This window comes from Variovorax sp. P5_A3 (assembly GCF_056400665.1).
The window spans coordinates 226,919-281,020 of sequence record NZ_JBFUKW010000010.1 but is presented as its reverse complement, the minus strand read 5'-3'; the positions used below and the strand labels follow the sequence as shown (position 1 = coordinate 281,020).

The following is a 54,102-nucleotide window of genomic DNA, read 5'->3' as shown; positions in this document are numbered from 1 at the left end:
CGATGTGCTGGTCTCCACCGTGCGCCCGAATCTCAACGCGGTCGCGCTGGTGCCCGATTCGCTCGATGGGGAAGTCGCGAGCACCGCGTTCTGCGTGTTGCGGGCGACGCCGCGGGTGATGTCCGAATACCTGTACTTCTTCGTCCGCTCCAGCCGTTTCATCCGCAGCGTGTGCAAGCTCGCTACGGGCGCGCTGTACCCGGCCGTGTCCGATTCGGGCATCCTTGACCAGAAGCTGCCGCTGCCCGACCTGAAGGCCCAGCAGCGCATCGTCGACATCCTCCAGTGTGCGCAGAGCGTGATCCGCCTGCGGCGCGACATCCGCGAGAAGACGATCCAGTTGGTGCCGGCCCTGTTCTTCGACCTGTTCGGCGACTCGACGACCAACCCGAAGGGCTGGCCCGTCGTGCCGCTCGGCAGCCTGCTCAAGATCAATCCGCAGAACGGCCTGTACAAGCACAAGTCGGCCTACGGCGCGGGCACGCCCATCGTGCGCATCGACAGCTTTCGCGATGGCGAGTTGAGCGACCCGACACAGATCAAGCGCCTGCGACTCGACGATGACGAGGTCCAGCGGTACGCGCTGGCCGAGGGGGACATCATCGTCAACCGCGTGAACAGCCCCGAGCACCTTGGCAAGAGCGTGCTGATCCCGGCGCTGGCGGAGCCGACGGTGTTCGAGTCGAACATGATGCGACTCGTGATGGACCCCGAACACGCGCTGCCGCGCTATGTCTTCGCGGCGCTCCAGACCAGCCGCACCCGGCGGCACTTCCAGATCAATGCCAAGCGCGCGATCAACCAGGCAAGCCTCAACCAGCAGGACCTGAAGTCGCTGCCGGTCATGCTGCCCCCGCTGGACAAGCAACTCGCCTTCGCACGCTATGCGGAAGCCACGGCGACGGCCCAGGCGACCGAGGCGCTGATACTCAAGGGCGCCGAGGCGACGTTCGAATCCCTGCTCGCGCGGACCTTCGGGTGAGCCGCAAATGGGCAAATACGGCTCATTTTTTGAGCCGTATTTGCTAAAATACGGCTCATGGTCTCCAAGAAGCGCTACATCTGGCAGGACGCCGGATGGCCGAACCTGCATTACGACCTCGCTGCCGCCGGTCCAGCGTTGTTGCGGGCGCGCGAACTCCAAGGGCAGGTCAACGGCATGGCGCGTGCGATCGGCTTGTCGGACATGCAGCACGTCGCCGAGGAACTGTGGACGCACGAAGCCATTGCGACGGCCGCGATCGAAGGCGAGCGACTCGAACTCGCCGCCGTGCGGTCCTCCGTCCTTCGGCATCTCGGCCACGAAGATTCCGGGCCTTCCAGTCGCCACATCGAAGGCCTGGTCGAGGTCATGCAGGATGCCACTGACGAATTTGCGCAGGCGTTGGACACGGACCGGCTCTGCCGCTGGCAATCGGCCCTCTTCCCGGGCGGGACCGCGGGAATCCGGCGCATTGCCATCGGCCGCTACAGGGACCACGCGGATCCGATGCAGATCGTCAGCGGCCTTCCCGGCAGGGAGGTCGTGCACTACACCGCGCCGCCTTCGTCGGCGGTCACGGGCGAGATGGACGCGTTCCTGGCGTGGTTCGAGGCAACGCGCCCCGCCATCGACCGCAAGCCGGCGCTCGATGGCCTCGCACGCGCAGCGATCGCGCACCTGTGGTTCGAGACGGTCCACCCCTTCGAGGACGGCAACGGACGAATCGGCCGAGCGATCGCCGACATGGCCCTGGCGCAGGACGTGGGCGCACCGACGAGGCTCTACAGCCTGTCGCGCCAGATGCTTGCCGACCGCCGCGGCTACTACGACGCGCTTGCAGCGGCGCAGTCGGGCGGTGTCGATGTGACAGCCTTCGTGACCTGGTTTGCCGATGCGTTCGGCAAGGCGTGCAGCAGGTCGATGGACGTGATGCAGGCGACGCTCGACAAATCGCGCTTCTGGGCCGCGCACGCACGCGCGCCCCTCAACGACCGGCAGCGTCAATTGCTCAAGCGCCTGCTCGACGCCGGCGACGGCGGCTTCCTGGGCGGTCTCAACGTCGACAAGTACCTGAAGATGACGACCGCGTCCAAAGCCACCGCCACACGCGACTTGTCCGACCTGCTTCAACGCGGCCTGCTTCACACCACGGGGCAGGGCAAGGCGTTGCGCTACTACCTTTCGGTTCCGGGCTGGGCGCACGGGCGAGAAGACTCGAAATGAACGGCGGCCTCAGCCCGGCTTCCTCGCCGCCTCCACCAGCGCCCGGATCGCCCAGCGCCTGACTTTCAGCGCTTCCGCATCGTCCAGTTGCAGCACGTCCTTGAAGACCACCATCGCCTCGGTGCCGATGATCAGGGCCAGCGCGTGGCTCAGGTTCCTGAATGCGGCTGGCTTGAACTGCCCGCGCGCGGGCTCCAGCGCGGCCTCGATCAGCGGTGTCCGCCGATTCTGGCGGGCGGGCAGTTCGCCGCCCTGCTCGCCACGCACGACTCTCTCGACCGAGTGCGCGAGCATCATTCGCAACTGCGCCTCGTTGGTCGCCATCATGTCGTTCAGCGCACCGTCGACACGCTCCAGTCGCGACACGGGGTCCTGGGTCTGCATGCCGTGCAGCACGTCCGCGGCCTCGGGGGCGACCATGTCGAGCGAAGCCTCGCGATGCAGCGCGTCCACGTTCGGAAAGTAACGGTAGGCCGTGGCGCGCGAAACGGCCGCTTCCTCGGCGATCTCCTCCAGGCTGGGCTTGCGGCCCTGCTTCAGCAATCGCGACGCCGCCTGCAGCAGGTCCTTGCGCGTGCGCCTGCGCTGGTTGGAGCGTCCGCCGTTGGCGGAGGAAGCCTGCTCGATCCGCATGCGCATCGTGTCCGGCTTCAGTCTTGCGGCAACTGCTGGATGATGGACGCGAGGTCCAGCCACACGTTCTCGCGCTGGATGTCGCCGCTCTCGGCGAACTCGACCACATGCAGCAGGCGGAATTCGAGCGGTCGCCCCCTGCCTTCGAGGCCGAAGGGCCGGCCCAGCGCCTTGCCGCGCCACATTGATTCGTCCACCAGGAAACCGTCGCCGTAGAGCCGGCGCAGGCATTCGATCTTGCTGTCCGACAGGTCGCCGAACAGGCTTTCGTAGAACGGACGCGCGCCCGCAGGACCACGCGTCGGCCCGGTCGGCGAACCGACGATGTCGTGCTCGACATCGGGCGAGAGCGTCGCCAGGACACCTTCGACGTCGTCATTGGCCTCGAAGTGGAAGTGCTCGTCGATCTTGCGGTCCATCTGTGCGCGGGTCAGTGCCATGGTTCGGGTCCTCCAGCGGAATCTTGGTTGGGATGGATGCGAACTCTAATGAGACAATAATCTCATTGCAAGAATTTAATCTCGATTCAATACTAGATTCTCATTGCGAGAAACTATGTCCGGCCGCTTCGGGCCTACCATCGTCGCATCGGACGCCCGGCGTCGGCATCTGCGTGGAGCACCAGTGAAAGTCATCGGCCTCATCGGCGGCATGAGTTGGGAATCGACCGTGCCCTACTACAGGGAAATCAACGAGACGATCAAGGCGCGCCTCGGCGGCCTCCATTCCGCAAAGCTGATCCTCTACAGCGTCGACTTCCATGAGATCGAGCGGCTGCAACATGCCGGCGACTGGGACGCGGCGGGTGCGATGCTGGCCGATGCGGCGCGCTCGCTCCAGGCGGCCGGCGCGGATTTCCTGGTGCTGTGCACGAACACGATGCACAAGGTGGCCTCGCACATCGAGTCGGCGGTCGGCATTCCGCTCTTTCACATCGCCGATCCGACAGCCGAGGAAATCAAGGACGGCGGCCATTCGACCGTCGGCCTGCTCGGCACGCGCTTCACGATGGAGCAGGCCTTCTATCGGGATCGCCTGTGCGAGCGCCACGGACTCGAAGTGCTGGTGCCCAACGCGCAGGACCGCAACATGGTTCACCGGGTCATCTACGAAGAGCTGTGTCTCGGTAAGGTCGTCGAGGCATCGCGCACGGCCTACCGCCGCGTGATCGCCGACCTCGCGAGCCAGGGCGCGCAGGCCATCATTCTTGGGTGCACGGAGATTTCGCTTCTGGTCGACCAGACGGACGCCGCGGTGCCGCTGTTCGACACGACGCGCATCCATGCACGCAGGGCCGCGGAGTGGGCGATCGAGCCCCAGGGCAAATCCGGGCCCTAGTGCCCGCCACCCAGGTACGCCGCCTTCACGCCCGGATCGTTGCGCAGTTTCTCCGCCGGCCCGTGCAGCGAGATGCGGCCGTTCTCCAACACATAGCCGTAGTCGGCCACGCCCAGCGCGGCGGCCGCGAATTGCTCGACCAACAGCATCGTCACGCCCTCCTGCTTGAGCCGCTCGATGATGCGGAACACCTCGGCCACCAGGATGGGCGCGAGCCCCATCGACGGCTCGTCGAGCAGCACGACCTCGGGGTTGAGCATCACGGCGCGCGCCATGGCGAGCATCTGCTGCTCGCCGCCCGACAGCGTGCCGGCCAGCTGCGTGCGGCGCTCCTTGAGACGCGGGAAGAGTTCCATCGCGCGCTCCAGGTCCCCCGCCACGTCGCCGCGCGGCCGACTGCCCGTGAGGCGCGGGAACGCGCCCAGCGTCAGGTTGTCGGTCACGCTCATGGTCGCGAACACGCGCCGACCCTCGGGTGAATGCGCGAGCCCCAGCTTGGCGATGTGGTAGGACTCCAGGCCGTCGATGCGCTTGCCGTTGAGCGTGATCTCGCCGGAGGTCGCGCGGATCATTCCCGACACCGCGCGCATGGTCGTCGTCTTGCCCGCTCCGTTGGAGCCGATGAGCGTCACGACCTTGCCCTTCGGCACTTCGATCGAAACGCCGTGCAGCACCTGCACCTTGCCGTAGCCGGCCGAAAGATTCTGGATGGTCAGCATCGGTGGCTCCTCACGCGGCATGCGCGGCCGGTGCCGCCGATTCCTGGCCGCCGAGATAGGCCTCGACGACCTTCTCGTCCGACTGCACCTGGGCAGGCTCGCCCTCGGCGATCTTCTGGCCGAAATCGAGCACCGAGACGGTGTCGCACATGCTCATCACCACGTCCATGTGATGCTCGATCAGGATCACGGTCACGCCGTGTTCGCGGATCTTGCGGATGATGGCGATCAGCTCCTTGATGTCCGGTGCGGTGAGACCGGCGGCCGGCTCGTCGAGCAGCAGCAGTTGCGGGTCGAGCGCCAGCGCGCGGGCGATTTCGAGCAGGCGCTGCTTGCCATAGGGCAGGTTGCGCGCCTCCTCCGTCGCGAACTCTTCCAGCCCGACGAACTTCAGCAGGCCCAGCGCGCGGCTGGCCGCTGCGGCACTTTCGCGCTTGTAGCGCGGCGTGTGCACGGCCACGTCGAACAGGTTGCTCCTGAACGTGTGATGCAGGCCGACCTGCACGTTCTGCTGCGCCGTCATCTCGCCGAAGAGCTGCACATTCTGGAAGGTGCGCGCAATGCCCGACAGCGCGATGTCCGCCGACGTGCGCCCGACCAGGGAGCGCTCGCCGAACTCGATGGCGCCCGCAGTGGGCACGTAGATGCCGGTCAGCACGTTCATCATCGTGCTCTTGCCCGAGCCGTTGGGCCCGATCAGGCCGTGAATGCTGCCGCGCCGCACCGTCAGGTCGACGTTGTTCAGCGCCTTGAGTCCACCGAACTGCATGAGCACGCCCGATGCCTTGAGCACTTCCGCCGCGCCGCTTCCCGACGCGGCGACCGTCACGGCATCGGACGGCGCGACGCCCGGCCCGACCGCCTCGACCTGCGCCTTCGGCCGCCGCAGGTTGAGCGCATTGCGCACGAAGCCGACGATGCCGTCCTGCAGGTAGTACACGACGAACAGCATGATCACGCCGAAGATCGAGAGCCGCCAGTCGGTCATCGTTTCCAGCGAGAAGGACAGCCCCGCGAGCGCGATGCTGCCGACCACCGGGATCGCCATCTGCTTCGACGTGACACGCTGGCGCTGGATGCCCACGGCGGCCACGATCATCACCAGCACCGCCAGGCCCACCGACACGTAGCGGAACAGCACCACGTCATCGAGCAGCTTGGGCAACAGCACGATGATGGCCGCGCCGATCATCGAGCCGATGCGGCTTTTGCGACCGCCCATGATCACCGCCAGCAGGAACAACACCGTCAGCTCGAAGTTGTAGGTGTTCGGCGAGATGTACTGCTCGGAGTACGCATACAGGCTGCCCGCCAGGCCGGCAAAGCCCGCACTGATCACGAAGGCGTAGACTTTGTAGCGGTACACCGACACGCCCATGCAGTCCGACGCCACCGGGCTGCCGCGCAGCGCTTCGAAGGCGCGTCCGAGGTGCGAGCGCAGGATGCGGTGCACCACGATGAGTGAGAGCACCAGCATCACCGCGACCAGCCAGAAGAACTCGCGCTCGTCGAGCTTGTGGCCGAACAGCGGCGGCTTGCTGAGCTTGATGCCCATCGGCCCTTCGGTGATGAAGCTCATCTCATTGATGAGGATCTGGATGATCGTGCCGAAGGCCAGCGTGACCATTGCAAGGTAGGGCCCCGTCACCCGCAGGGCCGGCAGCGCGAGGATCGCGCCGAACAGCGCGGTGACTCCCACCGCCGCGACCAGGGACACCATGAGCAGCGCGCCCATCTTGTAGACCAGCACCCCGGCTGTGTAGGCACCCAGGCCGAACAGGCCCGCATGGCCCAGCGAGACCTGCCCGGTGTAGCCCACCACGATGTCCAGCCCGAACAGCAGGATCGCGTAGATCATGATGGTCTCGAGCAGGTGGATGTAGTACGGGTTGTCGATGCCGATCGGGAACAGCATCAGCGCGGCGAAGCCCGCGAGGGCGAGAAGAAGGCGTCCGGTTTTCATTGATGGTTTCGAGGCTGCGCTCAGACTTTCTTGATTGCGGTCTTGCCGAACAGGCCGGCTGGCCGCACCGCCAAGACGATCAGTAGCAGCACGAGACCGGGCACGTCCTTGTAGCCCGTGCTGAGATAGAAACCGGTGGTGGTCTCCGCGATGCCGAGGATGATCCCGCCGAGGATGATGCCCATCCCGCTGGTCAACCCGCCGATGATCGCGACCGCGAAGGCCTTGAGCCCGAGCACCGCGCCCATGGTCGCGCCCGTCAACGTCAGCGGCGCGATCAGGACACCGGCGAACGCGGCCGTCAACGACGACAGCGCATACGAGAAGGTGATGACGAGCCCCGTGTTGATGCCCATGAGCTTTGCCGCGTCTCGGTCGTTGAAAGTCGCCACCACCGCCTTGCCGTAGATCGAGCGGCGGTTGAAGACTTCCACCGCCAGCATCATGAGAACCGCGCCCACCACCACCAGGATTTCCATCGGCAGCACGTTGGCATTGAGAAACTTGATCGGCGCCTCCGGCAGTGGCGACGGGAACTTCAGGTCGTCGCGGCCCCAGACGTTCTCCGCCACGTTCTTGAAGATGATGCCCAGCGCGATGGTCGACATGATCCAGCCGAACTCCGACTTGATCTTGATTGCCGGCCGCACACCGATGCGCTCCACCACTGCGCCCTGCACGGCGCCGAACAGACACACGATCGGGATCATCAGCCAGTAGTTCACGCCCAGCGTGACCAGAGTCAGACCCACGAGCGCGCCGAGCATGAGCGCGTCGCCCTGCCCGAAGTTGAGCGTGTCCGACGTGGCAAAGGTGAGCTGATAGCCGAAGGCGATGACGGCGTAGATCATGCCCAGTGCGATACCGCTGAAGATGAGTTGGGTCAGGATTTGCATGGCGGTTCTTGCAATGCGGTGGCACAAAAAGGCGCCGCGGCGGGAGCGAACCCGCGGCGGCGCCGTCATGGGACGCTGCTTATTTCTTCGGGATCAACGCGTCGTTGGCGGCCATGTTCTTCATGCGCACCTGGGAGGCGTTCTTCATGTCGTCGGCATTGGCGTAGACCACACGACCACCTTTCACTTCGCCGAACACGGGGATGTTCGCGGTGATCGCATCATGATCATCCTTCGAGAAAGGCTTGTTGTAGGTCGTCACCACGCCTTCGACCGGGGTCTTCAGGTCTTCCAGTGCAGCCTTGATCTTCGGGCCGTCGGTGCTGCCGGCCTGGGTGATCGCGGCGGCAAGCAGGTAGACCGAGTCGTAGCCCTGGGCGGCCGACACCGGCGAATCGATGCGGTCGTTCTTCGGCTTGAAGGTCTTCAGGTAGTTGGCGATGAAGGCCTTGCGCTTCGGCGTGGTCGGCTCCTGGATAAAGGTCTGCGGCATGCGCGCGCCCTCGCCGCCGGGGCCGGCGTTGTCGATGAAGTTGGCCATGGACAAGGTCCAGCTGCCGACGATCGGCACCTTCCAGCCCAGCTTGGTCATGCCGTTGGCAATCTGTGCCAGTTCGGGACCGATGCCGTAGGTCAGCACGGCTTCGGCGCCGGCTTCCTTGGCCTTCAGCAACTGGGCCGTCATGTCGACGTCCTTGATGTTGAACTTCTCGACCGCGACCGCCTTGATGCCCTTGGCGCCCAGCGCCTTCTCCAGGTCCTCGCGGCCGAGCTGGCCGTAGTTGGTCGAGTCGGCCAGGATCGCGACCTTCTTGTAGCCACGGCGGGTCACGGCTTCCTCGACGATCATCGGCGCCTGGATGCTGTCGTGCGCCGCGTTGCGGAAGACGTAGTTGTCAGGGTCCTTGTCGAACTGATGCGTGACGACGGAGCCCGTCGCGACGTTGTTCATCACCGGGATCTTGGCGTCCTGGAAGAATCGCTGCGAGGCCAGTGCCACCCCCGTGTTGATATAGCCGACGACGGCCACGACCTTTTCCTTGTTGATGAATTCCTGGGCGATCTGCACGCCGCGCTCGTTCTTGGCCTCGTCGTCGCGCTCGACCAATTGGATCTGCCGGCCCATCACGCCGCCGGACTTGTTGATTTCCTCGGTGGCCAGTCGCACGCCGTCGCGCATGCTCACGCCCATCGAAGACGACCCGCCCGTAAAGGGCCCATCGACGCCGATCTTGATCGGATCGGCCGCGAAGGCTCCGGCGGAAAACGCGATAGCGCCCGCCACCGCGAGAAGCTTGAAACTCAATGCCATGTCGAAGATCTCCAAGTGTCTGAATGTTTCGAGACCTTAGGCTACAAGGCGAAACTTCGAAGAGAGTGACAACCCTAAAAGTATGCAGACCGGTTGCATTGGGCCTGCTGTCGCAACCAATCGCGGGAGAGCCGATGGCCTCAGCGGGCCGATTCGGCGACCTGCTTCCGACGGTATTCGCCCTGGCGCTCGAACATCCATCCGGGGTACTCGGCAGGCAGGCGGCTCACCGCGTCGATCTGTTCCAGTTCGGCCGCGGTCAAGGCAACCTGCGTGGCGGCCATGTTGTCGGCAAGCTGCTCGGGCCGCTTCGCGCCGACAATGACGCTCGTCACCTGCGGCTGGTGCAGCAGCCAGGCGAGCGCGATCTGCGCCACCGAGACGCCGCGTGCCTGCGCAATGACGCGCATCGCGTCGATGCAGTCGTAGGCGCGGTCCTTGTCGACGGGCGGAAAGTCGAAGGTGGTGCGACGGCTGCCCTGCTCGCCCTGCTGGTCGCGGCCGAACTTGCCGCTGAGCAGCCCGCCCGCCAGTGGGCTCCACACCATCAGCCCGACGCCTTCGCTGCGAAGCATCGGGACCAGCTCCCGTTCGAGGTCGCGGCCGGCGACGGTGTAGTAGGCCTGCAGCGATTCGAATCGCGACAGCCCCCAGCGTTCGGCGATGCCCAGCGCCTTGGCGATCTGCCAGGCGGCCCAGTTGGATACACCGACATAGCGCACATGGCCCTGCCGCACGAGCAGGTCGAGGGCGCGCACCGTTTCCTCGATCGGCGTCGCCGGATCGAAGCCGTGGATCTGGTAGAGGTCGATGTGGTCGAGCTGCAGCCGCTTCAGGCTGGCCTTCACGCCGTCCATGATGTGGCCGCGCGAGGCGCCCCGCGCATTGGGGCCCGTGCCCGTTTCGCCGAGCACCTTGGTCGCGACGATGACGTTCTCGCGGGGCACCTTCAGGTTCTTCAGCGCCTGCCCTGTGATCTGCTCCGACAGGCCGCCCGAATAAACGTCAGCGGTGTCGATGAAATTGATGCCGCCGTCGAGGGCGGCGCCGACGAGGCGATCGGCATCGGCCTGCTGCACCTCGCCGATCTTCGACCAGAAGCCGTCGGTGCCGCCGAAGGTCATGGTGCCCAGGCAGAGTTCGGACACGAACAGACCGGTACGGCCGAGTGGATGGTGACGCATGGAAGAGGACTCCTTGAGCGAAACATGGGAACCAGGCGCGAATCGGACGGTTCGGCCCGGGCAAGCCCGCGAGCATAGGCGCCGGCGGAATTTCTTGCAGAGGCGGCCGGACCGCATCCTTTCGGGCCACTCGATCGTCTTTGTCACACAATCATTTCCGGCGCCGCCGGTGAAAGGTCCGATCATGAAACACATGGTGCGATACAAGCTCAAGCCCGATCGCGTGGCCGAGAACGAGAGCCTCAGCCGCAAGGTCTACGAGGAACTCCACCGCCTCAAGCCCGCCGGCCTGCGCTACGCCACTTTCCGGCTCGCCGATGGCGTGAGCTTCATGCACATCTCATCGCACGAGGAACCCGATGGCAGCAACGCGCTGACATCGTTGCCCGAGTTCAAGGCCTTCGCGGCCGGCATCCGCGACCGCTGCGAGGAGCCGCCGGTCGCCGTCGACATGACGGAGATCGGCTCGTATGGCTTCTTCGGCCAATGAAATCATCGCGACCCTCGAGGAGGGGCGGCGCCAGTTCCTGGCGCTGGTCGCCGACATCCGGCCGGACCTGCACCGCTATTGCACGCGCATGACCGGCTCGGTCGCCGACGGCGAGGACGTGGTGCAGGACACGCTGGCGCGGGCCTACTACCAGTTGTCGGAACTGAAGGAGTTGCCGCCGCTGCGTCCCTGGCTGTTTCGCATTGCGCACAACCGCGCGATCGACCACTGGCGGCACGAGGCTCATCTGCGCACCGAACCGATCGAAACAGCACTGGACGTCGCCGACGACGAGGCGCGCGAGCCCGACAACGCGCTCGCGCGCAGCCAGGCGCTGCGCGCGGCGCTGTCGTGCTTCCTCCAACTCGCGCCGGCGCAGCGCGGCAGCGTGATCCTCAAGGACGTGCTCGACCATTCGCTGGACGAGATCGCCGCCGAACTGGAACTGAGCGTGCCTGCGGTCAAGGCGGCGCTGCATCGGGGGCGCACGCTGCTGCAGCAGTTGTCGGACGCGCCCGCTGCCGCAGCCGCTTCGCCCGGCCCGCGCACACCGATCTCGCCGGCATTGCTTCGCTATGCGAGCCTGTTCAACGCCCGCGACTGGGACGGCGTCCGCGCCATGCTGGCCGACGAGGTCCGCCTCGACCTTGTGTCGCGGCGCAAGGCGGCCGGCCGGCGCGAAGTGGGCGTCTATTTCACGAACTACGACCGGCAGGTCGACTGGCACCTGGTGCCGGCGTGGCTGGACGGCCGCGAAGTACTGGCCGTGATGCGCGAGCCTGGCGGCGTGCGACCGGGCTACTTCATCGAGCTTCGATGGCGCGACGGCGAGGTCAGCAACATCCGCGATTTCCGGCACGTGCCCTACATCGCGCAGGAGGCGCCGATCGAGCTTGCAACGTGAGCGCGGCGGGCCGGCTCAGAGTCCCGTGAGGAAATGCGCGACGTTCTCGATGTCCTGCGCGCTCAGCGTGTTCGCCACGCTGGTCATGGTCCCGGCATCGTTGGTTCGCTTGCGTGCCTTGAAGTCGGAGAGCTGCTTGACGATGTAGTCGTAGTTCTGCCCCGACACGCGCGGCACCTCGTTCTGGCCGGCGAAGCCGCCGAGGTGACACATCGTGCAGAGCGTCTCCTGCGTCTTGAGGCCGCCGAGCTTCACCTTCTCCGCGTTCGGCGTGAAACGCTGGCGCGGCGGCTTCTGCGCGGCGAAGTAATCCGCCAGCTCGCGCATCTCGTCGCGCGTCATGCCCGCGACCATCGGCGTCATGAGCTCGTTCGTCCGGCGCCCTTCCTGGAAGTCGCGCAACTGGAGGTAGAGATAGCGCGAGGTCTGCCCCGCGATGATCGGATACACCGACTGGATAGGCTGCCCATCCGCCCCATGGCAGGCAGCGCAAGCCGCCGCCTTCGCCGGCACCGCAGCCGGTGGCGAGGCGGCCTGTTGCGCCGCCGCACCTCCACAAGCCACGACCGCTCCAGCCGCAAGCGCAGCGAGGCGCGTTCGTAAAACAACGCGGAACCGGCTTTGCCGGGCCGCTGTTGTTGCCCCCTCGAGGGGGGAGGCGGCTACACGCAGTGAGCAAGCAACGGGGGGGGTCACTGCAACCCGAAGACGATCACCGAATTCCCGCGCTTGAAGTCGAGTTGCGTGTTGCCGCCCGCGGCGACGGCGATGTACTGCTTGCCGCCGACCGCGTAGGACACTGGGGGCGCATTCACGCCGGCACCAGCCTGGTATTCCCAGAGCTTCTTGCCGTTCCTGGCGTCGAACGCACGGAAGAGGCCATTGCCCTCGCCGTTGAAGACCAAATTGCCGCCCGTGGCCAGGACGCCACCGATGAGCGGCTGCGCCGTGTCGAACTTCCAAGCGACCTTGCCGCTGTCGATGTTGACCGCCACGAGCCGTCCCGACTGCTGCTCGGAAGGAATCACCTTGAAGGCGCCACCCAGCCACAGCTTGCCACCGGGGTACTTGGCCTCTTCGACGTGGTAGGTCATCGGCTGGTGCAGGTTGGCCGCGTAGGCCAGGTGCAGCTTCGGGTTGACCGCCATCGGGCTCCATTCGACGCCGCCATTGGCGCCGGGCAGCATGCGCGCGCCGTCCTTGGTCGGCAGTACCCACATGTTTTCCTGCGGGATCATCGCCTCGCTGAAGCGGATCAACTCGCCGGTGGCGCGATCGTGCACGTAGATGTGTCCGGTCTTGCCACCGTGGATCGCCACCTTGCGCATCTTCCCGTCCTTGCCCTTCGCCTCGGTCAGGATCACCGGGGAGACGGCGTCGAGATCCCAGACGTCGTGCGGCACGTACTGGTAGTGCCACTTGTACTTGCCGGTGTTCAGGTCGACCGCGACGATCGAGTCGGTATAGAGGTTGTCGCCGGGGCGTTCGGCACCGTAGAGGTCGGGACTCGGGTTTCCGACCACGAAGAACGCGGTGCCCGTTTCCCTGTCGACAGCGGGCGCCATCCAGACACCACCGCCCAGCGACTTGTAGAAGTCGCCGCCCTTGGCGAGTTGTGCCTTCTCGGCTTCGATGTCGCGATGGAGATTCCGCTGGGTCGCGTCGTTGACGGCCCACACGCCTTCGTGCCCCTTTTCAGGCACGGTGTCGAAGGTCCAGAGCAGCTTGCCGTCGTTGGCGTCGAAGGCCTTCACGAAGCCCCGGATGCCGTACTCGCCGCCGTTGGTACCGATGAGGATCTTGCCGTCCACGGCGACCGGCGCCATGGTCTCGGAGTAGCCCAGTTCGGGGTCGCCGATCTGGGTCGACCACAGCACCTTGCCGCTCTTCGCATCGAAGGCCATCAGCTTGGCGTCCAGGGTGCCCATGTACAGGCGGTCGCCCATGATGGCGACACCGCGATTGTTCGGGCCGCAACAGAAGGTCGTGACCGGACCCATCTTGTGCTTGTAGTGCCAGAACTCCTTGCCAGTGGCGGCATCGAGCGCATAGATGTGGTTGTAGGAGGTGGTGATGTACATGACGCCATCGACGACGATCGGCGCAGTCTCCATCGACTCGAGCACTTCGGTCTGGAAGGTGAAGGCCGGTCGCAGCTTGCCGACATTGCTCGTGTTGATCTGCGCCGCCGGGTAGTAGCGGGTCTGCGCATAGCTCATGTTCGAATGCAGGAAGTTGGACGCTTCCTTGTCGGCGGCATCGAGCTGGCGCTGCGATACCGAGATCGTCTTCGGTACCGGTGAGCCCGTGGCAGCGGCCTGCCCTGTCACCTCGGCCTGCCCGAAGGCGGCCGCCGAAAACAGCGCCAGCGCGGGTACTGCAACGAGCGCGCAGCGCCGGTCGCGAAGAGTCTTGAACTTCTTGGGCATCGCGGGTCTCCTCAGGCGTTGTTTGCCTTCTTATTGCCACCGCGGCGAGGCCGGGAACCGGCTCGCGAGGCGAGGATGCAGCGCGTGGTGGAAGCGCGCCCGCAACAGCATTCAGACCGTCCGCGGACGGTTCGGCTGTCATGCCTCTCTTGCAAGCGTATCGACTATCGGGTCCACTGAACAGGGAATTCTTTCGGTGCACTGCAGCATTTTTCGATGGGGACAATAACGATGAAGAGACCGGCCTCCCTGCGCTTTTGCGTGCTGATGTCATGGTGTTGCGCACTGCTCATGTCGATGGTTCCCACGCCTTCCATGGCCCAGCCCCAGACCGATCCGAGTCCCAACGCCCAATTGCTCGTCGCCACCAGAGAAGGCCAGCTCGCGCGGGTGAAGGAATTGCTCGCACAAGGCGCAGCCGTGAATTCACGCAATCGCGTCGGCAAGACGCCTTTACTCATCGCCTGCGAAAAGGGAAACGCAGCGATGGGCATTGCCTTGATCGAAGCGAAAGCCGATGTGAACCTGGCTTCGGTCGAGCAGGTCACGCCGTTGATGGCGGCAAGCTACAGCGGCAATGCCGAACTCGTGAAGCGCCTGCTCGCCGCCGGGGCGCACATCGATGCGGTCGACCGCATGAACAAGTCGGCACCGGTGTACGCGGCGGGCCAGGGCAACGCGGCTGCGCTGGAGGCCCTGCTTGCGGCCGGCCTCGACATCAACGCGACCTACGACCACAACTTGACGCTGCTGATGTGGGCCGCAGGCCAAGGGCACGCCGACGCCGTCCGGCTGTTGCTCACGCGCGGGGCCAGGCCCGACATGCGCGACGATCGCGGCCTCACGGCCATCGAGATCGCTCGCGGGGCCGGGCAGGCCGAGGTGGCGCAGTCGGCGGGACTTCGCTGAGCGAGTGCCGCCTCTAAGGCGCTTCGGCTGGCGGGTCGTCCGCTCGACGGCCCGTGCCTTTCTTGCGGGCCCGAGCCTCCTTCTTCGCCTTGCGCTCCGCGTCCACACGCTGGCCGGCAGCGAGCCACTCCGCGAACTCTGCAGGCGTTTCCAGCGTGACGCGGCCCATGTTGCCGCTGCGGAATTCGTGCATCACGATCTCGGCCGCCTTCTGCAGGTTGACGCGGCCCTTGCCCAGCAGCGCGCCGCGCTTGCGGCCGATCGACTCCAGCACCTCTTCGTCGCTCAGGCCCGAGATCGGATCGATCTTGAAGCGCGCCTCGACCAGTCCCGCATAGTGGCGCTTCAGGTAGTCGAGCAGTTCGAGCGCGACCTCCTCCTCGTCGAAGGCATTGCGGCCGACGGCGCCGCTCGCAGCGAGGTTGTAGCCGCTTTTCGCGACGATGATGCGCGGCCACAGCATGCCGGGCGTGTCCCACAGGTAGAAGTCGTCGGCCAGCGTGATGCGCTGCTCCAGCTTGGTGATGCCGGCCTCGTCGCCGGTCTTGGCCTTCCGGCTGCCGGTCAGCGTGTTGATGAGCGTGGACTTGCCGACGTTGGGGATGCCGCAGATCAGCACGCGCATCGGCTTGGCCATGCCGCCGCGCAGCGGGGCGAGTTCGTGGCAGGCGTCGATGAGTTGCCGTGCGGGCGTGGTCTGGCTCGCGTCGAGCCCGATGGCGCGGGTGGCCGGCTGCGCGTTGTAGTGCGCGAGCCAGAGCGCGGTGCGATCGGGGTCGGCCAGGTCCTGCTTGTTGAGCACCTTCAGGCCCGGCTTGTGGCCGGTGAGATCGGCCAGCATCGGATTGGCGCTGGATCCGGGCAGCCTGGCATCGAGCAGCTCGATGACGACGTCGATGTCCTTGATGCGCTCGGCGATGGCCTTCTGGGTCAGGTGCATGTGACCGGGGAACCACTGGATGGCCATCGGGATGTCTTTCTCTTTCTGCGGGGGACGGAGCCTCGATTGTCGCCGGGGCGGCGCGGCGTCAGGCGCGCAGCGCGGGCCGGTAGCGGCGGCTGCACGGGATGTGCGTGCCGTCGCGCATGTGCAGGCGCGCGTCGCCGCCGTCGAGCGGCTCGATCTCGGCGATGCGGTCCAGGTTGGCGGCGTAGCTTCGGTGCACCCGCACGTAGCGCGCGGGATCGAGTTGCGCGAGGAAGTCCGTCAGTGTGGCGCGCAGCAGGTAGTCGTGCCCATTCACGCGCAAGCCCACATAGTTGCCCTGTGCCTGCAGCCAATCGATGTCGTTGGCGCCGATCAGGAATTCGCGGCGCAGCTTGCGCACGAGAAACCGGTCGGGCCTTTGCGGTGACTCGGACGCTTCCGGCATCTCCGGCGATTCGCCGGGCTGCGGCGACGCCGGCAGCGCCGCCGTTTCTGGCGGATCGAGCACGCGCGCCTCACCCTGCAAGCGAAGCATGAAAAGCCGGTAGCTCATGATCGCCAGCAGGAAGAGCGCGTAGGTGCGCGCATCCTTGAGATATTCGTAGGGCCACTTCGCCAGCCAGTCGCCGAAGTCGTAGCGGCTGCCGGCCCAGGCATAGACGATCTCGCGCAAGCCCACCATCAGCGCCACGTGCGCCAGGCTGAAGACCACGCTGCCCAGCACGTGCCACGCCCAGTTCCGCTGCCAGGTCGATCGGTTCAGGGGAAACCGTCGTTCGAAGGCGATGACCACCGGCACCAGCGCCAGAAGGGCCAGGTGGCTCGAAATCTCCCAGGTCACCGGCTGCCAGGTCGGGATGTCGCGCCCGGCCTGGCGCACGTCGATCACCGCGACCACCGTGGCGAAGGCCGCCTGCACGGTCAGGATCAGGAGCCAGAAGCCCGCTTCGACCCACCGCCGGAAGGGCCGGTAGCGCTCGAACAGGTTCTGCCGGGGCTCGCTCATGCGCGGATTCTCACGAAATCCGGCGGGACGAACGACTTTTCGTCCCTCGAAGGCGCCGCTGGTCACAAAGCGCACTTGGATCGTCACCTTGTCGCCCGCCTCGGCCACCCGGCGCCGGACCATGGCATCCGCGTTCACACAAGGAGCACGGCATGGCGACAACGAATCGGCGACACGACATCGACGCGCTGCGGGCACTGGCCTTCCTGCTGCTCATCCTCTACCACGTGGGGATGTACTACGTGGCCGGATGGCCCTGGCACATCAAGAGCCCGCACGCCGCGGAATGGCTGCGATGGCCCATGGTGGTGGTCAACGTCTGGCGCATGGACCTCGTGTTCCTGGTCTCGGGCGTGGCCTTCGGGTTCCTGAGCAAAGGGTTGACGCCGCTCGCCCTGATCCGGCAGCGGGCGCTGCGCCTGCTGCTGCCACTGGTCTTCGGGATGGCGGTGATCGTGCCCTACCAGGCCTACGCCCAGGGCGTCGCGAATGGACTGGTGGCGCCGGGCTTCGCGGCCTTCATGGCGCGCTACCTGGTGGGCGGCCCATGGCCCAAAGGCGCATTCGACGGGTCGGACTTTCCCATGACGTGGAATCACCTCTGGTACCTCCCCTATCTCTTCACCTACACCGCAGTCCTCGCGCTGCTGGTGCCGGTGATGCGATCCGTGCCCATCCTGCGTCTTCGCAGCGCATTCACCGGACTTCGGCGTTGGCGGCTGCTGGCGTTCCCCGCCCTGCCGCTGATGCTGTTCGCGCTCGTGCTGTCCCCGCATTTTCCGGCGACGCACGACCTCATCCACGACTGGTATCTGCACGCGCTGTACTTCACCGTGTTCCTCTACGGCTACTGGATGGGTGTCGACGAGGGCATCTGGCGCGAACTGGAACGGCTGCGCCGCTGGTCGCTCGCGCTTGCCGTGGCCTGCATCGCCGCTTTCATCGCGCTGAAACTTGCCGGCGCCGACGCCCAGATCGGCGCCTGGGCCACGCGGGTGCTTCGATCGGCCTACCTCTGGACGGCGATTGCGGCCATCCTGGGCTTCGCCCACCGCCACCTGAACCGCCCCCGGCCCTGGCTCGGATGGGCGAACGAATCGGTCTACCCCTGGTACATCCTGCACCAGACGCTGATCATTGCCGCGGCGGTCGCACTGGCCTCGTTGCGGACCGGGCCGGTGCTGGAGCCGGCCATGCTGGTCGCGATCACGGTGGCCGGGTGCTGGGCGCTGACCGATGGCCTGATCCGCCGCTTCCGCTGGCTGCGGCCGCTGTTCGGGCTCAAGCCAGTCGGCCGTGTGGTCATTCGAACCTCGGCCGCGTTGCCCAAATGCTTACGCATGGCCGGCCGTAATGGGCGCAAAGTAGGGCCTTGCTCACCAGGCGAATGAAAGGACACGGCATGCAGATTCAAGTGAACACGAGCAACGGTCTCGAGAACAAGGACGCACTGGAACGCTGGGCAGATGGAGAAATACGGCAATGCCTGAGCCGCTTCACCGACGACGTGACACGGGTGGAAGTCCATCTCAGCGACGAGAAACACACCACCAGCGGCGGTGGCGACAAGCGCTGCGTGATGGAGGCCCGCCTCGCCCACCATCAGCCGCTGGCCGTGACGCAGCACGCGCCCAACATGGACGAGGCTTTCCGCGGCGCCTCCGACAAGCTCAAGCGTGCGCTCGACAGCACGCTGGGGCGGCTCCACGACCACCGCCGCGATCGCACGTCGATCCGCAAGGACGGCGACGCCGTCGTCGAATAGCGCTTCCGACTTGTTCCACTGTTCGGTGTATTGACTGGCTCGGCGCGCGTGGACTAACCTTTTTCCACGACGCCCCCACGCTGTCGCACTTGAAAGGGTTTCCATTGAATGGAGCTCGACTCTCACGCGTCCTTGCGTTGCTGCTTCTGTCCGGCGGCCTGATCGGGCCGGCACTGGCGGGCAGTGTGCGGGGCAAGGTTGTCTTCGGTGGAGCCGCTCCCGCGCAGGCCAAGGTGCCGGTCACCATCGACCAGTACCTCTGCGGCAACGAGAAGGCCGCCGACGACCTCCAGGTCTCCGCAGGCAAGGAGATCCGCAACGCCGTCGTGTGGATCGAGAACCCGCCGCCCGGTTCAGCATCGCCACCGAAGACCGAGAAGGTGGAGATGGACCAGAAGGGCTGCTCGTTCGTGCCTCGCGTCGTGATGGTTCCCGCGGGGGGAACGGTGGACTTCCTCAACAGCGACCGATTGCTGCACAACATCCACGCGACGCCGAAGCGCAACGTGTCGTTCAACCGCACGCAGCCGATGGGCCGGACCATCCCCGTCACGTTCGCGGAGCCGGAAATCGTCCGCATCAACTGCGACCTGCACGCGTGGATGACGGCGTGGGTGGTCGTGACGGCACACCCCTTCTATGCAGTCACCGGCGCAGACGGTCGCTTTGCATTCGACAACCTTCCGCCCGGGCAATACAAGTTGCAGATCTGGCAGGAGCGGCTCGGCACGATGCAGGCGAATGTCTCTGTCGGCGATCAGCAGCCCGCTCAGGTCACCATCGAGATGAAGCCGCGCTGACCGTCGGTTCAGGGAACGACAGTGATCTTTTTGGAGGCTTCCCACGCCGACGAATGCGTGGGTTCGGCCACGGCCCTCAGCGAGCCTCCTTCGTCGAGCGCCACCGTGAAGGTCACCGTCGGCGACGAGTACACGGGATGCAGGTACGCGCGGGCGATCTCCACCGTGTCCTTGTACAGCGCGATGTAGCGCACGAAGTGCTCCTGCAGCGACGGGTGCAGCGACCCTGCTCCCACGCTCACCGTCACGGTGAACCATTCACCGCGCTTCACGCTGTCCGGCGCGACGATCTTCGGCGTGTGCTTCGGGTCGAAGGTCTTGTGGACTTCCCTGAACTCGGGGGTGAACTGTTGCGCCTGGTCGTCCTGGGCCTGCGCGGTGGTGACGCCGAGGCCTGCGATCAAGCCAAGCACGAAGACCGCCCGGCGAGCAGCGAGTCGAACGGACATCGTCATGCGACCTCCTCGCGTTGCAGTCAGAGACCGGGAAGGAACTGCTTGACCATCGCGAGCAGCTCGCTGGGGCTGTAGGGCTTCGCAAGATAGCTGGAGGCGCCTGCCTGCATCGCCTTCTCGCGGTCGCCGCTCAGCGCATAGGAGGTGATGACGATGATCGGGATGTGCCGCGTGGCTTCCTCCGTCGTCAGCAGCTTCGTGGCGTCGAGGCCGGACATCTTCGGCAACTGCACATCCATCAGGATGAGATCGGGCAGGTGCTCCCGCGCCAGCGCGAGGCCGGCCTCGCCATCGGCCGCCTCGAGCAGCTTGCAGGCCGAACGGCTGAGCAGTTGCCGCACGATCTTGCGGTTGTACTCGTTGTCCTCGACGTAAAGAATCGTGTGCTCGCTCATTCGCCTGCCTCGCCCGCGCGCAATGGCACGGTAAACATGAAAGTGGAACCCTTGCCGAGTTCGCTTTCGACCCAGATGCGACCGCCCAGCCTTTCCACGAACTTCTTCGAGATGCTCAGCCCGAGGCCTGTTCCGCCGAATTCGCGCGTGATGGTGGTGTCGACCTGGCGGAACTCCGTGAAGATGTTGTCGAGTTCCTGCTGCGCGATGCCGATACCGGTGTCCGCCACGCTGTAGACGAGTTCGTCGCCACGCAGCTCGACCGCGATGTCCACCCGCCCCTGCCGCGTGAACTTCAGCGCGTTTCCTGCGAGATTGGTCAGGCACTGCGTGAGCCGACCACTGTCGCCATAGGCCACCGGCAGGTCCTCGGGTACGTGCGCGGTGAATTCGAGGCCCTTCTCGGCGGCGATGGAGCGCAGCGAGGTCCGAACGGTATGGACCACGTCGCCGACGGAGTACTCGCCGAGTGCGAGCTCCATCCGCCCAGCCTCGATCTTGGAGAGGTCGAGCACATCATTGATCAGGCGCAGCAGGTTGCGGCCGTTGACCTGGATGTCCGTGAGCGGCTCCTTCAGCTCCTCGGGCACATCGCCATAAATGCCGTCAATCATCATCTCGCTGAAGCCGAGGATGGCGTTCATCGGCGTGCGCAGCTCGTGGCTCATGTTGGCGAGGAATTCCGACTTGGCCTTGCTCGCGCGCGAGAGCTGCTCATTGAGGTCAACGAGCGTCGCGGCCGCTTGCCGCTGTGATTCGTCGAGGCGATGCAGTTGCTGGCTCATGTGGTTCATCCGGTCGGCGAGCGCTCCGAATTCGTCACGGTTGGGAACCGAGATTTTGCGCCCGAAGTTCCCCGCTGCGACATCGCCGAGGAAAAGATGCGCCTGGCGCACCGGCAGGATGAAGGACCACGAGATCACGAAGCCGCACAGCCAGGCGAGCAGCACCGCGCTCACGGCGAAGATCGCGGTCAGGATCAGTGACCGCCGGTTGGCGGCACCCACGCTGTCGCGCAGCCGGGCCATGCGGTCCTGCTCGACACCGACGAGCTGGCCCATGCGCTGGGCAATCTGCTCGTCGAGGACTTCCTCGCGCTTGAGCAGATCGGAGGTGATGTTCTCCAGCTTGCCGTCGCGGATGGCGTTCGCGATGTCGGCGACCACGCCCATGGCGTCGTCCTGCGACTCGCGGATCTGGCCGATCAGCCCTTTCTGCCCCGCGGCGGCGGACGTGTCCAGCTTGGCCAGGGTTTCGTTGAAGCGGTTGTTCTCGCGCAGGATGCGCTCGATGGCAGCCTCGTCCTTCGACAGCAGCGCCAGCGCGGTGAAGTGCATCTGCCGGTCCAGCGCATGCTGGCTCTGCTGCGCCCAGCTCACCCGCTCGTGCGCCTCGTCGAGCAGGCGGCTCTGTGCGGTCGTGTTCACGAGGATCAACAGGCTGGCGACCGCCATGGCGATGAACAGCAGGGTGATGATGAGGAAGGCGAACAGCAGCTTGGTGTGGACCGAAGCGCGAACGCGGGCCACCCCGTGCACGAGTCCGGCGAAAGGCGACCGCTTCAGCACCCGCGTTACAAGCTGTTCGAGTTTGATGGCCAGGCTCCCGTCAGGCCAGGGAAAGGGTTCCCGCACCGCTCGCCACAGGCGTCGCGGCTTGTGGAACACCCGCGAAGCCGCTACATTTTTTGTCCCGGCAGTACGACGATGAGAACCCCACCACGCATCCTCATCGTCGACGACAACGCGACCAACGTCAAGATTCTCCAGGCTCGGCTGGCCAGCGAGGGTTACGAGGTGGTGTCCGCGGCCGACGGCGAGGAAGGCCTCGCCGCCGCGCGCCAGCTCGACCCGGACCTCATCCTGCTCGACGTGATGATGCCGAAGCTCGGCGGCATCGAAGTATGCCGGCGCCTGCGCGCCGACCCTGATTTCCCTTTCACGCCCATCATCATGGTCACCGCGATGTCCGACCTGAAGGACATCGTCGCAGGCCTCGAGGCGGGCGCCGACGAGTACCTGACGAAGCCCGTGGACCATGCCGCGCTTGCCGCGCGCGTGCGTTCGATGCTCCGGATCAAGGACCTGCACGATCGGGTCGAGACACTGGTCGGCGAGATGAAGGAGTGGAACGCGTCGCTGGAGCGTCGCGTCGCCACGCAGGTGTCCGAGCTCGAGCGCGTCGGCCGGCTGCGGCGATTCTTCTCGCCGCAACTGGCGGAACTGATCGTCAGCGGCGGCGCCGAAGACCCCCTGCAGAGCCATCGGCGCGAGATCACCGTGGTCTTCCTCGACCTGCGCGGCTTCACAGCCTTTGCCGAGCGGTCCGAGCCCGAGGAAGTGATGGGCGTGCTGCGCCAGTACCACGCCGCGACCGGCGAACTGATCATGGCCCATGAGGGAACGCTCGAGCACTTCAGCGGGGACGGGATGATGATCTTCTTCAACGACCCGATTCCGATCCCCGATGCCGCCGAACGCGCCGTGCGAATGTCGCTGGCGATCCGCGAGCGTATCGGGTCGATCGCCGAGACCTGGGTGCGGCGGGGCTATTCGCTGGGACTGGGCATCGGTATCGCGCAGGGATTCGCGACCATCGGCGCGATCGGCTTCGACGGACGCTGGGACTACGGGGCGATCGGCACCGTCACCAACCTCGCGGCGCGGCTGTGCGGCGAGGCTGCGGGCAACCAGATCCTGATTTCACGTCCGGTCTATGCGCAGCTTGAAGCGCTGCTCGACGTGGAGCCGCCGCAGGCGTTGAGCCTGAAGGGGTTTCAGCGGCCGGTGGACTGCTTCAGCGTTCGCGCCCTGAAGCCTCCCAAGGATCTGGCGCAATGACGCCACTGCCGGCGCCTGTGATGCGCCAGTGTGTCAGTACTTGCGCGCGTTGGCCATCGCCTTGCCGACTTCGTTCGAGCCCTGCGCCGCACCGCTCTGCGGAACGATCTCTCCATTGCGATCGGTCACTTCGGCGAGGCGCGACGCGAGTTGCTCCGGTGCGTCGGCGTCGAGGCCGATCCACGCGCCCTGCGTCAGCGTGATGTACGCCGCCTCGAAGGTCCCGGCGCCCGCGCAGAGGATGGCGCGGTTCGGCGCATCCTGCGCGGCCAGCACCAGCATCGCCGGCACCACGGCCTCGGGCTTGAGGGCGTTGAGGACCTGCTCGGGCATCAGGTCCTCGGTCATGCGCGTGGCGGCGGTGGGTGCGAGGCAGTTGACGCGGATGTCGTTCTTCGCGCCCTCGATGCTCAGCGTCTGCATGAGCCCCACCAGCGCGAGCTTGGCGGCGCCGTAGTTGCTCTGGCCGAAGTTGCCGTAGAGACCGGACGACGAGGTCGTCATCACGATGCGGCCGTACTTCTGCTCGTTCATGAGCGGCCAGACGGCCTTGGTGCAATGCACGGCGCCCATCAGGTGCACGTCCATCACGAGGCGGAAGTCGGCGATGTCCATCTTCGCGAAGCTCTTGTCGCGCAGGATGCCGGCGTTGTTGACCAGGATGTCGACGCGGCCCCAGGCGTCCACCGCCTGCCGCACCATCGCTTGCACCGCCTCGAAGTCGGTGACCGATGCGCCATTGGCGATCGCCTCGCCGCCCGCCGCCCTGATCTCGTCGACCACCGCCTGCGCCGCACTTACCGAGCCGCCGGAGCCATCGCGAGCCGCGCCGAGATCATTGACCAGTACCTTGGCGCCGCGCGCCGCCAGGGCCAGGGCGTGCTGACGGCCCAAGCCGTTGCCCGCGCCGGTGACGATGGCCACGCGGCCCGTGAAATCGAGATTGCTCATGCCGGAAATGCTTTCGTTGGAGTCGATGACGCGAAGCGTTTTACCTCAACCGCCATCACTCCCTCGTCGCACCCGCGACCTCTCCCAGGAGCACCGTGGAACCGGCTCCACCGGGCCGCTGGTGCTGCCCCCGGCAGGGGGTAGGCGAAGCGACACGAAGTGCGCGAAGCCTGGGGGCGAGCCTAATTTTTTCGACTCAGCCTTTCGCAGTAGTCGAGCAATTGATCAATTTCCGCGGACTTGTCGAAGAAGGCGTCGGCGCCCATGGCCTTGGAACGTGCACGCATATCCGGCGTCGCGTAGTTGCTGAGAACCACGACCTTCTGGTGCGCCGACCTCTTCCGGCACGCATCGACCACGCCCAAGCCATTGCCCTCGTCCAGGAACAGATCGACGATGGCCATATCCCAACTGTCCCGATGATTCCGCAGCCACGACACGGCTTCGGCTTCTCCGCTCGCATGGGCGACCACGGTGGCATCGGCAATGTCTTCGAGGAAGCCGACGAGGTTGTCCCGGATCACGGGGTTGTCTTCAACCAGGTAGGTTTTGAAAGTCATTTTGGAGGAGGGCAAATCAGAGTTGACACACACTTTTCGTCTCTGACCCGATCATCCTCATCCAACATGACAACGCGGTGAGCGTTAGCGGCCAATACGGGTAGGCATGCACCTACCGAGTGCACGCTCGCTTCACAATGCGGCGCGCTGGCTCAGGGGCGCTTCCAGCGTCTCGGCCCAGTGGTTCTTGAAGCCGAGCCGGGCTGGCGAGACGTATTGCTCGCGGTAGATCTCGAAGGGCATGGTGTCGCTGGCCTCGATCTGCTGCTGCGCCTCGATCGAGCTGTGTGTCATGCGTTCGAACTGCGCCAGTTGCTCTGCCGGCAACGGCAGCGCGAGCAGCGTCTCGCGGGTCTGCTCGGAGCGGGCGCGCAGGAATCCGATGAAGGAGTCGTTATGCCCCTTCATGGCCTCCAGCACGCGCGCCGACGGCAGGACGGACGCGTCGCCAAGGGCTACGCCCGCAGCCTTCACGGCCTCGGCGTGCTTCGATCCGCCGTGGGCTGCATCGAGCGCCTCAGCGATGGGGACATATTCCGCGAGCAGTTCCGCCCCCCATTCGGCGAGCGCGACCTGTCGGCCATCTCGCCGCAGTTTCAGGCCGGGCTCGCGTCCTCGCGCCGCGGTGAGTTGCTGGTTGTGCGCCAGGTTGGCGATTTCGTCGCGCGTATCCGGCGGGCTGTCCGTCAGCAGGCAGTGCAACAGGAAGACGTCGAGAAAACGCATGGTCTGTGCGCTGATGCCGACCGGCTCGAAGGGGTCGAGGTCCATCAGCCGGACTTCGACGTATTCGACGCCGCGCTCGCGCAGGGCATGCAGCGGCCGCTCGCCAGGGTAGATCACCCGCTTGGGACGGATGGTGCCGTAGAACTCGTTCTCGATCTGCAAGAGGCTGGTGGCGAGCTGGTTGTAGTCGCCGCCGAGACTGCGGATACCGATGGCCTCGTAGGCCGGCCACGGTCGCGTGAGCGCGTCCTGCAGCGATGCGCCATAGCCGTCGAGGCTGTTGTAGCTGACGGCCAGCGAAGCCTGCGCCTCGCTCTGGTAGCCCAGCCGGCCCATGCGCAGCGAGGTGCCGTGGGGCATGTGCATGCTGCCCTCGCCCAGCGGCTGCAGCTCGTGCGGGCGTCCATCGACGAAGGTCGAGCACAGCGCCGGCGATGCGCCGAAGAGATAGAGCAGCAGGAAGGCGTGCCGGCGGAAGTTGCGGATCAGCGCGAAGTACTGTTCGCTCGACACCTCCGGCAGCGACCAGTTGTAGTGGATGCCCGAGATGGTCTGCATGCGCCGGCCGTAGCGGTGGCTGAGGCCCATGCGATAGACGCTCTTGGCTCGTCCGACATTGGACGAGCCGTATCGGCCGATCGGGATGGTCTCGTCGGGAGGCAGGCCGCACGGCATGCTGGATACCCAGAGACGCTCGTCGCCGGCCTCGTCCAGCACCCGGTAGGTGAACTGGTGCACCCGCACCAGTTCTTCGAGGGCCGCCTCTACGGTGGCGTGGGCGCCGGTGATGAGTTCGAGCTGCGATTCGCTGAAATCGGTCGTGATGTGCGGATGCGTGAGCGCCGAGCCCAGGGCCACCGGATGCGGCGTCAACGCCAGCTTTCCGTCGGGCTGCGCCCGCAGGCTCTCTTTCTCGATCCCGCGCCGGACTCCCCTCAGGCGCGCAGGCGAGAGCGCGTCGAGGCGCTCCTTCAGTTGGGTCATGTTGATATGGCCTGTCGTTCTTCGTGGGGCTGGAAGGTAGCACGACCGAAATACTGTTGCTCGGGGGATGTTGCTCGCCCCCAGGCTTGCTCACTTCGTGTAGCCACCACCCCCGACCGGGGGCAACACCAGCGGCCCGGCGAAGCCGGTTCCGCCGTGTTACTGAGCTCGCCCCCAGGCTTGCCCACTTCGTGTGGCCGCCACCCCCTGCCGGGGGCAACACCGGCGGCCCGGCGAAGCCGGTTCCGCGGTGTTTCACCAGCGAGGCCGGGCTTCGCCGGCCTTTTGGGGAAAGCTAGGCCAGGACGCGGAGGAGGAAGGTGTTGAGGTCGGCGATTTCTTCCATGGAGACGGAGTGCTCCATGGGGTATTCGTGCCACTCGACGTCGTAGCCGAGGGCCTTGAGGGCATCACGGCTGGCGGCGGCGCGGGCGATGGGAATGACGCCGTCGCGGAGGCCGTGGGCCTGGAAGATGGGGGTGGACTGGTTGGCGGGACTGCGCTCGGCGGCGGTGGTCTCGGCCAGGGGGAGGTAGCCGGAAAGGCCGACGATGCCGGCGAGGCGCTCCGTGTGGCGAAGGCCGGTCATGAAGGCCATGGCGCAGCCCTGGGAAAAGCCGGCGATGACGATGCGGTTCGCGGGGATGCCACGCGCCTTTTCGTTGGCGATCAGCGCCTCGATGGTGGTCCGCGACCGGCGGAGGCCGCTTTCGTCTTCGCGCTTGGCGAGGTCGGTGCCCAGGATGTCGTACCAGGCAGGCATTTGATAGCCGCCGTTGATGGTGACGGGCATCACCGGTGCATTGGGGAAGACGAAGCGGACCGGTCCGACGGCCGACAGGTTCAGTTCGTTGGCGATGGGTACAAAGTCGTTGCCATCGGCGCCCAGGCCGTGCATGACAAGAACCGTGGCCGTGGGGTTCGGGGCGGTTTCGATTTCGATGGGAGGAAGTGACATGGCTCCGAAGTTACCGCAGAACGGGCGGAAAATCGCCGGCGGACGGGCAGATCCTGGCCTCCCTCCACCCGGCATTCACCTGGAGATTGCAGCCTGCTGGACGCACTCGACCAGGTGCCGCGCCGCGGGCGTGAGCTGATGGCCCTTGCGCCGAAGCACGCACACCTGCAACGCAGGAAGCGTTTCCTCCACATTGACGCGCACGATGCCGTGGTGCCTGAAAGCGAGATGAACCAGCGGTTCAACGAACAGGCCGACCAGGTCCATGTGGCCGACCAGGCCCAGCGCAACGGTGACGGACTCACCCAGGATCATTCGCGCAGGCGGCGTGAGCCCGATCGGCGAAAAGAGCGGCGTCACGGACTCCCGGCCCAGTTCGCCCGCGCCGGGGAGCATCCATTCCGCCGCGTGCAGCGCGCGCAGGGAGCGGCTGCCCCGCAAAGGGTGGCCCGCGCGCACACCAACTGCGAGTCGCACCGGGAACAGGTCGATGCTTTCGAACTCCGCAGGCAGGGTGCCAGGCACGACATGGGCGACTGCGAAGTCGAGATGGCCGTCGCGCAGGCGTGCGAGCATCCACGGCAGCACGGCTTCGCTGAAATGCACGTCGACCGCAGGCAGCCGGGCATGGAAGGTCCGAAAGGCCTCCGGCAGGAAGGTCAGGGCCACCGACGTGCTCACGGCGACGCTCACCGTACCGGTTGCGCCATCCCGGATCTGGGCGATCTCGTCGCGCGCGCGGCGCATGTCGGACAGCAGCAGGCGCGCACGCGGAGCAAAGGCCTCGCCATAGGGGGTGAGCCGGACCCCCTTCACGCTGCGTTCAACCAGCGGGGCGCCCACTTCACGCTCCAGTTCCCGAACGATCTTGGTGACGGCGGGCTGCGAGATGCCCAGCGTTCGCGCCGCGCCACGGATGCTCATCTGCTCGACCACGGCAACGAAGGCCAGGAGCTGATTCGGCTTCATGAAAACCAAAAGTTATCTTGAGAGCCCAATTATTGTCTTTTCACGATCAAGACCTTTCCATAGCATCCCGGCGCGACAACCAAACGACATCACCCCCACCGCCCAACCCGATGATTCACCCCAATCGCCTCCCGATCAGCCGGCGCCAGACGATCGTTGCCACCACCATCGGCAACGCGCTCGAATTCTTCGACTTCACCGTCTATGGATTCCTCGCGCTGGTGATCGGAAAGCTTTTCTTCCCGACCTTCAATTCCTACGGGCAGTTGCTGCTGACGGTGGCGAGCTTCGGCGTCGGCTTCATCATGCGACCGCTGGGCGGGATCGTGATCGGTGCCTACGCCGACCGCGCCGGCCGCAAGAAGGCGATGACGCTCACGATCTTCCTGATGGCGCTCGGCTGCGCCATGATCGCGCTGGCACCGACCTACGCGCAGATCGGCGTCGCGGCGCCGCTGCTGATCGTGCTGGCGCGGCTCATCCAGGGCTTCTCCGCCGGCGGTGAGGTGGGCGCGTCCACCACGCTGCTCGTCGAACACGCCACGCCGGCCAATCGCGGCTACATGGCGAGCTGGCAGTTCGCGAGCCAGGGGCTGGGCATCCTGCTCGGCGCGGTTGTCGTAGGCGTGCTGTCGACGGCGCTCACCCCGCAGGCCATGGAAAGCTGGGGCTGGCGCGTGCCTTTCTTCCTCGGCATGCTGATCGCCCCGGTGGGCATGTACATCCGCCGCCACCTCGAGGAATCGCTCGACATCAAGCATGAACCGGCCAACGCCGCACCGCGCCGCAGCAGCCTGTCGGAGGTGTGCGGCGAACACGGCAAGACGGTGCTCGCGGCCATCCTGAGCGTTGTCGGCGGCACCGCGGCAGCCTACGTCGTGACCTTCTACATGCCGACCTATGCCGTCCGCGAACTGGGCCTGCCGCCACCGGTGGCGCTCTTCGGCGCCGCGCTCACGGGGCTGCTTTCATTCGGGCTCGCGCCGTTCGTGGGCCGCTTGTCCGACCGCTTCGGCCGCAAGCCGCTGATCATCTGGAGCCGCATCGCGCTGGTGCTGCTGATCTATCCGGGCTTCCTCTGGCTCACCGTGTCGCCGTCGCCCGCCGTGCTCTTCATCGTGGTCGGCGCGCTGAGCATCACGCTGGTGGTGCAGACGGTGCCCGGCATCACGATGCTGCCCGAGATGTTCCCGAAGCATGTGCGCGCAAGCGGCATGTCGCTGGTCTACAGCGTCGGCGTGGCGCTGTTCGGCGGCTTCTCGCCCTTCATCAGCACCTGGCTGCTGAACGCGACCGGCAACAAGCTCGCGCCGGCGTGGTACCTGCTCGTGATGACGACGCTCTCGCTGCTGGGCCTGCTCTGGCTCAAGGACTTCACGGGCAAGGACATCGACGCGGCCGGCGCGCACCAGCCGGCCTGAACTTCCTTCAAGGACAAGACATGTACAGCACTGCAGCCACCCGCCATTTCTCGGGCACCTACGCCGAGGCACGCCGCAAGTTTCTCGACGCCGCCGCACAGCGCGGCGCGGCGGTCGAATCGTTCGTGCTCGAAACGCATCGCGGCGCATCGGGCGAAACACTGGCCACCGACGTGGCACTGATCGGCAAGGCCGATGCCGCCAGGCTGATGATCGTGAGTTCGGGCACGCACGGGCCCGAAGGCTTCTGCGGCTCGGGTTGCCAGGTGGCGACGCTGAGCGACGCCGACCTGATGACGCGTCTCGAAAAGGCTGGCGTCGCCATGCTGATGGTGCACGCCATCAATCCGCACAGTTTTTCGCATCTGCACCGCACCAACGAAGACAACATCGACCTGAACCGCAACCACATCGACTTCAACGCGCCACTGCCGGTCAACACCGCCTACGCCGACGTCGAGCCTTTCGTGCTGCCGGCCACCTGGCCGCCCGCCGCTGCCGACGAGGCGGCGATGGCGGCGTATGTGCAAAAGAACGGCATGCTCGCCTTCCGCGCCGCGGTCTCGTCCGGGCAGTACACATCGCCCGACGGCGTGTTCTATGGTGGCAAGGCGCCTTCGTGGAGCAACCGGACCATGCGCGCCATCCTGCGCAAATACGGCGCGGCCGCCACGCACATCGGCTGGATCGACATCCACACCGGCCTCGGCCCCTATGGCCACGGCGAGAAGATCTACGCGGGCCGCAACGCGCCGGCCGACCTCGCGCAGGCGCGCGCCTGGTGGGGCGCGGACGTGTTCGCACCCTTCGAGGGCCAGTCGGCATCGGCGGATGTGTCGGGCCCGGTGGTCTCTGCCATCTACGACGAATGCCCGCAGGCCAGCACGGCACTCATGGGCCTGGAATTCGGCACCCTGCCCGACCTGGAAGTCATGACACGCCTGCGCGCGGACACATGGCTGCGGCGGCATCCCGAAGCACCAGCGGAACTGCAGCGCTCGATTCGCCAGGGCCTGCGCGACGCGTTCTACTGCGACAACGACGAGTGGAAGGGCATGGTCCTGGGACAGGCCCGCGTGGTCCTGCTGCAGACGCTGCAGGGGCTCAAGGCCGCCTGAAGAACCGCCGGAGGGCCGATCGTCAGAGCCTCGCCGCCAGCTCGCGGCACTTCTGGAGATTGGCGTCGAAGCGCGACGCCATGCCGGGCTCGCAGGTGGGGCTGGTGGTCATGATGCGGCACATGCCCACCACGAGGAAGTCCGACACGGCCTCGGTGCACATCGGGAAGCGCGCCAATGCGGGGTTGTCCTGCGTCTTGAATCCCCAGCTTTCGGAGAAGCTGAGCATGCGGCCCATGGCGTCCTCGAAGTAGTCCCTGTCGCGCGCCGCGATGGCCGCTTCCATCGCAGGCAGTTCGCCGCCGAGGAAGCCCATTGCCGCAGCGGGAAAGCGGGTCGCGTCCTGCTGGGCCGTCACGCCGGAAGCGGTGACTGCGAGCAGCAGCGGGACGACGACGCGCGCGGAAAGGGCGAGGGCTCGGGAGCGAATGAATTCCATGGTTTCGGTCTGGCGGTGGCTTCGAAGGCCGCCCCTGTTTCGAGGCGACCGCTGAAGACCGTATTTGAACCGAAAGCCGCGGCCAGTCTGCCGACTACCAGCTCATGCGCAGGCCGAGCGAGCCTTGCACCGATGATTTCACTTTCACGTCACCGCCCGCATTGAAAAGGTGCCCGACTTCGCCGTAGAGCGTCGTGGTCGTCGAAAGCGCCAACGTCATGCCAGCTGCCAGTTCTGTCGACGTGTAGCCCGTTGCGCTGGCGATGCGGGTGCTGGCCGCCGGGCTGACGAAGGTCGCGACATCGGTGCCCGAACCGGCGTAGTACACGTTGAATCGGCCGTAAGGCTGCAGGCGCCCCGCGCGAGTGGCGATATCGCCCTTGACGCGCACGCCGAGCCGGCCGATCCAGCCGCCGTCGGCATCCTGCTGCACGCGCGCACCGCTGATCAGCACGTCGTCGAAGCTGCCGTGCTGGTACGCGAGCTGCGCCTGCGGCTCGATGCTCCAGCCTTCGGCCAGCGCGAAAGGCTTGCCGGTCTCGATCGAGGCGGTTGCGCTGCTGGACTTGCCCGAGGTGCTTGGATTGCCGTCGGGGCGCACGTTGTAGCGGTGGCTGCCGCCCTGGAGGACGGCATCTGCGTACAGGCCGCTCGCATCCATCCAGGTCGCGTAGCCGCCGAGGTAGCGCGATTGCAGGTCGTTGTAGCCGACCCTGCCGAGCACGCCGCGCGCATTGCCGCTCACGTCGGCGCTGCCGTCGAGGTAGCCGACGTAGAGGCCTGCGCGCCAGTTGCCGCTTGCGAGCAGGTCGGTGCCGGCCTGGAGGCCGCTCACGTGGCCTTTGCTCTGGGCCGCGGCGATGCCGTCCTGCCGGATGTCGAGATCGCTGTAGACGGCGCGGGCCCATGCCTGGCGGCCGCCATTGGCATTGCCCGCCTCCCCTGCGGCGACTGCCGGCGAGGTTTCGTCGCCGACGCGGCGATGCAGGTTGCCGAGCATGGAAAGGTCGGCCTGGCGCAGTTGCGCGGGCAGCGCGGCAAAGAGCGGCACCTCGGCGCGGTAGGTCGGCACTGTCACCGTCGGCACCGTCGTCGCCGACACCGGTGCGTTGCTGCCCGCCTGGGGCGTCGTGGTCGAAGCGGTGGAATTCGTCTCGGACTTGACCGGCACATCAGGCGCCGGGAGGGTGGTTTCAGAGCGCAGGTACCAGCTCTCACCGGTGCCCTGGGCATCGGCCGCATACAGGCGGTATTCAAAGGCCCCCGCGTCGACATGCCCGTTGGCCAGCGCGAAGGCATTGCGCGAGGTCTGCGCCGTCGTGGTCGCGCCGTTGCGCGCGCTCACCACTTCGATGCCGTTGCCGGTAGTCTGCGCGCCGAGGCCGCCCAGGTTGGTGATGCGCACCGTGGTGTTGCCGCTCGCGCTGGCGCCGAGCCCGTTGAGCACCAGGCGGTCGCTCAGGCTGGCGCTGCCGCCGAGCACCGTGCCCAGGTTCAGCACACCGTTGTTGCCGATGTAGGCGCCATTCACGGTGAGCGTGCTGCCCGCCGCCGTGCTCAGCAGATTGACCGTGCCCGCATTGCGGAGCGAAGCCACGCTCTGGTTGAAGCCCGCGGTGTCGAGCGTGGCGCCTGCGGCGACGGTGTGCGCCGACACGGCGCTGAAGCTGTTGGCTGCCCCGGCCTTCAGCGTGCCTGCTGCAATGGCGGTCGCGCCGCCGTAGTTGTTGGTGCCCGAGAGGACGGTGGTGCCGCTGCCGACTTGCTGCAGCGCGCCGCTGCCGCTGATGTCGCCGGCAAGGTTCAGCGTGTTCGAGCGGTCCACCACCAGCGTGGCGTTGTTCAGGATGTTGCCCACCACGCCGCCCGTAGTGCCGCCGTTGCCGAGTTGCAGGGTGCCCGACGTGATCGTCGTGCCGCCGGTGTAGCTGTTGTCGGCGGTGAACACGGTCTTGCCCGTGCCGAGCTGCGTCACGCTGCCAGTACCGCTGATGAGCTTGTCGAAGGTGACGTTGTCCTTGCGGTGGACGACGAGTGCCGCGTTGTCGACGATGGGACCGTTCACCTTGCCGGCGGTCCCGCCGTTGCCGAGCGCCAGGACGCCAGCGGTGATCGTGGTGGTGCCCGTGATCGCCTGGTCGGTCGTCAGCGTCAGCGTGGCCGTGCCGGTCTTGTCGATGCCGCCCGTTCCGGTGAGCATCCCCGCGTAGGCGGCGTCGACCGGCTGCTCGAACCGCACCCGGCCGTTGTCCGTGATCGTCTGCGGCATGAAGCCTGCACTTGCCTGCAAGGTACCGGGCGCGTCGACCGTCATGGTGCCCGTGTAGCTGCTCGTGTCCGTGCCGAGGATCAGCGTCCCGCCGGCCACTTGCGTGGTCGTGATGCCCACGCCGGCCAGGGAGTTGTTGAAGGTCCAGGTGCCGGTGTCGCTCTTCACCAGCGTCTGGAAGTTCGAGATGGTCTGGTTGAAGGTGCCCGTGCCGGTGCCGTTCAGCGTCAGGAGGTTGTTGCCGCCACCGCCGTTGATCGTGCCGGAGATGGACGAGCCGTCGTAGACCCTGAGCACATCGTCGGCATCGGCGAAGTTCAGCGATCCGAGCAACTGGCCCTTGTTGGTGAAGTCGAGCGCCATGGTGCCGGAGACGCCCATGATGTTGCCGGCGCCGCCCTTGTATTCGATGATGCCGGTCGCGCCGTTCACGATGGTGTTCGAGCCTGTCGTCGACTCGAACCAGATGGCCGCGCCGCCGGCCTGCGAGCGGATCTCGCCGTTATTGACGATGCGGTTGCCCGAGCCAATCGGGTTGATGGCCTCAGCGTCGTACGCCACGCCGTTGGAGAGCACCTTGGCGCCCTGCTCGATCGTCAGCATGTTGCCGTTGCGGAATTCGATCGTGTTGGTGCCCGTGCCGTAGTAGCCGTTGGTGTTGGCAGGTGCGTTGTTTTCCGCCCTGGCGTTGGGCTGGAGCAGGATGGTCGCGTTGTCGCCCATGCTGATGGCCGGAAGACCGCCCGCGCTGATGACCGCCCCCGGCTGCAGGATCACGGACGTGTTGTCCGGCGTGCCGGTGCCGGTGCCCACGGGACCTGCGGCGATGCCGTTCGTGTCGCAGGTGATGACGATGCCACTGGTGGAACAGGCGGCAGACGCGGCCCCGGCGAGACCCAGAAGCACCATGGCGACAACAGCTTGAGCCGTGTTCGAGCGGACCCGCGTGCTTGATTTGCCGACGCTCGCGGCGAGTTCGGACGCGACGGTCCAGGTGTGTTGTGAAGAGTTCCAGACAATGCTGAAAATGCGATTCATGAGGCTGCTTCCGGGTTGAAATTCCACGCCATGCGTGAAATGAATACTTACGAATGTAATTCTTAGGTACTCTTATTCAGCGGAAGAAGTTCACAAATGTGGTGCAAAAGGTCGAAAAACGTCCGAGCCTGCTACGTTTTGCATAGCGCAAGACGCCCATAGCATGGGGATTCCCCGCCTTTGTCTCAGGAAAATGACAGTGCACGCGCACTGGCGCACTGGAATGGGGCAGCCTCGGCGATTCGAGCCGTCGCCGGCAGCCACGTAAACTCCCCGGATGCCGTCCAGACCCTCCAGAACGCCGCGCATGCTCGAACGTGGCGTCATGTGCATCCTCATCGGCGCCGCGGTGCTGATCGCGCCGAACTTCCTCCAGTCGCCCACCTGGCGCGAGATGATCGGCGGGGCCTACATCGTGGGATGGTTTGCGGTGGTGTTGGGCATTGCGCTGGTCGTGGTCGACCTGGTCCAGCGCGCCAAGGCCAAGGGCCGCTGACGCATGCGGCGACGCGTCGCCGCCGACGGGATCAGCGCCTGGCGCGCAGCTTCTTCACGGCCTCGACAACGGCCAGCACGATGGCTCCGGCGATGATGCCGACGACGGCGTTCGCCCCCATCGATGCCAATCCGCCGAGAAGCCCGCCCACGCCCGCGGTCCAGGCCTCGATCGCATGGCCGAAGGCCGGCAGGCCATGCACCAGGATGCCCCCGCCCACGAGGAACATGGCGGCCGTGCCTGCCACGGAAAGCCCCTTCATGAGCCACGGCGCAGCCGCCAGGATGCCCCGACCCAAGGCGCGTGCGCCCGCGCCTTCGCGCTGGATCAGGTAGAGCCCGGCGTCGTCGAGCCGCACGATGCCTGCCACGAGGCCGTAGACACCGACCGTCATCACGACGGCGATGCCCACGAGCACGGCCAGTTGCGTCAGGAAGGGCTGGCCCTGCACCGTGCCCAGCGTGATCGCGATGATCTCGGCGGACAGGATGAAGTCGGTGCGCACGGCGCCCTTGATCTTCGCCTTCTCGGACGCGACCACATCGACCGTCTCGCTGGCCACCGCCCGCTCGTGCGCCGTGGTGCTGGCCGCGTGCTCCTCCTTGTGGAGGAACTTGTGCGCCAGCTTCTCGAAGCCTTCGAAGCACAGGAACGCGCCGCCGATCATCAGCAGCGGCGTCACCAGCCAGGGCAGCCAGGTGCCGATGGCCAGCGCGGCCGGCACCAGGATCGCCTTGTTGACGAAGGAGCCCTTGCACACCGCCCACACGACCGGCAGTTCGCGGTTGGCCTTGACGCCCGACACCTGCTGCGCGTTCAGCGCCAAGTCGTCGCCGAGAACCCCAGCAGTCTTCTTCGCCGCGACCTTGGTGAGAACCGAGACATCGTCGAGCACAGCGGCGATGTCATCGAGCAGCAGCAGGAGACTGGTAGCCAAATCTAAGCACCTTCAGTTTGAACCGGACATCCGTGAAACACCGCGGAACCGGCTTAGCCGGGCCGCCGGTGTTGCCCCCGGCCGGGGGTTGGCGAAGCGACACGAAGTGCGCGAAGCCTGGGGGCGAGCTAAACCCCTCGCTTCAGGCGGATCTCTTCGATTTTTACTTCTCCGATTGCCGTGGTCTTGGCGGTCTTCATCTCACGCTTGAAGCCGGCGAGTTCATGGAAGCGCATCGCGCGGTCGTTGCGCAGGGGCACCCAGATGGTGACCACCGTGCAACCCTCTTCCTCGAGGCCGTCGCGTGCGGCGTCCCACAGCGCGACGCCGATACCCTTGCCCCAATGCTCGGGCTTGACGTAGATGGCCCAGATTTCGCCGGTGGTCGAGGGCGTCTTGGGATCGCGTGAGCGGTCGAAGCCGACGAAACCCACGACTTCGCCGTCGATTTCGGCGACATGCACCTGCGGTTCGCTGAATTCGATGGCTTCGCGCCACTTGGCCTCGCGCGTGGAAGGCGCCAGCGCGCGCAACTGGTCTTCGGGCAGGATGCCTTCGTAGGCAGCCCGGGCAGCGGCGGCGTGGACTTCGGCGATGGCTTTGGCATCGCCCTGGATGGCGGGGCGGACTTCGTAATCGGACATGAAAGCAGGAGCGAACGGTAAAGGGCCGTATTGTCGCCGCGCCGCCGGGGAGCGGAACACCGGGGCTAAACTCATCGTCACATTCGCATCCACATCCACTTCCGGAGAGTTCCATGGCCAAGGGTCAACAGCGCACCAACAAGGAAACCAAGAAACCGAAGAAGGACACTTCGCCGCCCAAGCCGCCAGGCGCAGGCATCGAGCCGGTCCGTACGGTGACGACGGCGGTCATTCCGCGCGGCAAGCTCAAGAACAAGCAGTGAACGCGCCCGCGCAGCCCGCGCCAGCACGGAAGCAGCCGCGCAATCCCCTGCACGGCCTCACGCTGGAAGCCATCGTGACCGCCCTCGAGGCGCATTACGGCTGGCAAGGGCTGGGCGAGCGGATCCCGCTGCGCTGCTTCACGAGCGACCCGAGCGTCGCATCGAGCCTCAAGTTCCTTCGCAAGACGCCGTGGGCGCGCGAGAAGGTCGAGAGCCTCTACCTCTTCATGCTGCGCGACCAGCGCCGGCAGCAATCCGCATCGCAACGTCCGTGACGAAGGCGCTCGTCGAACCGGGCGGATTCACCTTCGACACCGAAGCCGACCGCACCCTCCTCCAGGCTGCCGACGCCGCAGGCATCGAGTTGCCGAGTTCGTGCCGGAACGGCACCTGTCGCACCTGCCTCTGCAAGCTTGTCGCCGGCGAGATCCGCTATCGCATCGAGTGGCCGGGCGTGAGCGCCGACGAGAAGGCGGAGGGCTGGATCCTGCCCTGCGTCGCCGAGCCGATCGGTGACGTGACGCTCGACGTGCCCTACGCCTTCTCAGTGTTCTAGCCTGACGAGCCGGTCCCGCTGCGCGAGCGAAGGGAACAGGCGGAACCACGCCGCCGCCACCAGGATCGTGCCCACGCCGCCCGCAACGACCGACCCTACGGGCCCGAGCAGCGCCGCCGTAGCGCCCGACTCGAATTCGCCGAGCTGGTTGCTGGCACCGATGAAGATCGAGTTGACCGCGCTCACGCGGCCGCGCATCGCGTCGGGCGTCTCGAGCTGCACCAGCGTCTGGCGGATCACCACGTTGACCATGTCCGCCCCGCCCGAGATCGCCAGCGCGATCAGCGACACGATGAAGCTGCGCGAGATGCCGAAGACGATCATGCACACCCCGAACATCGCGACCGCGATGAGCAGCGTGCGCCCCACGTGGCGCTCGATCGGCCGGCGCGTCAGCATGATCGACGTGAAGAGCGCACCGATAGCCGGCGCGCCGCGCAGCAGTCCCAGGCCCCACGGGCCGGTGTGAAGGATGTCCTTGGCATAGATCGGCAACAGCGCGACGGCGCCGCCCAGCAGCACGGCGAACAGGTCGAGCGAGACGGCACCGAGCACGGGCTTTCGCTTCCAGATGAAGTCGACGCCGGCCAGCACGGTCTTCAGCGTCACCGGCTCCCGCGCCGAGGGCTTGAAGACGTACTGCAGGCGCATCACCAGCGCGGCGGCCACCGCGAAAAAGGCCACGGCCGTCCCGTACACCACCCCCATGCCCGCCACGAACAGCAAGCCGCCCAGCGCCGGGCCGCCGATGATCGCGCCCTGCATGCCGGCCGAGCTGAAAGCCATCGCGCGCGGCAACAGCATCGGCGGCACCAGCAAGGGCGTGAGCGCCTGCTGCGCCGGCATCTGGAAAGCACGGACCGCACCGAGCACGAGCGACAGGCCGAGCAGCAACCCGCGCGAATCATGCTCGACGTGCACGGCGAGCAGCAGCACGAGCGCCACCACTCCCTGCACGGTGAAGCAGGCTCCCACGATGCGTCCGCGGTGACGCCGATCGACCACATGGCCCGCGAGCAACGCCAGCAACAGGGCCGGCACGAACTGGTAGAGGCCGACCAGCCCCAGGTCCCACGCGCTGTGCGTCAGGTCGTACATGTGCCAGCCGATCGCGACCAGCAACATCTGGGTCGCGGCGGTGCCGAACAGTCGCGCAGCCCACAACTGCATGAAGGGCCGCTCGCGCGTGAGATCGGAAAACCTGGAAGTACTGGGGGGAGCGGCGGCGGCAGACATCGCGGCGAGGATAGCCCAGCCGGCACAATGGAGCTCGCCCCCAGGCTGCGCGCACTTCGTGTCGCTTCGCCTTCCCCCTGCCGGGGGCAATGCCTGCGGCCCGGCGAAGCCGGTTCCGCGGCATTCCTGGTGTTGAACATGCGAACGGATGAGCGACCTGCACCTGATCCACGAAGACCCGCACCTGCTGGTGCTCGACAAGCCCGCCGGCCTGCTGTGCGTGCCCGGCCGCGGCGAGGACAAGCAGGACTGCCTCAGTGCCCGCGCGGTGCGACGGTGGTCCGATGCGCTGGTCGTGCACCGGCTCGACATGGCGACCAGCGGTCTGGTGCTGATGGCGCGCAGCCCTGAGATGCAGCGTGCGCTGGGCGATGCCTTCGCCGGCCGCCAGGTGAGCAAGCGCTATGAGGCGATCGTGGACGGCCTTTTGCCGGAGTCCGATGAGTGGTCGCTGATCGATGCGCCCCTCATGGCGGACTGGCCGCGCAGGCCCTTGCAGAAAGTCGACCCCGCCGGAAAGTCCAGCCAGACGCGATGGCGCGTGAAGCGGCAATTGCCCGAACGTCGCGCCAGCCACCTTTGGCTCGAGCCGCTGACGGGACGCAGCCATCAGTTGCGCGTGCACCTGTTGTCGATCGGCCACCCGATCCTCGGCGATACGCTTTATGGCGACGAGGACATCCAGCGCCGCGCCCCGCGATTGCTGCTGCACGCGACGACGCTCGAGTTCGAGCACCCTGCCGACGGGAAGCTCCGGCGTTTCGAGAGTCCGCCGCCTTTCGCCTGAATATTCGGGCCGACCTAACTGAGGTCGCCCTTCACCACGAGCACCGGCACCTTGGCATCCTGCAGCACACGCTGCGTCACGCTGCCGAGCAGGAGCTTCTCGATGCCCGTTCGACCATGCGAACCCATCACGATCAGGTCGGCGCCGATCGCGATGGCCGTGTCGACGATGCCCTCGTGCACGACGTGCCCGTCGATCACGCGTTGGTCGCTGTGCAGGCCTTCGGCGGCCAGCGCCGCGACGCCACGCGCCAGCGCTGCATTCGCACTGCTGGTGGCGGCAGCAAGATATTCGTTCTGGCCAAGCGCATAGTCGGCGCCCACGCCAATGAAGGGATAGTTGTCCACCACGTGGATGAGCGTGATGCGGCTACCGAAAGCCAGGGCCAGCCCGCTGGCCTTGCTGACCGCCAGCATCGACGTTTCGGACCCGTCGATCGGGACCAGGATGTGATTGAACATGGCAGACCTCTTTCATGCACAGGATTCGCGGGCGAATCGGGCCTCGAATTTACATCCAAGCCAAGGGCGGCGGCTGTAGGACGTCTACCGCCGCCGTGGCGACCTCAATCGCCCTGGAAACTGCCCGCGCGGCAGGTCACGACCAGCGTGTCGCGCCAGCCCGGTTCGCCTTCGATCAGCGGCTGGATCGGCGTGGATTCATGGATCACGCGCGCATCGTCGAGCAGAAGCAAGGTCCATGGCTCGGTCATCGTGAAGCGCTCTCCGCGTCGCCCGCTGGCTTCGAACACGCGCGTCTCGCCGCCCTTGATGTTGTGGCGTCCGACCAGCGCGACCGCCACCAGATCGACACCATCCCGGTGCGCGCCTTCCGGCGTCGGACGGCCGATGCCGTCGGCCGTGTCGATCCGGAACTGGTGCGCCTCGACATACCAGCGCTGCGTGCCGCGCAGCCCGCTCGTCACTTCGCCGAGGCCGCTCATGAGCCGCTTCCAGACGGGTTGCGCGACGGTTGCGGCTTCCATCGGCCCGAACCAGCGCTGCATGCCGCCGTGCAACGCGTTGTACTCCACCGGTTGCCAGTGCGCACGATGCGGCACCTGCTCGACCACGGCATCGTCCACCGTGAAGCAGGCATGGCGGCGCGTGCGATAGCGGCCCCCGTCCTTCAGGTATTCGTCGGCCGGCAGATGGGCCCAGTCGACGTGCAACGCGTCGAGTTCCGCCAACGACGCGCCGAGCCAGTCGGCCACGCCTTGCGGACTCAGGACGGCATAGCCATCCTGGCGCAATGTGGGAACGAGACGATCGGGGGGTGTGAAGGGTGGACTGAACGCCGTGCTCACTCCGCCACCTTCACGCCCTTCCAGAATGCGACGCGGTCCTTGACCATCTCCGCTTCGGGCTTCGGGTCGGCGTAGTACCACGCGGCGTCGGTGTTGAGTTCGCCGTTGACCAGCAGCGAGAAATAGCTCGCCGTTCCCTTCCAGGCGCACGTGGACTTGTGGTTGCTGAAGGTCACGTGGTCGCGGTTGAGCGAATCCATCGGGAAGTAGTGGTTGCCTTCGACGAGCACGGTGTCGTCGCTCTCGGCGATGGTGACGCCGTTCCAGGTTGCTTTCATTTCATGACTCCATGGCGCGATGCGCCTCTCAACCCGGGAAAGTAGCACATTCCCTTCGCGGGTCGAGTCAGGCAGCCTGAAGCCAATGGACACTGAAGAGGCGCTGGGGATCGGTCCATACGGCAGCGGGCCGGAAGCCGGCCTTGCCCGCGAGCGCGCGCAGTCCCTCGACGGTGAACTTGTGCGAATTCTCCGTGTGGATGGTCTCGCCTTCCGCAAAGTCGAAGCGCTGGCCGTCGAGCGTCACACTCTGCGCGCGGCGGCTCACCAGGTGCATCTCGATGCGCCGCATCGGCGAGTTGTAGAAGGCCGCATGCGTGAAGCCGTCGAGATCGAAGTCGGTGTCGAGTTCGGCATTGGCGCGGCGCAGCAAATTGAGATTGAAGTCCGCCGTCACGCCCTGGGCATCGTTGTACGCCGCGTGCAGCAGCGCGGGCTCCTTGACCAGATCCACGCCCAGCAACAAACCACCGCCACGCAGCAATCGATGCGCGAGTTGCAGGAAAGCCAGCGCCTCATCGGGACTGAAGTTGCCCAGCGTGGAACCCGGGAAGAAACCCACGCGCTGGCCCGCGCCCTTGTCTCGCGCCGGCAGCACCAGCGGCATGGTGTAGTCGGCCACCACCGGTTGCACGACGACCCGCGGATAGTCCGCCCGCAGGCGCGCCGCCGCCGCCTCGAGATGCTCGCCCGAGATGTCGATCGGCACGTAGCGTTTCGGCGATTCGAGCGCATCGAGCAGCAGCCGCACCTTGGTGAGCGAGCCCGCGCCGAACTCGACGATCTCGGCGTTCGGACCGATCTGCGCCGCGATCTCGTCCGAGCATTCGGTGAGGATGCGCACCTCGGTGCGCGTCGGGTAGTACTCGGGCAATTCGCAGATGCGATCGAACAGCGCCGAGCCCGCGACGTCGTAGAAGAACTTCGGCGAGATGCTGCGCGCGTCCAGGCTCAGTCCCGCGAACAGTTCGCGAGCGAAGTCGGACAGCGGCGCCGCCCGTTGGGCAGCCCGGAACGCATGGAGGTTGAATGCAGGAGTGCCCATCAGAGGTCCTTCGCGAGCCGCAGACCGGAGAACTGCCAGCGCGCTGCCGGCGGGAAGAAGTTGCGATAGCTCGGCCGTGTGTGCCCTTCCGGGGTCGCGACACTGCCGCCGCGCAGCACGAGCTGGCCAACCATGAACTTGCCGTTGTATTCCGCCGCGACGCCCGCGAGCGGACGAAAGCCCGGGTAGGGGTCGTAGGACGAGCGCGTCCACTGCCACACGTGGCCGCTCATCTGCGTGACGCCCGGCGCATCGTACGCAGCCTCCCATTCGAATTCGGTCGGCAGGCGTGCGTCGGCCCATTCGGCATAGGCGGCGGCCTCATAGAAGCTGAGTTGCGAGACCGGCGCGCCGGCTTCCAGCGGTCGCACGCCGTGCAGCCCGAAAACCTGCCAGCCGGCCGTTGCACCTTGGTGGGCGAGACGCGGGTCATCCGGCGCGAGCCAGTAGGCAGGGCAACGCCAACCCTGCGCCTGCACGGTCGCCCAGCCGTCCGACAGCCACAGCTCGGGCCGTTGGTATCCGCCGTCGGCAATGAACTGTGCGTAGTCGCCGCAATTCACCAGGCGGTCCGCGATGGCAAAGGGCTGCAGCAATGCCGCGTGGCGCGGCGTCTCGTTGTCGAACGCGAAGCCCCCACCCCCATGGCCGACTTCCACCAGGCCGCCGGCATGCGACACCCAGCGCATCGCGGGTGCCACGGATGCCAGTCGCAACGTCGGCGCCGTCGCCGTGCGGTACGCGGGCAGCAGGGGATTGCAGGACAGCGCGTGCAGGATGTCGGTAAGGATCAGTTCCTGGTGCTGTTGCTCGTGGTTCAGTCCCAACGTGACGATGCCCTCGATCGCGACCCAGTCGGTCTCGCACGAGGCGACGAGCAGTGCATCGACCGCCTCGTCCACGTGGCGGCGGTACTCAAGCACCTCCTCGAGCGACGGCCGCGACAGCAGCCCGCGCTGCGGCCGTGGATGGCGAGGCCCCAGCGCCTCATAGTAGGAATTGAAGAGGTAGTGAAAGCTCGGATCGAACACGCGATAGCCATCCGCGTGCAACTGCAGCAGCACCGTCTCGAAGAACCACGTGGTGTGCGCAAGATGCCACTTGGTGGGACTGGCATCGGGCATGGACTGGATGCACTGGTCCTCGGCCGACAGCGGAGCCGCCAACGCCAGGCTGTGCGCGCGCACCGTCCGAAAACGTTCGCGCAGGTCGTCCGCCGCGGGCAAAGCCGGCCGGATGAGGTTCATGGGGACTCCACTTTGGATTGAACGGTTTTTTAGCCCATGCACACAAGCAGACGGCGTAGGACAAGGGCGCACACCGGATACGCCGAAAGCGGGGCCGCCAAGCCTGTGCAGCGAAACGCGACACTTTGGCACAAGTCTGCGACGCCTGCATGGCCCTGCGTATCATGCGGCGAATGAGCAAGACAGCCCGCCCCCACATCGTCATCGTCGGTTGCGGGTTCGGCGGGCTCGAGGCGGCGCGCAAGCTTCAGCGGGCGGACGTGGACATCACGGTGGTCGACAAGACCAATCACCACCTGTTCCAGCCCCTCCTCTACCAGGTCGCCACCGCCGGGCTGGCCGCCCCCTCGATCGCGGCGCCGATCCGGCTGCTGTTCCGGCGGCAACCCAATGTCACAACCTTGCTGGGCGAGGTCACGCGGATCGACCCCGTCGGGCGCGAAGTGCACCTGGCCGACGGCACCCGTCTCGCCTGGGACCACCTGATCCTCGCCGCCGGCGCGACCCACAGCTATTTCGGCCACGACGACTGGGCGCGGATGGCGCCCGGGCTCAAGACCCTGGCCGATGCCTTCGAGATCCGTCGCCGCGTGCTCATGAGCTTCGAGGCGGCCGAGGTCGAGGCCGACCCGGCCCGCCGGCGCGCCCTGCTGACCTTCGCGGTGATCGGCGCCGGCCCCACGGGCGTCGAGATGGCTGGCACGCTCGCCGAGATCGCCCGCCACACGCTCGAGGGCGAATTCCGCCACATCGATCCGGGCAGCGCCGAGGTGCTGCTGATCGAGGGCGGTCCGCGCGTGCTGCAAGCCATGCCGGAATCGCTCAGCCAGCGCGCGCAGGACCAGTTGCAGAAGCTGGGCGTGCAGGTGCGGCTCAACGCGCGGGTCACCGCCATCGACGCCACCGGGCTGCACGTCGAATCGCCCTTCAGCGATGGTGGCGCCGGCTTGGGCAGCCATCGCATCGAATGCAATTGCGTGATCTGGGCGGCGGGGGTGGCCGCGTCGCCGCTGGGGCGCCTGCTGGGCTCGGCGATCGGCGTCGAGATTGATCGCGCCGGCCGGGTCAAGGTCTTGCCTGACCTCAGCTTGCCGGGCCATCCGGACATCAGCGTCGTGGGCGACCTCGCGGCCGCGCTGAGCCACCGGCCGGGCAAGGAGCCCAAGCCGGTGCCCGGCGTGTCGCCCGGCGCCAAGCAGATGGGGCGTGCCGCCGCGACGAACATCCTGCGCCGCATCGCCGGCCAGCCGACCGAGCCCTTCCGCTATCGCGACTACGGCAACCTCGCCACCATCGGCCGCAACTCGGCCGTGGTCGACCTGGGCACGCCATTCGGTCCGCTGCGCTTCTCGGGACGCATGGCGTGGCTCTTCTGGCTGTTCGCGCACGCGTACTTCCTGATCGGCTTCCGCAACCGCATCGTGGTGCTGATGGATTGGGCGAGCGCGTACTGGAGTTTTCAGCGACATGCGCGCGTGGTCGCGGATGTCAAGAGTCGAGGTGAATCATGAAGAAGCCGCCTTGAAGTTCATTGAAGGTTGCTCCATATAGTCCGATCTGCCAAGAGATCAAGCAACGATCAGGAGTGATCATGTCGGAAACCGTTAGCCGCCCTGCACCTGTTCAGAAACGTCCCGCGCCGTTGGTTCAGTACAGCATTTCAGACAAGGGAGTTGCCTCCCTAGACGCTAACGCCGTGCTCAAGACCTCCCAAGTACGAAAGCAATTGTCCGCTGTGGCAGAGCTTCGCAAATCCGCAACCCACGCTACGAAGTAGTTCAAGCAATTCTTGGACGCCGCGAACCGAGACTGGCAAGGTCAACTTCACCACATACTACGACCAGTTCTACACTGACCCGAAGGACGATGCGGATCAGTTCAGACTGATTCTTCCAATCGACAAGATGCTCTCGTTGTCCTTCTTCGACGTCAACGTATATGCCCAATTCAACGTCACTCCTCGACCCATAGTCAGAAAGGTCGAGAAGCGACAAGGTTGAGAGCAGGCGAGATGACCGACTACGTCTTGGTTTCAGCCTCCTGCAGCAACCGCCACATCACCTTCCCGCTCCCACTCTTCGGCAACGCATCCACAAACTGCACCGCGCGCGGGATCTTGTAGACCGCCATGTTCTCGCGGCACCAGTCGATGATCTGCTGTTCGGTCGTGTCCTTGTGGGTCGCGCGCAGCACAACCACCGCCTTGACCGACTCGCCACGGTAGGCGTCCTTCATCGCGATCACGCAGGCTTCCTGGATGGCGGGGTGGCGGAACATCAGCAGTTCGACCTCCGCTGGCCAGACCTTGAAGCCGCTCGCGTTGATCATCCGCTTCAGGCGGTCGGTCATGAAGAAATAGCCGTCCTCGTCCATGCGACCCATGTCGCCCGAGCGGAAGAAGCGCTTGCCCTCGAACTCGATGAAGGCGGCGGCCGTCGCATCGGGCCGCTTCCAGTAGCCCTGGAACACTTCGGGGCCATGGATGATGATCTCGCCCGATTCGCCGATGGGCATTTCCTGCAGCGTGTCGGGGTCGACCACGCGTGCATCCGTGCTCATGTAGGGGATGCCGAGGCACTGCTGCTTGGGGTTCTCGAACGGATTCGCATGCGAAGGCGCCGCCGTTTCGGTGAGGCCGTAGCCTTCCTGGTACTTCAGTCCGAACTGCTCCAGCAGGCGCTGCGCGACGGCCTGCGGCATCGCCGCGCCGCCACCGCCGATGTAGACAAGGCTGCTCAGGTCGTAGTTCGCGAAGTTGGGGCTGGCCATCAGGTCGATGACCATGGTCGGGATATTGGTCCAACTCGTGACCTTGCGGCGCGAGATCAGGCGGCCGGCGACGTCACGGTCCCAGCGCGGCATGATGACCAGCGTGCCCGCCATGTTGATGGTGGTGTGCATCATGCTCACCACGCCCGTGATGTGGAACATCGGCACCACAGCCAGCACCACCGCCTCCGACGACCCGAGGCCCCAGAGCTGGCCCGCGAAAGCGTTGTGCATCAGGCTCGAATGGTTGTGGATGCAGCCCTTGGGCAGGCCAGTGGTGCCGCTGGTGTAGGGCAGCAAGGCTATGTCATTGGCGCCGACGACATGTTCGGGCGCGGCATGGCCGGCACTCATCGCGTCAGTCCACGCCATGACGGCGCCGCCTTCTAGCGCGGGCAGCGGATGGCGCGTCAGCAGCCAGTCGCGCCAGGCTGCGGCAGGCGCTTCGTCGCCGGTCACGTCGGCATCGAAGGTGTCGGTGAACTGCGTGACGATCATGTGCGCAAGCCGGTTCTTGGGCTCCAGCGCGTTGCTGGCCTTGGCGAGTTCGGCGGCCAGGTCGCCGGTGGTGATCGCGACCTTCGCATCCGGGTCGGTGATGTAGTGCTTCAGCTCCTCGGCGCGGTTCATCGGATTGACCGGCACGACGACAGCATTGGCCCGCAGGATCGCGAAATGCGCGATCACGAGTTGCGGGCAGTTCTGCATGTCGAGCACCACGCGGTCGCCGCGCTTCACGCCCAGCGCATGCAGTGTGCCGGCGAGACGCTCGGCCTGCGCGGCGAATTCGCGGTAGGTGATTTCGCTGCCGAAGAAGACGAGCGCCGCCTTGTCGGGATAACGTGCAGCGGCGGTTGCGAGGTTGTGCCACAGGGAGGTGGCGGGCACGGTGATCGAACGGGGCAGGCGCTGCGGCCAGAATTTGTAATGCGGGCGATCCATACAGTCTCCAAACAGCGTCAGAGCCTACGACGCCCGGCGGGGCCTCTGCATCGGGGAAGCCCCGAAGACGTCACATGGGCGACTCGGCCCAGACGCATTCTCAGCTTGCACCAAAGGCCGACAGACGCCGGCCGCGATATGCCGTACAACGGCAGGTTCCGTTCAACCCACCCACCAAGGAGATCTCATGGCTGCAGACAAGCACGCAAGCGTTCACTGGGAAGGCGCCGGCAAGACCGGCAAGGGACAGATCAGCACGGAAACCGGTGCACTGAAGGACTATCCCTACGGATTCGCGAGCCGCTTCGAGGACGACAAGCGCGGCACCAATCCGGAAGAGATCCTTGGCGCAGCCCATGCCGGCTGCCTGACGATGGCCTTCGCCTTTGCGCTCGAAGGCGCAGGCCTGACCGCGACCTCGATTGACACCAAGGCCGCGGTGCGTCTTGCCAAGGACGGCCCGGGCTTCAAGATCGATCGCATCCAGCTCGAACTCGAAGCCACCGTTCCGGGTCTGGACGAAGCCAAGTTCCAGGAACTTGCTGCCGGTGCGAAGGCGGGTTGCCCGCTGTCGAAGGCGCTGGCGAGCGTTCCGGAGATCACGCTGAAGGCGACGCTCAAGGGCTGAGCCCATCGCTATACTTTCCCGCGTCACGTCGAAAAAGGGCGTGATCGGGTTTAGCAGCCCGAACAAGAAGAGACCAGAAGCCGCGTTGAACCGAGAGTTCTGCGGCTTCGTCGTTCGTGCCTCATTTTTTTGGCGGCTCGAGTGGGGAGCCGCGAGGCTCGCCGGTTTTCTCTGATTGTCCGGTCTGCTAACCCGTTCGAGCCGCCGCCCCCGTTTAGCAGCGGGTGCGACGGTTGTAACCACAATCAGAGAGGTATCAATGACACACCCTACTTGCGCGCCCGCGCGCCCCCCAGACCCCGCCCTCACCGTGCAAATCGCCAAAGCCACCCGCGCATTGAGGGAAGCTGGCTTTGCCAATATCTGCTTGCGCCGACTCGCGGCTCTCGCACAGAAGCACCGCAGCGACGAGCACTTCGTCACCTTGACCGAATTGCGCGCACTGGCCGCAGTCGTCAACGCCGAATTCAAGCGCCGCCTGCGGGCGTATCAGGCGAGCATCGACTCCCAGTCGACCTGATCTGTCGGCAAGGGGCGCTGTTTATGATCCCTCGCTCAACGAGGAGACAAGACATGAACATCGCCCGCAAAGGCATCGTGGCGGCCCTGTGGATGGCGGCTTCGGCCCTCGCCATGGCCGCCTTTCCCGACAAGCCGATCAAGATCGTGATCGGCTTTCCGGCCGGCGGGCCGCTCGACCAGCATGCGCGGCTGCTTACCGACAAGCTGCAGGCCGTGCTCGGCCAACCGGTTATCGTCGACTACAAGCCTGGCGCAGGCGGTTCGGTCGGCGCCGAGGCGGTCGCCAAGAGCGCGCCGGACGGCTACACGCTGATGCTCGCCAACACCGGCGTCGCGGTAATCAACGGCGCGCTCTACAACAAGCTGCCCTACAACACGCTGAAGGACTTCACGCCGATCGCACGCACGGCCATGCAGCCGCTCGCGCTGCTGGTGACGCCGAAGCTGCCGGTCACCGACCTCAGGCAGTTCATTGACTACGCCCGCGCCCGGCCGGGCCAGATCAACTACGGCTCGGCGGGCAATGGGGGCATCAGCCATCTCGTGCCGGAGATGTTCAAGAACGCGACCGGCATCTTCATGGTCCACATTCCCTATCGCGGCAGTGCGCCGGCCTTCACCGACCTGATGGGCGGGCAGGTGCAGTTCATGGCCGAGTCGATCCCGCAGGCGGCCAACTACCACAAGCAAGGCAAGGTCCGGGCGCTGGCGGTGACGAGCGCGGCGCGCAGTGCGGCCCTGCCCGATGTGCCGACGGTGATCGAGGCCGGCGTCAAGGGTTTCGAGGTGGTCGGCTTCTATGGTTTCCTGGCCCCCGCCGGTACACCGAAGGATGTGGTCGCCAAATTGAGCGACGCCTTCAGGCAGGTTCTGGCCAGCCCCGAGGTGCGCGACCGGATGGTGAACCAGGGGGCGGATCCGGCCTTCCTCGGCGCCGAGGATTTCTCGAAGTTCCTCGTGGCCGAGACCCCGCGCTGGGAAAAGGCAGTGAAAGCTTCCGGCGCCAGGATGGATTGATCCGGCACAGCTCTTGCGTACGGTCGGCGGATGCATTCCACCGACCTACCCAGGAGCCAAGCCATGAAGATTTCCAAGCGCCAGTTCGCGTCGATCATCGCCGCAGCCGCGCTGTTCACCGTCGGTGCCGCGCACGCCCAGAACGCGCTCGACAACATCCTCAAGGCCAAGACGATCAAGATTGCCGTGCCGACCGACTACCCGCCCTATGGATCGGTCGACAAGAACATGTCGCCGCAGGGCCTCGACGTCGAGATGGCGCAGCTCATCGGCGGCAAGCTGGGCGTCAAGGTCGAACTGGTACCGGTGACCAGCGCCAACCGCATCCCCTACCTGCAGACGCGCAAGGCGGACCTCGTAATCTCCACCCTCGGCAAGAACGCCGAGCGCGAGAAGGTGATCGATTTCTCGGCCGCCTATGCCCCCTTCTTCCAGGCGGTGTACGCGTCAAAGAACCTTCCCATCAAGAGCTTCGCGGACATGGGCGGCAAGAGCGTCGCCGTCACGCGCGGCGCGATGGAAGACCAGGAGCTTGCCAAGGTCGCACCTTCCACCGTCGACTTCAAGCGCTTCGAAGACAACAACGCCACCATCGCCGCCTTCGTCGCGGGCCAGACGCAAACCATCGCCACCAGCGCGGCCGTCGCCGGCGACATGATGCAGAAGAACCCGCAGCTCGGCGCCGAATACAAGTTGCTGCTGAAGGACAGCCCCTGCTTCATCGGCATCGCCAAGGGCGAGGATGCGCTGAAGGCCAAGGTCAACGACATCATCGCCGGCGCCAAGAAGGACGGCACGCTCGACACGATGGCGAAGAAGTGGCTCGGCCGGCCGGCCGGCGACCTGCCGGTCTGATCCGCTCCCCATGGGCATCGAATTCGACTTCGGCGCCGTCCTCGGCCAATGGCCCCTTCTGTTGAAGGGCGTGCTCTGGACGCTGGGCCTCACCGCCATCGCGACCGCGATCGGCATGGTGGTCGGCGTGGCCTGCGCATGGGCTCGCGCGAGCGGGCCGGTGTGGCTGCGCTGGGTGGTGGGCAGCTACGTGGAGCTGATCCGCAACACGCCCTTCATCGTCCAGCTCTTCTTCATCTTCTTCGGGCTGCCGGCGGCGGGCTTCAAGTTGTCGCCGGAAGTGGCTTCGGTCATCGCGATGGTGATGAACCTCGGCGCCTATGCGACTGAAATCATCCGCGCCGGCATCGAGGCCACGCCGCGTGGGCAGATCGAGGCCGCCGTGAGCCTGGCGCTCAACAAGGTGCAGGTGTTCACGCGCGTGATCCTTCCGCCGGCGATGAAGAAGGTGTGGCCCGCGATGGTGAGCCAGATCATCATCGTGATGCTGGGCTCGGCCGTGTGCAGCCAGATCTCGACCGAGGAACTGAGCTATGCCGCGAACCTGATCCAGAGTCGCAACTTCCGCGCGTTCGAGGCCTTCATCATCGCGACGGTCATCTACCTTGCGCTGTCGGTGGGTGCGCGCCGGCTGCTCAACTGGGCAGGCCCCAAGTACTTCTTCGGACGTTGAGGCGCGCATGACCGACTTTTCCCTCTGGGACATCCTGCGCAACCTGCTGCTGGCCTTGCGGTGGACCGTCGTGCTGTCGCTGATCGCCTTCGTCGGCGGCGGTGTTGTGGGCGGCCTGCTGCTCTTCCTGCGCCTGTCGGGCGGCCGCGTCGCGGACCGGCTGATCGGGCTCTATGTGCAGGTCTTCCAGGGCACGCCGCTGCTGATGCAGCTCTTCCTGGCCTACTTCGGCATCGCGCTCTTCGGTATCGACGTCTCGGCATGGACCGCCGCCTCGGTGGCGCTCACGCTCTACACGAGCGCCTTCCTCACCGAGATCTGGCGCGGCTGCGTGGCCTCGATCCCCAAGGGCCAATGGGAGGCTTCCGGCAGCCTTGCGCTCAGCTTCGGCGAGCAGATGCGCCATGTGATCCTTCCGCAGGCCCTTCGCATTGCCGTGGCGCCCACGGTGGGCTTTCTCGTGCAAGTCATCAAGGGAACGGCCCTGGCCTCGGTCATCGGCTTCGTCGAACTCACCAAGGCGGGCAGCATGATCTCGAACGCGACCTTCAAGCCCTTCGTCGTGTTCAGCTGCGTCGCCCTGCTCTATTTCGTGCTGTGCTTTCCCGTGAGCCTGTACGCCAAGAACCTCGAGAGGAAGATCCATGGCGCTGGTCGCTGAAGCCCCCGTCCCGGTCCCCGCCGCCAAATCATCAGCGGCGCCGATCGTGCGCATCACGGCGTTGCGCAAGTCCTATGGCAGCAACGAGGTGCTCAAGGGCATCGACCTCGAAGTCAAGCGCGGCGAGGTGATCGCGATCATCGGCAAGAGCGGCTCGGGCAAGAGCACGCTGCTGCGCTGTATCAACGGACTCGAAGTCTTCCAGGAAGGCTCGCTCACAGTGGACGGCAAACCGCTGCTTCACGAAAGCGCGATGGCGATGCGCGAGTTGCGCCAGCACGTGGGCATGATCTTCCAGAGCTTCAACCTGTTTCCGCACCTCACGGTCGGGCGCAATGTGATGCTGGCGCCGACACTGGTGAAGAAGCGCAGCAGCATGGAGGCCGCATCGCAGGCGCGCAAGCTGCTCACGCGTGTGGGCCTGGCCGAGAAGTTCGACGCCATGCCCGACCAGCTTTCCGGGGGCCAGCAGCAGCGCGTGGCGATCGCCCGCGCACTGGCGATGGAACCCGCGGTGCTGCTGTGCGACGAGATCACTTCCGCGCTCGACCCTGAACTGGTGGGCGAGGTGCTGCGCGTGGTGGAGTCGCTCGCCGACGAAGGCATGACGCTGCTGATGGTCACGCACGAGATGAGCTTCGCGCGCAAGGTCAGCGACCGCGTGATATTCATGCACCAGGGGCGCGTACACGAGATGGGGCCGCCGGCCGAGCTTTTCGGCAATCCTCAGACGGCGGAACTGAAACAGTTCCTTTCTTCCTTGCACGATTGAGCGGTCCCCGGGCGGGGAACCCTCGGGCTGTGGCAAGCTCGGAGCGGTATGCAAAGCCGCTCTCCTCGTTCTCCTTCTTGTTCCCGTCGATGGCTGCTGCGCGCGCTGCTGTGCGCCGGCGCGATGCCGGCGCCGTTCACGGCACTGGCGGGATTCAACTTCTTCACCAGCGAATACACCGCCAGCCGCGAAGAGCTGCAGGCGCAGCTCTCCAAACGCTTCCCCGTGCAGAAGCGCTATGCGGACATCTTCACCATCGGGCTGCGCGATCCGCAACTGGGACTTGACGCGCGCAGCAACCGTGCGGCGATCACGGCCACGCTCTCCATAGCGAGTCCCTTGCTGCAGCCGCAGTCGGTGGAAGGCATCGTCTCGGTCAGCAGCGCGCTCAAGTACGACGCGCCTGCGCGTGCGCTGCGGCTCGATCGTCCGCAGGCGGAACGCCTGGAACTGCAGGGCGTCACGGGTCGCGATGCGGAGCGCCTGCAACAGATCGGCGCAGTCGTGGCGCAAGAGCTCCTGCGCGACCAAGCTTTGCGGACGTTCACTGCGGAAGAATTGACGGTCGGGCGCAAGACCTACGAGATCGGCGCGATCACGGTCCAGGACAGCGGTATCACCGTGGAACTCAAATGAAACTGGCTCACCCCCAGGCTTGCCCACTTCGTGTGGCCGCCCACCCCCTTGCAGGGGGCAATGCCGGCGGCCCGGCGAAGCCGGTTCCGCGGCATTTCTGGAATGGCATGCGCCTCAGCTTCTTGCCCTGGATGCTTGCTGGAACGATGCTCGCGGGTTGCACGACCTCTCCCAGCCGCGACGCCAAGCCGACCATCGACCTTCAAGCGCATCGCGGCGGCCGGGCGCTCGCGCCGGAGAACACGCTGAATGCCTTCTCCAAGGCCATCGGCCTCGGCGTCACGACGCTGGAACTCGACATCGGTCTCACGGCCGACGACGTGGTGGTCATCTCGCATGACACGGTGCTGAACCCCGATCACACGCGCGACCCAAAGGGCGTCTTTCTGGCGGCGAAGGGTCCGGCGATACGTGCGCTGCCTCTCTCGCAGTTGCAGGGCTACGACGTCGGCCGGATCAATCCCGCGACCAGCTACAGCAAGGCCTTCCCGAAGCAGTTGCCCAACGATGGCGAGCGCATCCCGACGCTGGCTGCGCTGTTCGAGCGGACGCGTGAATTGGGTGCGGACCAGGTGCGCTTCAACATCGAGACCAAGCTGGAGCCTTCGCGCCCCGATGAAACAGCCTCGCCCGAGCAGATGGTCCGCGCGCTGCTAACGGAGATCGACAAGGCCGGGATGGCGCAGCGCGTGACGGTCCAGAGCTTCGACTGGCGCTCCCTCTCGCTCGTCGGCCAATCGGCGCCCACGATGCCCCGCGCCTATCTCACGAGCGCTCGCACATTGAAGGACAGCCGCTGGACCCTGGGCCTTCGCGTCGAGGATTTCGGCTCGGCACCGCGGCTCGTAAAGGCCGCGGCGGGCGACAGCAAGGGGCCGGTGATCTGGTCGCCCGCCTTCAACGATCTCACGCCCGCGCAGGTGAAGGAAGCACAGGGGCTGGGCCTCAGCGTGCTGCCATGGACCGTGAACGATCGTGCCGACATGGCACGCCTGATGGACTGGGGCGTGGATGGCCTCATCACGGACGATCCGGCGATCCTGCGCGACGTGATGTCCGAGCGCGGTGTACCGCTGCCCGCGCGCGGCCGCTGAGCCGCCCGGCCATCTCAGACGTGGCGCGCGGTTCGCGTGGGCCGCGTATCCGCGAGCGGCTGTCGGTCGGCCCGCGCGTGCAGCGTCTCGATGATGTGGCACTGCGTGTCCGTGCCGTCGCAGCAGTCTCGCA

General features: G+C 66.0%; 58 protein-coding genes (2 of these 58 only partly in view). 27 read left to right on the top strand and 31 right to left on the bottom strand.

Going from position 1 to position 54,102, the window contains the following annotated elements; genetic code table 11:
• Together AC1D3B_RS18230 and AC1D3B_RS18225 are read left to right on the top strand one after the other, a co-directional pair.
• Window positions 1-982 carry the 3' portion of a restriction endonuclease subunit S gene (locus AC1D3B_RS18230; protein WP_478192061.1) on the top strand. It extends 197 nt beyond the left edge of the window, so only the last 982 of its 1,179 coding nucleotides appear in the window; the start codon falls outside the window, past its left edge; its stop codon occupies window positions 980-982.
• A gap of 57 nt (window positions 983-1,039) precedes the next feature.
• Entirely contained in the window at window positions 1,040-2,206 is a 1,167-nt protein-coding gene (locus AC1D3B_RS18225; RefSeq protein ID WP_478192060.1) for a Fic family protein, read from the top strand.
• Between the two features lie 9 nt (window positions 2,207-2,215).
• On the opposite strand, the gene AC1D3B_RS18220 is transcribed toward AC1D3B_RS18225, so the two are convergent.
• Both AC1D3B_RS18220 and AC1D3B_RS18215 read right to left on the bottom strand, forming a co-directional pair.
• A complete protein-coding gene (locus AC1D3B_RS18220; RefSeq protein ID WP_478192059.1) occupies window positions 2,216-2,845 on the bottom strand; it encodes a TetR/AcrR family transcriptional regulator in 630 nt (209 codons plus the stop codon).
• Window positions 2,846-2,856: 11 nt separating this feature from the next.
• Complete coding sequence (locus AC1D3B_RS18215) at window positions 2,857-3,279, bottom strand: ester cyclase (RefSeq protein WP_478192058.1); 423 nt, start codon at window positions 3,277-3,279, stop codon at window positions 2,857-2,859.
• Window positions 3,280-3,463: 184 nt separating this feature from the next.
• Between AC1D3B_RS18215 and AC1D3B_RS18210 the strand changes: the two genes are divergently transcribed.
• Window positions 3,464-4,177, top strand: coding sequence for an aspartate/glutamate racemase family protein (locus AC1D3B_RS18210; protein WP_478192057.1), 714 nt, complete (start codon window positions 3,464-3,466; stop codon window positions 4,175-4,177).
• Here the strand turns inward: AC1D3B_RS18210 and AC1D3B_RS18205 are convergent.
• The 5 genes from AC1D3B_RS18205 to AC1D3B_RS18185 form a co-directional block, all read right to left on the bottom strand.
• Entirely contained in the window at window positions 4,174-4,896 is a 723-nt protein-coding gene (locus AC1D3B_RS18205; protein ID WP_478192056.1) for an ABC transporter ATP-binding protein, read from the bottom strand. The two genes, AC1D3B_RS18210 and AC1D3B_RS18205, sit on opposite strands and share 4 nt — an antisense overlap.
• Before the next feature lie 10 nt (window positions 4,897-4,906).
• Complete coding sequence (locus AC1D3B_RS18200) at window positions 4,907-6,859, bottom strand: ABC transporter permease subunit (protein WP_478192055.1); 1,953 nt, start codon at window positions 6,857-6,859, stop codon at window positions 4,907-4,909.
• 20 nt (window positions 6,860-6,879) lie between these two features.
• The gene (locus AC1D3B_RS18195; RefSeq protein WP_435514913.1) at window positions 6,880-7,755 is read right to left on the bottom strand and encodes a branched-chain amino acid ABC transporter permease; all 876 of its coding nucleotides are present in this window, start codon (window positions 7,753-7,755) and stop codon (window positions 6,880-6,882) included.
• 79 nt (window positions 7,756-7,834) lie between these two features.
• A complete protein-coding gene (locus tag AC1D3B_RS18190; protein ID WP_478192054.1) occupies window positions 7,835-9,067 on the bottom strand; it encodes an ABC transporter substrate-binding protein in 1,233 nt (410 codons plus the stop codon).
• Between the two features lie 140 nt (window positions 9,068-9,207).
• Complete coding sequence (locus AC1D3B_RS18185; RefSeq protein ID WP_478192053.1) at window positions 9,208-10,251, bottom strand: aldo/keto reductase; 1,044 nt, start codon at window positions 10,249-10,251, stop codon at window positions 9,208-9,210.
• Between the two features lie 184 nt (window positions 10,252-10,435).
• Between AC1D3B_RS18185 and AC1D3B_RS18180 the strand changes: the two genes are divergently transcribed.
• Window positions 10,436-10,741: a hypothetical protein gene (locus AC1D3B_RS18180; protein WP_478192052.1), complete on the top strand. Its 306-nt coding sequence runs from the start codon at window positions 10,436-10,438 to the stop codon at window positions 10,739-10,741.
• A complete protein-coding gene (locus tag AC1D3B_RS18175; protein ID WP_478192051.1) occupies window positions 10,722-11,645 on the top strand; it encodes a sigma-70 family RNA polymerase sigma factor in 924 nt (307 codons plus the stop codon). Before AC1D3B_RS18180 ends, AC1D3B_RS18175 begins: the two co-directional genes overlap by 20 nt.
• Before the next feature lie 15 nt (window positions 11,646-11,660).
• Here the strand turns inward: AC1D3B_RS18175 and AC1D3B_RS18170 are convergent, their stop codons facing one another.
• Window positions 11,661-12,209 carry a c-type cytochrome gene (locus tag AC1D3B_RS18170; RefSeq protein ID WP_478192050.1) on the bottom strand — a complete coding sequence of 183 codons (549 nt, stop codon included), beginning with the start codon at window positions 12,207-12,209 and terminating at the stop codon, window positions 11,661-11,663.
• A 128-nt stretch (window positions 12,210-12,337) separates the two neighbouring features.
• Entirely contained in the window at window positions 12,338-14,074 is a 1,737-nt protein-coding gene (locus AC1D3B_RS18165) for a PQQ-dependent dehydrogenase, methanol/ethanol family (protein WP_478192049.1), read from the bottom strand.
• Between the two features lie 231 nt (window positions 14,075-14,305).
• Between AC1D3B_RS18165 and AC1D3B_RS18160 the strand changes: the two genes are divergently transcribed.
• Window positions 14,306-14,983 (top strand): ankyrin repeat domain-containing protein, encoded by a 678-nt coding sequence (locus AC1D3B_RS18160; RefSeq protein WP_478192048.1) that lies wholly within the window; start codon window positions 14,306-14,308, stop codon window positions 14,981-14,983.
• Between the two features lie 13 nt (window positions 14,984-14,996).
• Here the strand turns inward: AC1D3B_RS18160 and ylqF are convergent, their stop codons facing one another.
• Both ylqF and AC1D3B_RS18150 read right to left on the bottom strand, forming a co-directional pair.
• Window positions 14,997-15,950: a ribosome biogenesis GTPase YlqF gene (ylqF, locus tag AC1D3B_RS18155; RefSeq protein ID WP_478192047.1), complete on the bottom strand. Its 954-nt coding sequence runs from the start codon at window positions 15,948-15,950 to the stop codon at window positions 14,997-14,999.
• Window positions 15,951-16,011: 61 nt separating this feature from the next.
• Window positions 16,012-16,917, bottom strand: a complete 906-nt coding sequence (locus tag AC1D3B_RS18150) for a LytTR family DNA-binding domain-containing protein (protein ID WP_478192046.1) — start codon at window positions 16,915-16,917, stop codon at window positions 16,012-16,014.
• Window positions 16,918-17,069: 152 nt separating this feature from the next.
• On the opposite strand from AC1D3B_RS18150, the gene AC1D3B_RS18145 reads away from it, so the two are divergent.
• The 3 genes from AC1D3B_RS18145 (at window position 17,070) to AC1D3B_RS18135 (ending at window position 19,482) form a co-directional block, all read left to right on the top strand.
• Window positions 17,070-18,308, top strand: a complete 1,239-nt coding sequence (locus AC1D3B_RS18145) for an acyltransferase family protein (RefSeq protein ID WP_478192045.1) — start codon at window positions 17,070-17,072, stop codon at window positions 18,306-18,308.
• 11 nt (window positions 18,309-18,319) lie between these two features.
• The gene (locus AC1D3B_RS18140) at window positions 18,320-18,682 is read left to right on the top strand and encodes an HPF/RaiA family ribosome-associated protein (RefSeq protein ID WP_478192044.1); all 363 of its coding nucleotides are present in this window, start codon (window positions 18,320-18,322) and stop codon (window positions 18,680-18,682) included.
• Window positions 18,683-18,819: 137 nt separating this feature from the next.
• A complete protein-coding gene (locus AC1D3B_RS18135; protein ID WP_478192043.1) occupies window positions 18,820-19,482 on the top strand; it encodes a carboxypeptidase regulatory-like domain-containing protein in 663 nt (220 codons plus the stop codon).
• An 8-nt stretch (window positions 19,483-19,490) separates the two neighbouring features.
• On the opposite strand, the gene AC1D3B_RS18130 is transcribed toward AC1D3B_RS18135, so the two are convergent.
• Genes AC1D3B_RS18130 through AC1D3B_RS18120 form a run of 3 tightly spaced genes read right to left on the bottom strand, consistent with a single transcriptional unit; the run spans window position 19,491 to window position 21,861 of the window.
• Window positions 19,491-19,937, bottom strand: coding sequence for a desulfoferrodoxin family protein (locus tag AC1D3B_RS18130; protein ID WP_478192042.1), 447 nt, complete (start codon window positions 19,935-19,937; stop codon window positions 19,491-19,493).
• 20 nt (window positions 19,938-19,957) lie between these two features.
• A complete protein-coding gene (locus AC1D3B_RS18125) occupies window positions 19,958-20,332 on the bottom strand; it encodes a response regulator (RefSeq protein WP_478192041.1) in 375 nt (124 codons plus the stop codon).
• Window positions 20,329-21,861 (bottom strand): sensor histidine kinase, encoded by a 1,533-nt coding sequence (locus AC1D3B_RS18120; protein ID WP_478192040.1) that lies wholly within the window; start codon window positions 21,859-21,861, stop codon window positions 20,329-20,331. Before AC1D3B_RS18120 ends, AC1D3B_RS18125 begins: the two co-directional genes overlap by 4 nt.
• A 177-nt stretch (window positions 21,862-22,038) precedes the next feature.
• Here AC1D3B_RS18120 and AC1D3B_RS18115 point away from each other — a divergent pair, with 177 nt between their 5' ends.
• Complete coding sequence (locus tag AC1D3B_RS18115) at window positions 22,039-23,172, top strand: adenylate/guanylate cyclase domain-containing protein (RefSeq protein ID WP_478192039.1); 1,134 nt, start codon at window positions 22,039-22,041, stop codon at window positions 23,170-23,172.
• A gap of 33 nt (window positions 23,173-23,205) precedes the next feature.
• Here the strand turns inward: AC1D3B_RS18115 and AC1D3B_RS18110 are convergent, their stop codons facing one another.
• The 5 genes from AC1D3B_RS18110 to AC1D3B_RS18090 form a co-directional block, all read right to left on the bottom strand.
• Window positions 23,206-24,123: an SDR family NAD(P)-dependent oxidoreductase gene (locus AC1D3B_RS18110; protein WP_478192038.1), complete on the bottom strand. Its 918-nt coding sequence runs from the start codon at window positions 24,121-24,123 to the stop codon at window positions 23,206-23,208.
• Between the two features lie 182 nt (window positions 24,124-24,305).
• Window positions 24,306-24,683: a response regulator gene (locus AC1D3B_RS18105; protein ID WP_478192037.1), complete on the bottom strand. Its 378-nt coding sequence runs from the start codon at window positions 24,681-24,683 to the stop codon at window positions 24,306-24,308.
• A 132-nt stretch (window positions 24,684-24,815) separates the two neighbouring features.
• The gene (gshA, locus tag AC1D3B_RS18100) at window positions 24,816-26,393 is read right to left on the bottom strand and encodes a glutamate--cysteine ligase (protein WP_478192036.1); all 1,578 of its coding nucleotides are present in this window, start codon (window positions 26,391-26,393) and stop codon (window positions 24,816-24,818) included.
• 295 nt (window positions 26,394-26,688) lie between these two features.
• Window positions 26,689-27,351, bottom strand: a complete 663-nt coding sequence (locus AC1D3B_RS18095) for an alpha/beta hydrolase (RefSeq protein ID WP_478192035.1) — start codon at window positions 27,349-27,351, stop codon at window positions 26,689-26,691.
• A gap of 75 nt (window positions 27,352-27,426) precedes the next feature.
• On the bottom strand, window positions 27,427-28,320 hold the full coding sequence (locus AC1D3B_RS18090; RefSeq protein ID WP_478192034.1) for a LysR substrate-binding domain-containing protein: 894 nt from the start codon (window positions 28,318-28,320) through the stop codon (window positions 27,427-27,429).
• A gap of 110 nt (window positions 28,321-28,430) precedes the next feature.
• Between AC1D3B_RS18090 and AC1D3B_RS18085 the strand changes: the two genes are divergently transcribed.
• Both AC1D3B_RS18085 and AC1D3B_RS18080 read left to right on the top strand, forming a co-directional pair.
• Window positions 28,431-29,741 carry an MFS transporter gene (locus tag AC1D3B_RS18085; RefSeq protein ID WP_478192033.1) on the top strand — a complete coding sequence of 437 codons (1,311 nt, stop codon included), beginning with the start codon at window positions 28,431-28,433 and terminating at the stop codon, window positions 29,739-29,741.
• 20 nt (window positions 29,742-29,761) lie between these two features.
• Window positions 29,762-30,859, top strand: coding sequence for a M14 family metallopeptidase (locus AC1D3B_RS18080; protein ID WP_478192032.1), 1,098 nt, complete (start codon window positions 29,762-29,764; stop codon window positions 30,857-30,859).
• Window positions 30,860-30,881: 22 nt separating this feature from the next.
• On the opposite strand, the gene AC1D3B_RS18075 is transcribed toward AC1D3B_RS18080, so the two are convergent.
• Together AC1D3B_RS18075 and AC1D3B_RS18070 are read right to left on the bottom strand one after the other, a co-directional pair.
• Window positions 30,882-31,298: a hypothetical protein gene (locus AC1D3B_RS18075; protein WP_478192031.1), complete on the bottom strand. Its 417-nt coding sequence runs from the start codon at window positions 31,296-31,298 to the stop codon at window positions 30,882-30,884.
• Between the two features lie 94 nt (window positions 31,299-31,392).
• Entirely contained in the window at window positions 31,393-34,605 is a 3,213-nt protein-coding gene (locus AC1D3B_RS18070; RefSeq protein ID WP_478192030.1) for an autotransporter outer membrane beta-barrel domain-containing protein, read from the bottom strand.
• 307 nt (window positions 34,606-34,912) lie between these two features.
• Between AC1D3B_RS18070 and AC1D3B_RS18065 the strand changes: the two genes are divergently transcribed.
• Complete coding sequence (locus tag AC1D3B_RS18065; RefSeq protein WP_478192029.1) at window positions 34,913-35,101, top strand: hypothetical protein; 189 nt, start codon at window positions 34,913-34,915, stop codon at window positions 35,099-35,101.
• A 31-nt stretch (window positions 35,102-35,132) separates the two neighbouring features.
• Here AC1D3B_RS18065 and AC1D3B_RS18060 read toward each other — a convergent pair whose 3' ends face one another.
• Window positions 35,133-36,038, bottom strand: coding sequence for a DUF808 domain-containing protein (locus tag AC1D3B_RS18060; RefSeq protein WP_478192028.1), 906 nt, complete (start codon window positions 36,036-36,038; stop codon window positions 35,133-35,135).
• Window positions 36,039-36,166: 128 nt separating this feature from the next.
• Window positions 36,167-36,682 (bottom strand): N-acetyltransferase family protein, encoded by a 516-nt coding sequence (locus AC1D3B_RS18055; RefSeq protein WP_478192080.1) that lies wholly within the window; start codon window positions 36,680-36,682, stop codon window positions 36,167-36,169.
• A gap of 113 nt (window positions 36,683-36,795) precedes the next feature.
• On the opposite strand from AC1D3B_RS18055, the gene AC1D3B_RS18050 reads away from it, so the two are divergent.
• The 3 genes from AC1D3B_RS18050 to AC1D3B_RS18040 are packed head-to-tail and all read left to right on the top strand — an operon-like array spanning window position 36,796 to window position 37,501.
• Window positions 36,796-36,945, top strand: coding sequence for a hypothetical protein (locus AC1D3B_RS18050; protein WP_197024600.1), 150 nt, complete (start codon window positions 36,796-36,798; stop codon window positions 36,943-36,945).
• A complete protein-coding gene (locus AC1D3B_RS18045) occupies window positions 36,942-37,220 on the top strand; it encodes a VF530 family protein (RefSeq protein ID WP_478192027.1) in 279 nt (92 codons plus the stop codon). Before AC1D3B_RS18050 ends, AC1D3B_RS18045 begins: the two co-directional genes overlap by 4 nt.
• Window positions 37,217-37,501 carry a 2Fe-2S iron-sulfur cluster-binding protein gene (locus AC1D3B_RS18040; protein WP_478192026.1) on the top strand — a complete coding sequence of 95 codons (285 nt, stop codon included), beginning with the start codon at window positions 37,217-37,219 and terminating at the stop codon, window positions 37,499-37,501. The genes AC1D3B_RS18045 and AC1D3B_RS18040 overlap by 4 nt, the downstream gene beginning before the upstream one ends.
• On the opposite strand, the gene AC1D3B_RS18035 is transcribed toward AC1D3B_RS18040, so the two are convergent.
• Window positions 37,490-38,671 carry an MFS transporter gene (locus AC1D3B_RS18035; RefSeq protein ID WP_478192025.1) on the bottom strand — a complete coding sequence of 394 codons (1,182 nt, stop codon included), beginning with the start codon at window positions 38,669-38,671 and terminating at the stop codon, window positions 37,490-37,492. The two genes, AC1D3B_RS18040 and AC1D3B_RS18035, sit on opposite strands and share 12 nt — an antisense overlap.
• 214 nt (window positions 38,672-38,885) lie before the next feature.
• Between AC1D3B_RS18035 and AC1D3B_RS18030 the strand changes: the two genes are divergently transcribed.
• The gene (locus tag AC1D3B_RS18030; RefSeq protein WP_478192024.1) at window positions 38,886-39,524 is read left to right on the top strand and encodes an RluA family pseudouridine synthase; all 639 of its coding nucleotides are present in this window, start codon (window positions 38,886-38,888) and stop codon (window positions 39,522-39,524) included.
• A 14-nt stretch (window positions 39,525-39,538) separates the two neighbouring features.
• On the opposite strand, the gene AC1D3B_RS18025 is transcribed toward AC1D3B_RS18030, so the two are convergent.
• The 5 genes from AC1D3B_RS18025 to egtB form a co-directional block, all read right to left on the bottom strand.
• Window positions 39,539-39,985 carry a universal stress protein gene (locus AC1D3B_RS18025; RefSeq protein ID WP_286566834.1) on the bottom strand — a complete coding sequence of 149 codons (447 nt, stop codon included), beginning with the start codon at window positions 39,983-39,985 and terminating at the stop codon, window positions 39,539-39,541.
• A gap of 104 nt (window positions 39,986-40,089) precedes the next feature.
• The gene (locus AC1D3B_RS18020) at window positions 40,090-40,830 is read right to left on the bottom strand and encodes a 2OG-Fe dioxygenase family protein (RefSeq protein ID WP_478192023.1); all 741 of its coding nucleotides are present in this window, start codon (window positions 40,828-40,830) and stop codon (window positions 40,090-40,092) included.
• Window positions 40,827-41,108: a DUF427 domain-containing protein gene (locus AC1D3B_RS18015; RefSeq protein WP_478192022.1), complete on the bottom strand. Its 282-nt coding sequence runs from the start codon at window positions 41,106-41,108 to the stop codon at window positions 40,827-40,829. Before AC1D3B_RS18015 ends, AC1D3B_RS18020 begins: the two co-directional genes overlap by 4 nt.
• A 67-nt stretch (window positions 41,109-41,175) precedes the next feature.
• Complete coding sequence (gene egtD, locus AC1D3B_RS18010; RefSeq protein ID WP_478192021.1) at window positions 41,176-42,153, bottom strand: L-histidine N(alpha)-methyltransferase; 978 nt, start codon at window positions 42,151-42,153, stop codon at window positions 41,176-41,178.
• A complete protein-coding gene (gene egtB / locus AC1D3B_RS18005; protein ID WP_478192020.1) occupies window positions 42,153-43,400 on the bottom strand; it encodes an ergothioneine biosynthesis protein EgtB in 1,248 nt (415 codons plus the stop codon). The genes egtD and egtB overlap by 1 nt, the downstream gene beginning before the upstream one ends.
• A gap of 173 nt (window positions 43,401-43,573) precedes the next feature.
• Here egtB and AC1D3B_RS18000 point away from each other — a divergent pair, with 173 nt between their 5' ends.
• Entirely contained in the window at window positions 43,574-44,911 is a 1,338-nt protein-coding gene (locus AC1D3B_RS18000) for an NAD(P)/FAD-dependent oxidoreductase (protein WP_478192019.1), read from the top strand.
• Between the two features lie 508 nt (window positions 44,912-45,419).
• Here the strand turns inward: AC1D3B_RS18000 and AC1D3B_RS17995 are convergent.
• Window positions 45,420-47,111, bottom strand: a complete 1,692-nt coding sequence (locus AC1D3B_RS17995) for a long-chain fatty acid--CoA ligase (protein ID WP_478192018.1) — start codon at window positions 47,109-47,111, stop codon at window positions 45,420-45,422.
• Between the two features lie 187 nt (window positions 47,112-47,298).
• On the opposite strand from AC1D3B_RS17995, the gene AC1D3B_RS17990 reads away from it, so the two are divergent.
• From AC1D3B_RS17990 to AC1D3B_RS17950, 9 genes are all read left to right on the top strand, one after another.
• Complete coding sequence (locus AC1D3B_RS17990; RefSeq protein WP_478192017.1) at window positions 47,299-47,739, top strand: OsmC family protein; 441 nt, start codon at window positions 47,299-47,301, stop codon at window positions 47,737-47,739.
• 259 nt (window positions 47,740-47,998) lie between these two features.
• The gene (locus AC1D3B_RS17985; RefSeq protein ID WP_478192016.1) at window positions 47,999-48,259 is read left to right on the top strand and encodes a hypothetical protein; all 261 of its coding nucleotides are present in this window, start codon (window positions 47,999-48,001) and stop codon (window positions 48,257-48,259) included.
• A gap of 53 nt (window positions 48,260-48,312) precedes the next feature.
• Complete coding sequence (locus tag AC1D3B_RS17980; RefSeq protein WP_478192015.1) at window positions 48,313-49,278, top strand: Bug family tripartite tricarboxylate transporter substrate binding protein; 966 nt, start codon at window positions 48,313-48,315, stop codon at window positions 49,276-49,278.
• A 63-nt stretch (window positions 49,279-49,341) separates the two neighbouring features.
• On the top strand, window positions 49,342-50,133 hold the full coding sequence (locus AC1D3B_RS17975) for a transporter substrate-binding domain-containing protein (RefSeq protein WP_478192014.1): 792 nt from the start codon (window positions 49,342-49,344) through the stop codon (window positions 50,131-50,133).
• A 10-nt stretch (window positions 50,134-50,143) separates the two neighbouring features.
• Window positions 50,144-50,806 (top strand): amino acid ABC transporter permease, encoded by a 663-nt coding sequence (locus AC1D3B_RS17970; RefSeq protein WP_478192013.1) that lies wholly within the window; start codon window positions 50,144-50,146, stop codon window positions 50,804-50,806.
• A gap of 7 nt (window positions 50,807-50,813) precedes the next feature.
• Window positions 50,814-51,467, top strand: a complete 654-nt coding sequence (locus AC1D3B_RS17965) for an amino acid ABC transporter permease (RefSeq protein ID WP_478192012.1) — start codon at window positions 50,814-50,816, stop codon at window positions 51,465-51,467.
• Entirely contained in the window at window positions 51,451-52,239 is a 789-nt protein-coding gene (locus AC1D3B_RS17960) for an amino acid ABC transporter ATP-binding protein (protein ID WP_478192011.1), read from the top strand. Before AC1D3B_RS17965 ends, AC1D3B_RS17960 begins: the two co-directional genes overlap by 17 nt.
• Before the next feature lie 48 nt (window positions 52,240-52,287).
• Window positions 52,288-52,875 (top strand): YceB family lipoprotein, encoded by a 588-nt coding sequence (locus tag AC1D3B_RS17955; RefSeq protein WP_478192010.1) that lies wholly within the window; start codon window positions 52,288-52,290, stop codon window positions 52,873-52,875.
• A 107-nt stretch (window positions 52,876-52,982) separates the two neighbouring features.
• Entirely contained in the window at window positions 52,983-53,969 is a 987-nt protein-coding gene (locus AC1D3B_RS17950) for a glycerophosphodiester phosphodiesterase (RefSeq protein ID WP_478192009.1), read from the top strand.
• 14 nt (window positions 53,970-53,983) lie between these two features.
• On the opposite strand, the gene AC1D3B_RS17945 is transcribed toward AC1D3B_RS17950, so the two are convergent.
• Window positions 53,984-54,102: the 3' portion of a Cd(II)/Pb(II)-responsive transcriptional regulator gene (locus AC1D3B_RS17945; protein WP_478192008.1), read on the bottom strand. 340 nt of this gene lie beyond the right edge of the window; the window shows 119 of its 459 coding nt (coding positions 341-459); its start codon lies beyond the right edge, outside the window — the gene reads right to left on this strand; it ends in the stop codon at window positions 53,984-53,986.

Coding starts and splice junctions, on each gene's coding strand:
- AC1D3B_RS18225 (WP_478192060.1), top strand. CDS start 1,040: ATGGTCTCCAAGAAGCGCTACATCTGGCAGGACGCCGGATGGCCGAAC.
- AC1D3B_RS18220 (WP_478192059.1), bottom strand. CDS start 2,845: ATGCGCATGCGGATCGAGCAGGCTTCCTCCGCCAACGGCGGACGCTCC.
- AC1D3B_RS18215 (WP_478192058.1), bottom strand. CDS start 3,279: ATGGCACTGACCCGCGCACAGATGGACCGCAAGATCGACGAGCACTTC.
- AC1D3B_RS18205 (WP_478192056.1), bottom strand. CDS start 4,896: ATGCTGACCATCCAGAATCTTTCGGCCGGCTACGGCAAGGTGCAGGTG.
- AC1D3B_RS18200 (WP_478192055.1), bottom strand. CDS start 6,859: ATGAAAACCGGACGCCTTCTTCTCGCCCTCGCGGGCTTCGCCGCGCTG.
- AC1D3B_RS18195 (WP_435514913.1), bottom strand. CDS start 7,755: ATGCAAATCCTGACCCAACTCATCTTCAGCGGTATCGCACTGGGCATG.
- AC1D3B_RS18190 (WP_478192054.1), bottom strand. CDS start 9,067: ATGGCATTGAGTTTCAAGCTTCTCGCGGTGGCGGGCGCTATCGCGTTT.
- AC1D3B_RS18185 (WP_478192053.1), bottom strand. CDS start 10,251: ATGCGTCACCATCCACTCGGCCGTACCGGTCTGTTCGTGTCCGAACTC.
- AC1D3B_RS18180 (WP_478192052.1), top strand. CDS start 10,436: ATGAAACACATGGTGCGATACAAGCTCAAGCCCGATCGCGTGGCCGAG.
- AC1D3B_RS18175 (WP_478192051.1), top strand. CDS start 10,722: ATGGCTTCTTCGGCCAATGAAATCATCGCGACCCTCGAGGAGGGGCGG.
- AC1D3B_RS18165 (WP_478192049.1), bottom strand. CDS start 14,074: ATGCCCAAGAAGTTCAAGACTCTTCGCGACCGGCGCTGCGCGCTCGTT.
- AC1D3B_RS18160 (WP_478192048.1), top strand. CDS start 14,306: ATGAAGAGACCGGCCTCCCTGCGCTTTTGCGTGCTGATGTCATGGTGT.
- ylqF (WP_478192047.1), bottom strand. CDS start 15,950: ATGGCCATCCAGTGGTTCCCCGGTCACATGCACCTGACCCAGAAGGCC.
- AC1D3B_RS18150 (WP_478192046.1), bottom strand. CDS start 16,917: ATGAGCGAGCCCCGGCAGAACCTGTTCGAGCGCTACCGGCCCTTCCGG.
- AC1D3B_RS18145 (WP_478192045.1), top strand. CDS start 17,070: ATGGCGACAACGAATCGGCGACACGACATCGACGCGCTGCGGGCACTG.
- AC1D3B_RS18140 (WP_478192044.1), top strand. CDS start 18,320: ATGCAGATTCAAGTGAACACGAGCAACGGTCTCGAGAACAAGGACGCA.
- AC1D3B_RS18130 (WP_478192042.1), bottom strand. CDS start 19,937: ATGACGATGTCCGTTCGACTCGCTGCTCGCCGGGCGGTCTTCGTGCTT.
- AC1D3B_RS18125 (WP_478192041.1), bottom strand. CDS start 20,332: ATGAGCGAGCACACGATTCTTTACGTCGAGGACAACGAGTACAACCGC.
- AC1D3B_RS18115 (WP_478192039.1), top strand. CDS start 22,039: ATGAGAACCCCACCACGCATCCTCATCGTCGACGACAACGCGACCAAC.
- AC1D3B_RS18110 (WP_478192038.1), bottom strand. CDS start 24,123: ATGAGCAATCTCGATTTCACGGGCCGCGTGGCCATCGTCACCGGCGCG.
- AC1D3B_RS18105 (WP_478192037.1), bottom strand. CDS start 24,683: ATGACTTTCAAAACCTACCTGGTTGAAGACAACCCCGTGATCCGGGAC.
- gshA (WP_478192036.1), bottom strand. CDS start 26,393: ATGACCCAACTGAAGGAGCGCCTCGACGCGCTCTCGCCTGCGCGCCTG.
- AC1D3B_RS18095 (WP_478192035.1), bottom strand. CDS start 27,351: ATGTCACTTCCTCCCATCGAAATCGAAACCGCCCCGAACCCCACGGCC.
- AC1D3B_RS18090 (WP_478192034.1), bottom strand. CDS start 28,320: ATGAAGCCGAATCAGCTCCTGGCCTTCGTTGCCGTGGTCGAGCAGATG.
- AC1D3B_RS18085 (WP_478192033.1), top strand. CDS start 28,431: ATGATTCACCCCAATCGCCTCCCGATCAGCCGGCGCCAGACGATCGTT.
- AC1D3B_RS18080 (WP_478192032.1), top strand. CDS start 29,762: ATGTACAGCACTGCAGCCACCCGCCATTTCTCGGGCACCTACGCCGAG.
- AC1D3B_RS18075 (WP_478192031.1), bottom strand. CDS start 31,298: ATGGAATTCATTCGCTCCCGAGCCCTCGCCCTTTCCGCGCGCGTCGTC.
- AC1D3B_RS18070 (WP_478192030.1), bottom strand. CDS start 34,605: ATGAATCGCATTTTCAGCATTGTCTGGAACTCTTCACAACACACCTGG.
- AC1D3B_RS18065 (WP_478192029.1), top strand. CDS start 34,913: ATGCTCGAACGTGGCGTCATGTGCATCCTCATCGGCGCCGCGGTGCTG.
- AC1D3B_RS18055 (WP_478192080.1), bottom strand. CDS start 36,682: ATGTCCGATTACGAAGTCCGCCCCGCCATCCAGGGCGATGCCAAAGCC.
- AC1D3B_RS18050 (WP_197024600.1), top strand. CDS start 36,796: ATGGCCAAGGGTCAACAGCGCACCAACAAGGAAACCAAGAAACCGAAG.
- AC1D3B_RS18035 (WP_478192025.1), bottom strand. CDS start 38,671: ATGCAGTTGTGGGCTGCGCGACTGTTCGGCACCGCCGCGACCCAGATG.
- AC1D3B_RS18030 (WP_478192024.1), top strand. CDS start 38,886: ATGAGCGACCTGCACCTGATCCACGAAGACCCGCACCTGCTGGTGCTC.
- AC1D3B_RS18025 (WP_286566834.1), bottom strand. CDS start 39,985: ATGTTCAATCACATCCTGGTCCCGATCGACGGGTCCGAAACGTCGATG.
- AC1D3B_RS18015 (WP_478192022.1), bottom strand. CDS start 41,108: ATGAAAGCAACCTGGAACGGCGTCACCATCGCCGAGAGCGACGACACC.
- egtD (WP_478192021.1), bottom strand. CDS start 42,153: ATGGGCACTCCTGCATTCAACCTCCATGCGTTCCGGGCTGCCCAACGG.
- egtB (WP_478192020.1), bottom strand. CDS start 43,400: ATGAACCTCATCCGGCCGGCTTTGCCCGCGGCGGACGACCTGCGCGAA.
- AC1D3B_RS18000 (WP_478192019.1), top strand. CDS start 43,574: ATGAGCAAGACAGCCCGCCCCCACATCGTCATCGTCGGTTGCGGGTTC.
- AC1D3B_RS17995 (WP_478192018.1), bottom strand. CDS start 47,111: ATGGATCGCCCGCATTACAAATTCTGGCCGCAGCGCCTGCCCCGTTCG.
- AC1D3B_RS17990 (WP_478192017.1), top strand. CDS start 47,299: ATGGCTGCAGACAAGCACGCAAGCGTTCACTGGGAAGGCGCCGGCAAG.
- AC1D3B_RS17985 (WP_478192016.1), top strand. CDS start 47,999: ATGACACACCCTACTTGCGCGCCCGCGCGCCCCCCAGACCCCGCCCTC.
- AC1D3B_RS17980 (WP_478192015.1), top strand. CDS start 48,313: ATGAACATCGCCCGCAAAGGCATCGTGGCGGCCCTGTGGATGGCGGCT.
- AC1D3B_RS17975 (WP_478192014.1), top strand. CDS start 49,342: ATGAAGATTTCCAAGCGCCAGTTCGCGTCGATCATCGCCGCAGCCGCG.
- AC1D3B_RS17970 (WP_478192013.1), top strand. CDS start 50,144: ATGGGCATCGAATTCGACTTCGGCGCCGTCCTCGGCCAATGGCCCCTT.
- AC1D3B_RS17965 (WP_478192012.1), top strand. CDS start 50,814: ATGACCGACTTTTCCCTCTGGGACATCCTGCGCAACCTGCTGCTGGCC.
- AC1D3B_RS17960 (WP_478192011.1), top strand. CDS start 51,451: ATGGCGCTGGTCGCTGAAGCCCCCGTCCCGGTCCCCGCCGCCAAATCA.
- AC1D3B_RS17955 (WP_478192010.1), top strand. CDS start 52,288: ATGCAAAGCCGCTCTCCTCGTTCTCCTTCTTGTTCCCGTCGATGGCTG.
- AC1D3B_RS17950 (WP_478192009.1), top strand. CDS start 52,983: ATGCGCCTCAGCTTCTTGCCCTGGATGCTTGCTGGAACGATGCTCGCG.